This window comes from Sphaerisporangium flaviroseum (genome assembly GCF_039537005.1).
GTDB lineage: Bacteria > Actinomycetota > Actinomycetes > Streptosporangiales > Streptosporangiaceae > Sphaerisporangium > Sphaerisporangium flaviroseum.
In genome coordinates this window covers 541,461-599,131 of record NZ_BAAAZR010000002.1, presented here as the reverse complement: position 1 = coordinate 599,131, position 57,671 = coordinate 541,461, and the positions used below count along the sequence as shown (strand labels likewise).

Sequence of the window (57,671 nt, the reverse complement as noted above, 5' to 3'; positions counted from 1 at the left end):
GCTGGCCTTCGTCCGACAGCGCGAGCAGCACGATGACCTGCACCCCGGCCGCCGTCATCGCCGCGACCCTGCGCAACATCTCCTCCCGCACTCCCCCCTCGTACAAATCGCTGATCAAAATGAAGATGGAGTTCGTCGGGCGGGTGATCAGCCCTTGGCAGTAGGCGATGGCCCGGTTGATGTCCGTACCCCCGCCGAGCTGGGTGCCGAACAGAAGCTCGACCGGGTCGTGCAACTGGTCGGTGAGGTCGACCACGCTGGTGTCGAACACCACAAGAGAGGTGCGGAGCGAGCGCATCGACGCCAAGACGGCACCGAAGACGCTGGAGTAGACCACCGACGCCGCCATGGAGCCGCTTTGGTCGATGCAGAGCGTGACCTCGCGGATCACCGCCCGCTGCCTGCGTGCGTACCCCACCAGCCGGGACGGCACGATCGTGTTCTTCTCCGGCAGGTAGTTCTTGAGGTTGGCGCGGATGGTCCGATCCCAGTCGATGTCGGCGACCCGGCGCGGCCGATGGGTACGCGCCGACCGGTCGAGCGCTCCGGTGATGGCGGTCCGGGTGCGCTGGGCCAGCCGGCGTTCGAGGTCGGCGACGACCTTCCTGACGACCGCGCGTGCCGACCGGCGTGCGGTCTCCGGCATCACCCGGTTCAGCGAGAGAAGGGTGCCGACCAGGTGGACATCGGGCTCCACGGCCTCCAGCATCTCGGGCTCGAGCAGCAACCGGGTGAGGTTGAGCCGTTCGATGGCGTCCTTCTGCATCACCTGGACGACCGTCGAGGGGAAGTAGGACCTGATGTCCCCGAGCCACCGTGCGACTCGTGGCGCCGAGGCGCCGAGACCTCCGCCGGACTGCTGCGAAGCGCCGCTCCCAGCCGACCCCTCGCCTGAACCGCGCCCGCTGTCGTAGAGCGCGGCCAGGGCCGCGTCCATCTGGGCGTCCCTGCCGCTCAGCACGCAACCCGTGCCATCGGCGTCCCCACCCAGCACCAACCGCCATCTACGCAACCGCTCGTCCATGATCCACTCCTTCCCTCGGCCGAACATCGCGCCGCGTCGTACCGAGGCGCCGGATCAAGCGCCGCGACAGGACACGCGCGTCTCCGCGTGGACGCCGTCGAGGCATCAGGTGCTGCCCAGGATCGTGAGCACGGTGCGCACCGCGGGCTCCGCGCGTTCGGGGTCGGCCTCGGTGGCGGACGTCCTTCCCGACTCGCCCGAGGAGACCCGGCCGCCGATGGCCCGGCGTTCGGGTGGGCTGAACGCACCGAAGGTGCGGCGCAGGAGCGGGAGCACGTCGACGAACGCCTCCCCTGTCAGCCCGGTCAGCCACGTGTCGATCAGGCCGAGCAGCCCCGCGTCGTGTACCAGGAGAAGGCCGCTGCCCGACAGGAATCCCTCGACCCAGGCGGCCGCCTGCGAGGGAGGATTACCCGCCGACATCGAGCGGGACATCCGCAGCGCGACCTCCTCGGCCGGAATGGTCCCGGCGTCGAGCAGGATGCGGCTCAGCCTGCCACCGATCAGTCCGTGCAGGTCACGTCGTTCAGCGACACTCCGCAGAGCCGCCAGCCACCCTTCTCTGCGGGATTCCAGCAAGCCCACAGAGGCGTGCACGGCGTCCACGTGACCCAGCAGGTCCCGGGCCGAGTCGTCGTCGAGCCCGGTCACCGCCGCCGACAGCCCGGCGCAGATGCGGCTGAGCAGTGACTCGACGATCACGAACAGGCCCTCCGCGGGCGTGCCGCGGACGTCGCCGTAGCGCTGGGCACGAACCAGCGCGGGAAGGGCCGCCATCAGGTGGGTGACGTCGCTGTCGAGGGCGGCCCTGGTGGAGATCGACGACAGGACATGGGGCAGGGCCTCCGGCAGGTCGGCCAGCAGGCACCGCTCCGCGACCCCGGTCAACTCCGCCAGCGTTCTCGGCGACGGACCGGCCGGACCGGGCCCCGCGTGCCTGGCCGTCCGTCCGGAGCCAAGGTCTACGAGCTCCCGCACCCGCGCGGTCGCGGCGGCGGGGACGGTCGTGCCGTACGCGCTCGCCTCGATCAGGTCGATGTCGAACTCCGGGCGCCACTCGAGCGTCCAGGATTCGCGGAAGGTGCCCTTGCCGCGCGCCTCCCGTGGCGAGCCCCAGGACACGCCGATCAGGCCGAGCCGGTGAAGCAGGCGGCTGCGGTCGAGGTCGAGCGGCTTACGAAGGTCGAGATCGAGGTCGCGTTCGAGTGCCTCGGGCCGGAGTTTCAGCCGCCGCTGCCGGTCACGGAGATCGCGCTGGAGCGGGACCATCGGGGTGCTGTCGGGAACGCTGCCGAGCCGCTCCCCCACGACCATGCGCCGCTGGATCAGCTCGACCGGCAGCTCGTCGCCTTCGCACAGCACCGCCCGTACGGCCTCGGTCACCTCGCCGAGCCCGGCCAGCGGACGCCCCCGTACCACCGCGAGGCTGTTCGCCAGCCGGACCGCCTCGATGACGTGGGCCGATGAGACCGGCAGGTCTTCGTCGCGCAGCACCCTGGCGGCCGCGGCCAGCCATCGCTCGATCGGACGGTCGGGCGCGGCGAACAGATGGTCGTACCAGCCCGGCGAGGTGATGCCCGCGCCGTAACCGCTCCAGGAGGCCAGCCTCCCGTAAGTCCATGGCACCCAGGTCATCTCCACTTTGACCTTGGGGAGCCCTTTGAGCAGCCGGTCGTCGGGCGCCGCCGGGCCCAGCTCGCGCAGCGCCGGGACGTGCCAGGCGCCGCACACCACCGCGACCCGCTTGTAGCCGTCCTTGTAGGCGGTACGCATGGTCTTGCGCATGTACGCCTCGCGGCGCGCTTCGTGCTCGTGCGGCGTGTGCCCGTCCCTGACGGCCGCCATGGCGTCGGCGATCACCTCGAACGGCGTGTCACCGCGATGCTCCACGGCGTCCTCCCACCAGCGCTCCGGGTCGTCGTATCCGGCGGCCTTGGCGAGCTCCCCGATCGGGTCACGATGCACCACGGGCTCGGCATGCTCTGACCCGTCCGCGGGCCCGTCCGGCTCGGCCTCGGCGGAAGGCGCGGCGGCCTCTGGACCGCCCAGGTCAGGAACCGCTGTCTCACCTGGGCTCAGGGAAGGGGCGCGGCCGGATGTCCCGTCGGCGGGCGGGGACGGGGCCTGTCCAGGGCCGGGGTCGGCATCGACGGCCGGCGGAGCGCTGTCTGAGGGCGGCTGCGTGGCGGCTCGCTCGGCGAGGCTGTGAGTGGCGGGCAGGTCGCAGAAGCGGACAGGGATGCCCGCGCGAACGGCGTAACGGATGGCCTGCCACTCGGGAGAGAACACGGCGAACGGCCAGAACGCCGCCCTCGACGGTTCTCCCGGCACGTGTGCCAGCAACGCGACGGGCGGCTCCAGGTCGGGATCGCCCGCCAGCGCGATGAGCCCGTCTGCCTCGGGCGGACCTTCGATCAGCACGATGTCCGGCCGGAACCGCTCCAACTCGGCCAGCACAGCCCTCGCGGACCCTGGCCCGTGATGCCGTACCCCGAGAACCGCGGACGCGGGAGTGGTGTTCGTGACCGGCTTCGGGGTGGTGATGGACTTCGCGCGAGGCACGGGAGGGCTTGCCCCGGCCTGCCCGCTGTGCGGCTCCTCAGGAGGCATCGCGGCAGGCCCGGTAGAAGTCGCGCCAGTCGGGGCGCTCGCGGACCACGGTCTCCAGGTATTCCTGCCAGATCACGCGATCGGAGACGGGATCCTGGATCACCGCGCCGACGATGCCGGCCGCCACGTCGCCGGCACGCAGAACCCCGTCACCGAAGTGGGCGGCGAGCGCGATGCCGCTGGTCACCACCGAGATGGCCTCGGCGGTGCTCAGCGTGCCGCTGGGCGACTTCACCGTCGTACGACCGTCGGCCGTCACCCCGGAACGCAGCTCGCGGAACACCGTCACCACCCTGCGGATCTCCTCCATTCCGGTCGGCGTCGGCGGCAGTTCGAGAGACCGGCCGAGCTGGACGACCCGCCGTGAGACGATGTCCACCTCTTCCTCGGCGCTGGCCGGAACCGGCAGGACGACCGTGTTGAACCTGCGCCGCAGGGCGCTCGACAGCTCGTTGACGCCCCGGTCGCGGTCGTTCGCCGTGGCGATCACGTTGAACCCCCGGGAGGCCTGGACCTCCTGGTTCAGCTCGGGGATCGGCAGCGTCTTCTCCGACAGCACCGTGATCAGCGCGTCCTGCACGTCGGACGGCATGCGGGTGAGCTCCTCGACCCGGGCCAGCCGGCCCTCCGCCATCGCGCGCATGACCGGGCTCGGTGTCATGGCCTCACGGGACGGGCCCTCGGCGAGCAACCGGGCGTAGTTCCACCCGTAGCGGATCGCCTCCTCGGCCGTGCCCGCGGTGCCCTGCACCAGCAACGTCGAGTCGCCGCTGATCGCCGCGGCGAGATGTTCCGACAACCAGGTCTTGGCGGTGCCGGGCACGCCGAGCAGCAGGAGCGCCCGGTCGGTGGCGAGCGTGGCGACGGCGACCTCGACGATCCGGCGAGGCCCGATGTACTTGGGGGTGATCTGGCTTCCGTCGCCGAGGAGATAGGTGGTGACGGCCCAGGGAGACAGCTTCCAGCCCGGAGGCCTCGGCCGGTCGTCGGACTTGGCCAGAATCGCCAGCTCTTCGGCGTACTGGTCTTCCGCGTGCGGACGCAGAACGGTCATGTCGGTCTTCAGCTCGCTCTCGCGTTGTCGGCCACAGCAGTGGTGTCGTTCGTCAGGACAGAAGTGGTCACGGGTGGGCCTCCAGCTCCGCCAGCATGTCGAAACGGAACCGCAGGGTGGCGGCCACCTCTTGGACGGGCGGCTCGGGTGACAGCCGCGCCGCGACCTCGTGCATGGCGGGGTCGGCGCGCTCGCTCGCGAGGCGCACCAGCTCACCGAGGTTCCACGGCTGGCGCCCCGCCGTGTGCAGGATCTTCTCCAGCACGGCCTTGGTCAGCGCCTCGCCCCAGGGAGCGGGCACCCCGCCGAGCATCATGATCAGCTGGCCGTCGACCGGCTGGTCGTGCACCAGCTCGGCCGCCTTGTCGGCACGCTCACCCGGGGGAAGAACGGCGAGCAGGTCGGTCAGCGGCTCCACGGCGAACAGCGCCCGCGCCCAGACCGGATCGTTCTGCAGGACGGCCGCGCGTTCCCAGCCGAGCCTGATCTCCCGCGCCCACTCGCCGAGGTTCAGCGCGACGATCTGCTTGGCCGTGCGGTCGAAGCTCTCCGTCCAGAAGGCCAGCGGGGTGTGCGCGACGATCTGCTGGAGCCACCAGCTGCGCTGGCCGGTGCCGCCGGGCGCGCGTGCACGGACGCCGTCCCGCTCCATGTCGCCGTCGCAGGCCTCCGGTGGCTCGGCCTGGAGCCGGTCGCCGGACAACCTCACGCACCGCGCCGCCCGCTCGGCCATCCGCCGGCCGAGCCGCGACTCCGGCAGCCTGGTCAGCAGGTCGGCGGCCTGGCTTCGCACCTCGCGCCTGCGGTCGTCGAGCGCGCCCTCGAGGAACGGCTCGTCGGCCATCGACAGACCTTCGGCCATGGCGTGGACGAAGGCCGCGCGATCTTCGGGTGACTCCTTCTCCCACCCGCGGCGCAGCAGCGCTCGCGCCCTGGCCGGGTCGGCGGCCCGCAGGCTCCGCAGGTATGACAGGCGGTCTCCTCTGGTGCCGAACGCCCAGAAATGGTGGGTACCGTCATCCGGCTCCTCGTCCCCGGGCGAGCCCGTGGCACCACCGGTGCCGATGGCACCGCCCGAAGGGGTGAGAAGACCGGTGCCGGCCAAGTGAGCGGTCGCCTCCTCCAGTAAGTAGGCCCAGGAAGGGTTGAGCTCGGCGAGCCACCGGCCTCTGGCCCCCGCCAGCACACCGATGGGAGACCGCAGGGAGCGGTCGCGTACGCCGTGGTCGAGGACGCGGGGGACGAGCTTCGGCGGCAGGTGGTACCGCCGGGCGGCGGCGGCCTCCAGCCACTCGGCGAGCAGCCGGGGCTGCTCACCGTCGAGGATGCGGGCCACACGCTCGCCCGCCGCACGGGGGACCGGCGGCTGTTCCTCAGGTGACGCGGCAGGCAGCGGCTCGCCCCTATGGAGCCGCTGCCCCGCTCGCGCCCCGACCGTGTGCGCCGCGGCCTGGCCTAGCAGGTCGGGCACCGGACGCCGGTCTGTCCCGACCAGCGCCGACGACACCAGCCGCTCCCACTCGTCGACGGTGATCACAGCACCACCACCTGGCCCTCCTGGTCCCATGTCGTGAGCGGACGCAACCCTCGCGGCGTCCATTCGGCGGCAACGGTCACCGGGTGGCCTCCGGACACGGCCAGAAGCCGCCACGGTTGCCCCGTCGAGGGGTGCAACGGGATGCCCTCCACCACCGGCCCCTCGACCCCATCAGCGCCGCCGCCCCCACCGGACTGACCACCCGAGGCCGAGGGCGCCGAAGAGACGCCGACGCCAGAGCCGGAAGGGGCCGCGGGTGAGGGCGCCGGCGGCGAGTCGGCGAGCACCCACCGGTCTGCCTGCCTGGCGGGGATGACGTCGCTCAGCACCACAGGCCAGGACTCCAGCCACGGGTCCCCCTCGATCGCGGCGGCGACCTCCGCCAGCGCCGCGGGCGCCCCGCAGCCTGATGGCGGCCGAGCCGGTGGCCCTGCGCGCCGGTCGGCCACCAGCGCGCGCAGCGGGGACGCGCCGGGATAGAAGGCCAGGTCGGCGTCGATCGCGGTGCCGGTGACCAGCGAGGCGTCGAGAGCCTGGCCGGTCGGCGCGAACGACAGCACCAGGGCGAACCTGGCGCTGGCGCGCCCCCGTAACCAGACACGGCGGGAGACGAGGTGGTCCTGCTCCTCATCGCGCCGCCCCAGCACATCCCACTGGTCGCGCACGGTCTTGCCGGCGAGCACCTCCTCGCGCGAGGTGGGGAAGCCCACGCGCGAACGGATGGTCTCGCGAAGCGGCGAGGGCAACTCGCCGGCACGGCGGTAGCCCACGGCGAGCAGATTGAGCAGGCCGTACTCCCCCAGCAGGTGAGCCGGCCAGTCTTCCTCGACGAGGACCCGGGGCAGGCGGGCGACGGCTCCCGCGACGCCGGGAGCCTGGGCGTCCACCAGTCGCCTTGTCAGCTCCTCCCATTGGGCGGGAGCGTTCTGCCGCGCACCCGCGAGGCCCTGGCCGATCTGGTCGGCCAGCCATCGCTCCAGCTCGGACAGGCCCGCGGCGACACGCTCCTCACGCTGGGCCGCGCGCCGGTCCGCTCCAGCGTTGTCACCCGAACCCGCGTCACGACGCTCCGCGCCGACCGGCTCGGCGGGCGAGCCCGCGTCACCGGGCCCACTGGTCGCGGCGGCTTTGGCGGCGCGAGCGCGCCGCTGCTCCAGCCACTCGGCGACCCAGGGCGGCATCGCATCGGCCGGGGGCACGCCGTCGGCCGACCAGAGCAGGAGCAGACCGAGGGCGTGCTTGCAGGGGAACTTCCGGCTAGGGCAGTTGCACCGGTAGGCGGACTCGCCCAGGTCGACGCACGCACGATACGGCGAGGCGCCGCTGCCCTTGCACTCGCCCCAGAGCACGTCGGGCATGAAACCAACGGCCGACCACTTCGCCGGTGTGCTCACGCTCTGGGCGCCCTTTTGAGAAGAGGCGTCGGGGGCGAGCGCGAGCACTTGATCACGGCTCCAACGTTCGATCACGACCGGCAGACTAGCGAGGACCTCTGACAAAAACCGCCCTTACGCAGGCTCACCGATCCGCCCGGAAACGTCGACGCGACCGGCCGTTCAGCGGCCGTCGGACGGACAGCGCGGGGCAGGTCACCGTGAAGGACAAGCGGGACACAACATCCCCTTCGCCACCGCGCGTTGGCGGGGACGACCCCCTGAGGGCGACGAGTTCCGTGTACCGAGCGCCCGGCAGTGACATCCCCCTCGCCGCCGCGCGTTGGCCAGGGAGGCGGCGCCGGCCCACCGTGTATGAGTTCCTCCCTGCTCATGCAGGGGGAACACCACCGGGACCCGAAGGTGTCGTAGGCCCAGTGTTCCCCCGACTGAGCACGATGGGAGAAGACGCCGGTGCTGGTGATCGTGCAGGCTTCATCTGACAACTTGAGCGATCAGCCGTCGCGGCGGCCCGCGGCTACGGGGGGGCGGGGACGGAGGCGGCCGGACGCTGATCGCCGATCCCAGCCGCGCCCGCCAGGCCGTCTCCGGCTCTCTGGACGCTGGAACGGTCCGCGGTTCCCGGCCGATGGAAAGGGCCTCCAGTATGTCCCCGCAGGAAAAGACCGCCCATCGCTCGAACAAGCACCCAAGGCCGAGAAAGGCGCGGCTGACCGCCGTCAGCACGGTTCTCGCCCTCCTGGTGGCCCTGTTCACCACGGCCGCCGCTGCCGATGTGACCGCTGACGAGCCCACCGAGGGCCCGGCTCGCTTCGCCCCCGGGTTCGTCCACGGGAAGGTCGCCGTCGACGGCGGCGCCGTCCACTACGTCCGCGGCGGGTCCGGTCCCGCCCTGGTGATGCTGCACGGCTGGCCGGAGACCTGGTGGATGTGGCACAAGATCATGCCTGAGCTGGCTCGCGACCATACCGTGATCGCGATCGACCTGCCGGGCCTGGGAAGCTCGGCCATCCCGGCCGGCGGATACGACAAGGCCACCACCGCGCGGCGGATCCGGCAGGCCGTCAACAAGCTGGGCTTCACGCAGGCGCAGCTTCTCGGGCACGACCTCGGCGCCCTCATCGCCTACTCCTACGCGCGCGACTTCCCCACCGAGGTGACACGGCTGGCCGTCCTGGAGACGCCGCTGGCCGGCTTCGGGCTGGAGGAGCTCTACGGGATCAGCTGGCACTTCCGCTTCAACATGTCACCCGCCCCGATCCCCGAGACGATCATGGACGATGCCGACGTCCGCACGTATCTCGGCATGATGTTCGGCTTCAGCCACCGTCCGGAGACGGTGGACCGTGAGGTCTACTACGCCGCCTACGCGAGCCCCGCGCGGCGCACCGCCGGGTACGAGTACTACCGGGCGTTCCCCGCGGACGCGGCGAACAACCAGGCGAACGCGGCGAGGCGGCTGACCATGCCCTTGCTGGCGATGGGTGGGCAGTACTCCTTCGGGACCGGGGTCGCCGACTCGTTCCGCCAGGTCGCCGAAGACGTCCGTCCGGTCGTGGCGCCTGATTCCGGTCACTACATCCCTGAGGAGAACGCACGCTTCGTCAGCGACTGCGCCCGGCTGTTCTTCGGCACGGGGAACCCCGGTCCCCAGCCCCAACCGGCCGCCTGCGCCCCCTAGCACACCCAGTGCGTCCGCTACAACCCCGGCCCCGGCCTGTACGCGGGGGACGTGGTGGACGCGACGGTCCTGGAAAGCGTGAGGTGGCGCGGCGAGTGCTGACCGCCGCCTGCCGGTGAGCCGGTGGCCCTCTCCGGACGTGACCCCCGGCCCCGAAGGCTCGACGCCACGGGGCATCAATGCCGGGGTGGCGTTCGCGATAGCCGCCGGTCGCGGGCTGGTGGCCGGCAGGCCGGCGGAGATCGACAAAGCGAGCCGCCGACGCTCCGGCTCGGGGCGAACCGGTCAGGGCCGCTCCCCTAGGATCGACGGCGTGCTGCTCATGACGCTTTCCGTGTACCCGGATGGGCCCTCCGTCCCGGTGTCCGACGACGACGAGGCGCTGCGCACCGCGAACGCCACCTTCACCGGGCCGGATCCCGTCGTGGCCGTGGACGACGACGGAGGCCGCCGCAGGTTCCTGCGCCGTGACGTCACCGGGACCTTCGTCGCGATCCAGGAGCGTCCCGCGGTGGCCGAGGCGCTGGAGCTCCTCCCCCATCCCGAGGGCGGGTGGTACCGAGAGACCTGGAGGACGTCCACGGGCTTCGAGCCTGCGGGGTACGGCGGGGTACGCCAGAGCGCCACGGGCATCTACTTCCTGTTGCAGCCCGGCGAGGAGTCGGTCTGGCACGTCGTCCGCTCCGACGAGGTGTGGTTCTGGCACAGGGGCGGGCCGCTGACGCTTCTGCTTGGCGGCACGGGCGACCTCCCCATCGAGGCCGGTGACCGGCCGGCCGAGAGCGGTGACCAGTCGGCCGAGGGCGGTGACCGGCCGGCCGAGAGCGGTGCCCGGCCCCGGCAGACGATCACTCTTGGGCCCGATGTGGAGAACGGCCAGGTTCCGCAGGCTCTGGTGCCCGCCGGCACCTGGCAGGCGGCCTACCCGGCGGGCGCCGAAGGCGTTCTGGTCAGCTGCGTGGTCTCCCCCGGTTTCGACTTCGCGGACTTCCGCGCCGTGTGACCCGTCGCGCATGTGTGCAAAAGGTCGAGCAGGCTGAACCGCAACCGCGTTGACACCAGTGATTCACCCGCCCATCATCTTCGTGTCAGGTCTTCTGCTCTGAGTACCTGAGGTCGCCGTGCGGTTTCCGCGAGTGAAAGCCGAACACCGGCCGCAGAGATACGGAGACGGCAGAGTCCGCATCGGCGGGTCCATCTACGGCCTCGCCGCCGAGATCGCCGATCCGGACGGATTCGCGTGGGCCGCGCTCGCCGCGATGGACGGGACGCGCACGCCCCAGGAGATCGCCGCTCACCTGCGGGAAACGTTCCCCGGGCTCGCCTCGGACGGCGCGGCCGGCATCGTGGACATCCTCATGGACTCCGGATACGTGGAGGACGCCGCGGCCCGGCCGCCCGACGAGTTCAGCCCCGCGGAGCAGGAGCGTTACTCCAGGAACATCGCGTTCTTCCGACGGGTCGACCTGACCCCCCGAGCTCACTGCTGGGAGGCCCAGGCACGCCTCAAGCACGCGCGGGTACTCGTCCTCGGGCTCGGCGGGACCGGAAGCCACGCGGCCTGGGCGCTGGCCGCCTGCGGCGTCGGCACGATCCACTGTGTCGACCGCGACGACGTCGAGCTGTCCAACCTGACGCGGCAGGCGCTCTACCGTGAGGCGGACATCGGCCGGCCCAAGGCCGAGGTCGCGGTGGCCAGGCTCGCCGAGGTGAACTCCTGCCTCGACATAACCGGTGAGCGCCGCACGGTGACGGGCGAGCGGGACCTGGCCGAACTCATAGAGGGTTTCGACGCGCTGGCACTGTGCGCGGACGAACCCCGTGGCCGTGAAGGCATCCGTATCTGGGCCAACCGGACGTGCGTGGCGGCGGGCCTGCCCTGGGCGATCGGGGGCTACAGCGGTCCCCTGGTCAGCGTGGCTGCGTTCAGCCCGGGCGGTCCTTGCTACGAATGCCTGAGCGCCGGCATCGAGGCGACCCTGCCACCAGGGCTTTCCGTCGACCTGGGCGGGCCGGGGGCGATCGCCCCGTCCGCCGGCGTGTCCGGCCACCTGACGGCCCACGCCATCATCGCGCTGGTCACCGGCGTTCCCGCCGTGCCGGGAGGCTACGTGACCGGGATGAACCTGATCGCCCCCGACCAGCACGTCTACGCGCGCCACCCTCTCCGCCCCGACTGTCCCGCCTGCGGAACCCTCCCGCCAGGAGCGGGGCCTCCCGTCACCGGAACCCGATGAAGGGCGGCCGCTCGCACCGGTGCAGGCACGCACAGTTCGCCCCGTCGAGAAAGGAAAGCCATGGACAACGTCGATCCCATGACGCAGGACCCGCCTCCCGAGACAGAGCCGGCGCCGGTCAAGATATCGATCCGGCTGCTGGACACGATCGAGACCACCAATAGCTACAGCGGGAACTCCAACAGCTAGCGGAGATCTGGTTCGGACCCGGGTGGCCGGAGACTCGATCGGCCATCCGGGTCACCCATCGACTCAGTGGGGTTTCGGGTGAGACGAGACTTGCCGCGGGTTCATACCGCTCCAGGCAGGGTCCTGACCACAGAGGACTACGCATCCAGCTTTTTCGAGATATTTCATGAGTTCGAGGGCGTCATCTGGAAGCTCGAACGCGCGCAGAGTTTCGACGAGGGCTCCGACCCGAGCTGGAACGCCATGGTGCGCGGCGAGTGGCGCCGTTCCCTGACCCTGCTGGACGAGGCCCGCGAGGCCATCGCGGCCGATCTCCCCGCTCGCGGTCAGCTCCGGCGCCTGCGCGTCGTCGAGTGGCCGCTCACCCCCTACATGCAGTGGGAACTCCACCTGCTTGCCCTGCGGTCGCGGCTGGGAGAGCGCGGCAGGGTCATCGCCGCCCCCGAGGTCTCCCTGTTCGAGTCCGGTGCCCCGCTACCCGAGCTCGTGATCTTCCCCGGCCTCCGGATGTACCACGTGCTCTACGACTCGCGGGGCGCCTGTACCGGTGCGCGGGAGATCACCGGCGGTGCGTTCGTCGAACCGTGGACCTCGGCCGTCGCCGCACTCTACGAGCGGGCCGAGGAACTGGTGGGCTACGTCGAAAGGCGGGTCCGGCCGCTCGCCCCCCCAAGACTCGTCCCCGCCCTGCCGTGACCTCGGTCCGGCTCCATGCCCTCGGGGTCCGGGAGGACCGCGGCGAGTGGATAGTCGGCAGGCCCGACACCGGCGTGTGCGTCGCCGTGCCGTACGAGGGGATGCGGGCCGTCCAGTTGCTGCAGGAGGGCATGACCATCCTCGCGGCCCAGCAGCGGCTGAGAGCGGAGACCGGCGCGAATCTCGACGTGGGCGACTTCGTCGCCGGGATGGCGGCCGTCGGGCTGGTCGTCTCCATCGGCGACCGGGTGTTCGAGGACGTGCCCGTCCACCGGCCCTCCTTGCCGTGGTTGTCGGCAGGGCTGGTCCGCTGGACGCTGAGCCCGGTCCTTCACTGGCTGATGGCCGCGCTGGTCGCCGGTGGGATCGCCGCCGCGCTGGTCCGGCCCGAGGTGATCCCCGGCTGGAGGACGCTGCTGTGGATGGAGCACGGCACGCTGGTGCTGCTCGGCGAGGTGGCCGTGGTGGCCGTGCTCTTCACGCTGCACGAGCTGGCGCATCTGTGCACCGCCAGGGCGGCCGGAGTGCCGGGGCGCATCCGGCTGGACACCCGGCTGCAGTTCCTCGCCGTGCAGACCGACGTCTCGGGCATCTGGCTGGCCGAACGGCGCGTGCGCCTGACGGTCTACCTGGCGGGCATGACGGTGGACGCCGCCGTCCTCGGCACCTGCCTGGGGGTGATGGCGATCTTCGACCCTCATCCGGTGCCCGCCATCGTCGCCCTCATGGAGATGACGGGGCTCGCCCTGCAGTTCCTGGTCTTCATGCGCACCGACCTGTACTTCCTGATCCAGGATCTGACCGGCTGCCGCAATCTCTACGCCGGCGCGACGGCCTACCTGCTGTACGTGGTCCGGCGTGGCGCTCGGCGGCCCGCCACCGATCCGCTCGCCGGGCTGGAGCCCGGCGAGCGGCGGGCGACCCGGCTCTACAGCGGGCTCATGCTCGCCGGGACCGCCCTCTGCCTCGGGGCCTTCCTCCAGGTCTCCCTTCCATTCACCGCCACCCTGATCGGCCGGTCGCTCGGCGCGCTGGCCAGGCACGACAGCCTTGTCGCCACCGTCGACGCGCTCGCCACGCTCGCCGTTCTCGCCGGGTACCAGTACGCGTGGTGCCGCGCCTGGAGGCGCAGGCACGGGGCCCGCGTACGGCGATGGACGGCCAAGGGAGTCGCCCGGTACCGCAGGCCACGGCCGGCCGATCAGTTCAGCCGTTGAAGGTAGCCGTTGTCCACCAGCCAGCTCACCGACACCTCGGGCCGGAGCTGGGGCGCCTCGGGGATGAGCCTGCTCACGAGGTGGTACTGGTCCCCGCCTCCTGGCTGCTGGAACGCCGACGCGATGGGACCGGAGTCGACGGCGAACTCCCTGCTGACCTCGTAGGCATGGTAATTACAGGGGTATTCCGGCTTGATGGGAAGGGTGACCAGGCTGCTCGGGGGAATGCCGCGCCGTGAGAACGGCGTGCCGAGCGGCGCGAGGAAAGCCCCGCCCTCACCCCCGAAGCGGTCCATCTTCTCGCCGACGCGCAGGGTCATCGGGGTGATCAGCGGCCTGCCGTTGGAATAGTTACCCGAATGGGCGAATCCGAAGTCATGCGGATAACGGTAGGAAGCCGCCCCCCAGTCCCAATAGCGATTGAGGAACTTTTGCGGTGGGATACCGCCAAGCGGCACATAATCACGGAGAATATGGCCCAACAGCCTTTTCTTCGGAAGTTTCTTCGGCCCGAGCCTGGGGTCCTCGTTGACATAGGGCGCGGTGCAGGCAGGCTCGGCATCGTCGGCGGCCGGCGATGCCAGGCCGGCCGCGGCGGTGGCGGGGACGCTTGGGTCCGTCGCCCGTACCCCCGTGGCCCAGGGAGCACCGGCCCGCGAGGCGGCGTGGGCCGGCGCCTCCGCAGAAACAGCGGTCAGAGAAGCGGCGACGATGCCGATGGCGCCGGCCAGCGACGCGCGTCGGCGAAAATTTCGCATGAATCCTCCTGAAAGATCGGGAACCGAATACCGGCATGTCTCCTCGACATATGAATCGAGGGGAACGGCACCCTTGACGGGATCCGCCCTTTTCACCTGGACGGCTCGTCCACGCGTTTCCGCGGCGATCGAGGGCCGTCGGCCCCGGGAATTCGAGCCATCTTGGACGGTGAGCGGAGCGATTGATCGGTGCGTACCCGCTACTTGATCAGGAGTCCTGCGAGAGAGGCAATGAAACCACAAAAAGCAGACGCCGAAAGGCGCGATCGACGCGGAATGGTAATGACAATCGAGATATGCCACCTGTTACTGATTTGGAACCGCGGCCGATTAGCGGCGTCACCATGGATCCGCCCCGGTTGGTCGCGGGCGCCGCCCCGCCACCGGCGCGGGAGCCCCGCGTCCGGCCGCCCTCGGACGACCCGCCTGGCGCGCCATGCCACCTATGTTGGGGAAAGCCGGCTCAAGCGGAAGAATGCAGGCAAGCGCCCATGCGAGGAGGTCAACGTTGACCCGCCAGATCGTCTCCGTCGTCGGTGGCAAGGCCGCCGAGGACGCCAACGCCACGACCTACGACTCGGTCAATCCGGCCAGGACGGCCGAGACCGTGGCAAGAGTCCAGCTCGCGGGCGACGCCGCCTTCGCCTGGGCCTGTAGCGTGGCCGCCGCGGCCCAGCGCGAGTGGGCGAGGGTTCCCGCGCCCGTCCGCGGCCGGGTGATCGCCTCCATCGGCCGGCTGGTCGAGGCTAACGCCGAGGCCCTGGCGAGGCTCGTCACCGAGGAGATCGGCAAGCCGTACGCCGAGGCGCTGGGCGAGGTGCGCGAGATCGTCGACACCTGCGACTTCTTCCTCGGCGAGGGACGACGCATGTACGGGCAGACCGTTCCGTCGGAGATGCCCGACAAGAACCTGTTCACCTTCCGGGTGCCCGTGGGGGTGGCCGCGGTGATCACGGCGGGCAACTTCCCGGTGGCCGTGCCGAGCTGGTACCTCGTACCGGCCCTGCTGTGCGGCAACGCCGTGGTGTGGAAGCCGGCCGAGTACGCCTCCGCCTCCGCGCACGCGCTCTACCGCCTGTTCGCGGCGGCCGGGCTGCCCGACGGGGTGCTGAACGTCGTGTTCGCCGACGGGGCCTCGACCTACGCCGGGCTGGACCTGGCGCTCGCCGAGGGCACCGTGCAGAAGGTCGGCTTCACCGGGTCGACCGCCGTCGGGCGCGAGATCGGCCAGCTGTGCGGCCGCTACCTCCAGTCGCCGTGCCTGGAGCTGGGCGGCAAGAACCCCATGGTCGTCATGCCCGACGCCGACCTCGACCTGGCCGTGGAGGGCGCGCTGTTCTCAGGGTTCGGCACGGCCGGACAGCGCTGCACCTCGCTGGGCACCGTGCTCGTGCACCGGTCGGTGCACGATGAGTTCGTCGGCCGGTACGCGCGAGCCGTGCGGGAGGCCACGGTCGGAGACCCGGCCGGCGACGTCCTGTACGGCCCGATGCTCGACCACCGGTTCGCCGAGCGCTACGAGGACTACCTCGGCTGGATCCAGCCGCATCACACGGTGGTCACCGGCCCGACGGGGCGGATCACCGGGGAGAACCCGCGCGGTGGCTTCGACGGCGAGGGCGGCCTGTACTACCACCCGGTGGTCGTGGACGGCGTGCGATCAAGGGACCGCCTGTTCCTGGAGGAGACCTTCGGCCCGATCGTGGGCGTCACCTCCTTCGGCAGCCTTGACGAGGCGATCGAGCTGGCCAACCGGCCCGGTTACGGGCTCTCCTCCTCGATCTACACCACCGACCCCAAGGCGGCGTTCCGGTTCCGCGCGGGCATCGGGGCGGGCATGGTCAGCGTCAACAACTCCACCTCGGGGGCCGAGGCGCACCTTCCCTTCGGCGGCAACGGCAAGTCGGGCAACGGCAGCCGCCAGTCGGGCATCTGGGTGCTCGACCAGTTCACCCGCTGGCAGGCGATGAACTGGGACTACTCGGGCCGCCTGCAGAAGGCGCAGATGGACGTCGCCGAGATCATCCCCGACCTGGAGTTCCGGCTCTAGCGAGCCGGGGGCCGGGCGTCAGCCCCCGTTCTGGCCGTTGCGGCCGTCGTAGCCCAGAAGGCGCATCGCGGTCTCGGGATCCATGGCGGCCGCGAGCAGTTGTGCGCGCTCGACGGCCCTGTCCCTGGACTCCTCCGCCCTGACCCGCCCGGCCTGCTGGCCTCGTACGACCACGAAGGCCACGACGCCGCCCACGATGAGGAGCACCGCCACGACCAGCAGCGCCACCACCGCGCCCGGGGGCGAGGTGGCCGTGGCCTGCGCGCCTGGGGCGGAGGTGCCGCCGAACGCCGCCAGCCCGGCCAGTACGAACAGCACGAGCGCCGCGACGGCCGCCAGCGCGATCTCGACGGGACGGCGCGAGCGGCGCCGGGCGGCGGCCGAGCCGGGCAGGGGCGGCGGCGCCTGCGCGAGCGGCGGCCCCTGCGCCGAAACCGGCGGCTGCGCGAGGACGGGCGTCTGGGCTTGGGCGGGCGCCTGCGCGGGCTGCGGAGCGTCAGGGCTCCACGGGATGAACTCGGGCGAGGCGCCCCCGTTGGGCGAGGGGGACATCTCGATCGGCCCCGGGCCGTTGGAGATGACGGAGACGACGCCCTCCGCGGGTCCGTGGCCGGGATCGTCGATGCCGGGCGGCTCGGAGGGCATCGCGTAGGCGGCCTGCTGCGGCACCACCTGACCGGCGATGACCGGGACGGGGAACGGGGCCTGCCTCGGCCGGGGCAGCGCGGAGGTCACGTGGCTGTGCGTGCGATGGGCGTCCGCGGCCACGTCGTGGTAGGCCTCGAGCTCCTCGTAGAACTCCTCGGAGAGGTAGAGCGAGCCGTCGAGCACCGGCCCCCGCGTGCCCTCGATCACCGCCACGACGTCGTCGCCGTTGAGCGTCTTGTGCTGCTCCAGCGCGTGGGCCACGCACAGCACCTCGCGGCGGTTCTCCTTCAGCAGTTCCTCGGTCTTCTCCAGCAGCCTGGCCAGGTTGAACTCGATGCGCTCGGCCAGCATGTCGGGGGTGAGGTGGTCACGGCGGCCGGTCGGCTCCTGGGTGTAGCCGATGCCACCGGGCCCGCGCGGCGCCGGGGACGCCTTGCCGTCGCGGATGCCGAGCACCTGGAGCGCGGGAAGGGACGCGACCCCGGTGCCCATTCCCCAGTAGGCCTCCATCAGGCCGGTGACCATGGTGGCGCTCTCCAGGTCTCCGGACACCCCCGAGGAGTTGTCCTCGCCGAAGAACATGCGCTCCCCCGCGAGCGAGGCGAGCGAGACCATGATGTCGGCCTCGTACTCGCTGCGCCAGCGGGTGAACTGATCCTCGGGCTTGATGCTGGAGACCATGCCGAGATAGTCGGCGCCCTTCTCGATCGTCGCGATGTCGATCTCCAGGTGCTGGCGGGTCCGGTAGGCCACGACGGCGTGACAGGCCTCGTGCACGGCGACCGCGTGGCGCTCACGCTCGATGTACTCGACGTCCTCGGGCGGGCCGAGTTGCTTGAGCCGCTTGGCGGTCATGACGTCCGCCCACGTGATGATCTCGTGCCCCTCGCGGATCGCCGTGATGAGCGCCTCGTTGACCAGGTCCTTGATGGTGGCGCCGGTGGCGTAGGGGGTGATCGTGGCCAGCTTGTCGAGCTGGTCGGGGGTGAGCTCGTGGCGGACCTTGTCGAAGTAGCCCTGGTAGGTGCGCACGCGCCCGGCCTTGGAGGGGTAGCCCACCTTGTAGATGCGGTCGATGCGCCCCGGCCGCAGCAGCGCCTCGTCGAGCGAGTTCGGCATGTTGGTGGCCATCATGACCAGGATCCGGTACTTGGGCGGCGGCTTGGGGCGCATGCCGAGCAGCCGCCGGACGTAGCGGTTGAGGAATCCGCGGGGCTTCTTCAGCCCCGACAGCTCGGTCAGCAGCGCCTGGAGCGTGCCCTGGTCGCCGCTGGCGCCCATGCCCATGCCGCCCATGACGACACGGTCGCGGCCGGGCTCGGGCGCCTCGGCCCTGGAGGCGCCGAGCGCCCGCCGGGTCAGCAGGGCACGCGTGTCGTCCGACAGGTAGGTGAAGCCGTGGCATCCGTCCGTGTGGAACGGGGCCGCCGCCGAGAAGCCGCCTCCTGGCGGGCCCTGCTGGGCGAGCGCGCCGCGCCGGCCGAGGGAGTCGGCCTCGTCGAAGAAGACGATGACGCCGCCGTATCGCAAGGCCAGCTTGCGCAGCTTGCGGAACAGGGACTTCACCTTCAGGATGCCGATGCCCATGAACATGTTGATGAAGGCGCCGGGGTCCACGAACACGTAGGGCCGGCCGGTCTCGCCGGCGACCGCCTCGGCCATCAGGGTCTTGCCCGTGCCCGGCGGGCCCCACAGGAGCAGGCCGCTCGGCACGTAGCCGCCCTTGGCCTCGATCTCGTCGGGCTTCTCCAGGAAGACGATGTTCTCCTTCACCCGCTCGACGACGTGGTCCTGGCCCCACACGTCGGAGAACCGGGTCTTGATGTCATCGGGGTAGTACGTCTCGACGCCGCCCCTCGACATGAACCAGAAGAGGCCGACGAACTGGATGATGACGAAGAAGAACCCGAACGCGAGCTGGAGCCCGTACGGGAGGACCCTCCAGAGCAGAGCGGGCGCCTCGAACAACGCGAGTGCCGGGGAGACGTCGAGGATCTGGCCCAGTACCAGCGCCAGGATGGCGATCCAGAACAGCCACTTCAGCACCCTGGCGATGCGGTAGCGGTTCCAGTCGCTGAAGCGGCGGCGGCTCCATCCCTCGAAGCCGCCGAAGACCTTCTTCGTCCAGAACCCGTGGTAGCCGGCCGACCGCTCGCTCACCAGGAAGTGGGTCTGCCGCAGCAGCTCCGCCCCTATCAGGAAGAGGATGATCGAGCCGGCGCGGCCCACCGCCGTCACCCTGAGGGCCTCCCCGAAGGGCATGATCCCCTCGAAGCTGGCCATGTTATGCCAGACCATCACGAAGTAGGCGACCGTCAGCCCGACCAGGAATTTGGCGCGGTCCCAGAACGGCATCGTGACCCGGCCGGCGGCCGTGGGTCCCGAGCCGGGAGCGCGCAGGCCCGTGGGCTGATCAGGAGCGGGGGCGTGTGTCATCAGGGCTCCTCACCCGGTCACCCGGGAACTCGCTTGACCTTGAAGGACTGCGCGATCCTGTCGAGCTCCTCGGACCTTTTCTGGTAGCACGTGGCCGAGCAGCGGATGAGAAGGAGGGAGACACGAGTGCCGTCCGGGGCCAGGTACGCGGTCTGGTCGAAGGTCTGCACCGGTCCCCCGAGGACCTTGAGGTTGTAGACCACGTGGACGCCTCGCACACCGTTCTCCGGCGGCAGCACCTCGTCGCTGAGGAGTTCGAAGCCCTTGAAGGGATAGCCGGCGGTCGACTCCATCTGCTTGCGCACCTCGTCGGTGACCGCGACCGGCAGCATCGCCGCGTTGCGCAGCACGTCGAGGGAGACCGCGTCCCGCTGGTCCTCGGTGAGTTTCGACACCATCGCGAAGGCGAAGGGTTGGTCGGATCCCCCGGCCGGGTCGAGCAGGTGATCGGCCGACGGCATGGTGAAGCCGTCGTAGGCGACCGTCCAGGAGAGCCGTTTTCGCGCCTGGGCGGTCGCGGAGGTCAGGTCCCCGAAGATCTTCCGCTCGAGGGCCTTCTGGTCCACCTTCTGCCACGAAGCGGGCACCTTGAAGTAGCTCTGCCCGTCGTTCCCCATCACGTACGTGAAATCGGCACCACCACAGCCGGCCAGTCCGGCGATCAGCACGGCGGCCGTCGCCGCCGCGATCGGCCGTGACCCCACCCGCGATCTTTCCACAGGGGCCATACCTCCGCTTTGCGGGTCAACATAGGTGTTGTGCCCGTTTTTTCGAGGGTCCTCCCCTTGAGTGATTTTGGAAATCTTGACCAAATCTTGCCGAAAACTTAGCTCGACTTGTTACACAACCTCCACCGCAGATACAGGGAATAGTTGAATCATCAACTTCTGTTGTGCGGAGTATCGTCGTCCCGGGCGGCACCCGCCGCCTTCTCAAGGAGGGCTCCATGCCGGCCGTAACCGCTGACACCCTGACCCTGCCCCGCCTCCCGCTGCTGCCCGAGGCCGCCACGGCCTGGCGTCCGGTGGCGAGGATCATCACCGCCCAGCGCCATCTGGAGGGAGAGGGCTTCGCCGTGCGGCGGCCCTTCCCAGGCGTCGACCTCTCGCTGGCGGACCCGTTCCTGCTGCTCGACCACATGGGCGCGGTGGAGTACGCGCCGGGCGAGGCCATGGGCACGCCCTGGCACCCCCACCGCGGCTTCGAGACGGTGACCTACATCATCGACGGCGCCTTCCAGCACCACGACACCACGGGCGGCGGCGGCCTGATCGCGGACGGCGACACCCAGTGGATGACCGCAGGAAGCGGCCTGCAGCACATCGAGCAGCCCACCCCCGAGCTGGTCGCGGCGGGTGGCCTCTTCCACGGCGTGCAGCTGTGGGTCAACCTCCCGCGCGAGCAGAAGTGGGTGCCGCCGCGCTACCAGGACATCAACAGGAGCGATGTGAAGCTCCTTTCCAGCGCGGACGGATCCTCGCTGGTGCGCGTCATCGCGGGCTCGCTCGCCGGGCACGAGGGGCCGGGCATCACCTACACGCCGATCACCTACCTCCACGCGACCGTCGCTCCCGGCGCCCGCCTGGACCTGCCGTGGCCGACCGGCTTCAATGCCCTGGTGTACGTCCTCAGCGGCCGGGGCACCGTCGGGACCTCCGGCACCTCGCTGGACGAGGGACAGCTCGCCACCTTCGGGCCGCGAGGCGAGGCGCTGACCCTGCGCGCGGCGGACTCGCAGCCGCTGGCCAGTGCGAACGGCTGGGAGATCCTCGTGCTCGGCGGCCTTCCGATCAAGGAGCCGATCGCCCGGTACGGCCCGTTCGTGATGAACACGCGTAACGAGATCGTCCAGGCCTTCGAGGACTTCCAGGCGGGCCGCATGGGCGTCGTCCCCGCCGACAAGATCCCCCACCGTTCCACCCGGGACGAGAACCTCTGACCTCGGCCCGGCGGTACGGCGCTCAGCCGGTGATCGTCTGGGTCAGCGTGGCGGAGGTGCTCGGCCCGAAAGGCACCCACGCCTCGTACACGGCCGTGGAGCCGCCCAGATAGACGGCGCTGATCTGGTGCTGGCCCGGAGCCAGGCCGCTGGTCGTGAACGTGGCGGCCCCCGCGTCGTCCAGCCTGCCGGTGCCGAGGTCGGTCTCGCCGTCCTGGAAGACCACGTCGCCCTGCGGGACGACCGTCCCCGTGACCGCCTTGACCACGGCGGTGAAGGTGACCGGCCGGCCCGCGGGGCTGGGGTTCGGCGACGCGGTCAGCGTCGTGGTGGTCGGAACCGCGTCGGGCAGCACGACGGTGGCGAAGAACGGCGTGGTGGTCGTGCTCTCGATTGCGACGTTGCCGTTGAGCGCGAAGGCCCGGCCGTGCAGCGTGGTGCCGCCTGCCACCGACACCGAGTTCAGGGCCAGGATGGTCCCGCGGAAGGTGGAGTAGGTGCCGAGGGCGGCCGAGTCGCCGATCTGCCAGAAGACGTTGCTCTCCTGGGCGCCGCCCACCAGCGCGATGTTGGCGACCCGCGCCGTGGCCAGCGTGTTCGCCTGGAAGATGAAGACGGCCGACGGATCCCTCTGGGCGTCCAGGGTCAGTGTTCCGTTGATCTCGAAGGCGTCGCCGGGCGAGTTGTAGACCCCGGCGGTCCTGGTCGTGCCGCCGAGCTGGGCCGGCACCGTGGCGGTGGGGGTCCGGCCCTTCAGCTGGTTGTAGATGTCGACCGCCTGTGTCTTGGCCGCGATCGCGGTGGCGGTGTTGCGATGGATGGTCCCCCGCACCCGGCCGGGGGGAAAGCCGGTGACCGAGGTGCCGGGACTCACTCCGAGATCTCCGTCGATCAGCGTGTTCCCCGCGTTGTTGACGGCGGCCCCGGCCAGGACCGCGAAGTTCTCGGCGGCCCCGAGGTCCACCGAACGCGGCCGGTCCGCGCTCGCCTCGCGCGGCGTCACAACGGGTACGCCCGCCGCGAGCACGCCCACGAGAGCCAGTGCGGGCCAGGAGCGGGCGATCACCCGGAGCGGGGTGCGGCGACGACCGAGATGCACGATGACCATGCCCTTCGTTAGTAGTGTGGATCGGACGCCGGAGGACAGGCCGCGCCGAGGAGACGCGACGCCGCCGGTCGGTCAGGAGCCGGCGCTGAACAACACGTCGACCCAGTAGTTGGTCTGCTGGTAGGTGTTGGTGGGGAACACGTTGGTCGCGCTGTAGGAGTAGACGCCGTTCCCCCCGTCCGCGCCGCTCGCGAGAGCCGTCAGCGGGTCGTTCACGTACTGCGTGCCGAAGTAGGGCCGGGTCACCGAATAGCGCCCGTTCGGCGCGTAGTAGGAGGCGACGTAGGTGGTGCCGGCGCTGATCGGCACCGGGTTCGCGAAGGTCACCTGCTGCCAGCCGGAGGCGGTCTCGTTGGTGAAGGTCGCGCTCGCGAGCAACTGCCCCGTCCTGGACCACAGGTTCCCGATGTGCGTGCCGGTGTTGCCCGCCCCCTTGTAGAACCTGATGCCGCTGATGACGCCGGTGACGGCGGACTTGAACTTCACCCCGAGGGAGACCCCGTTGGAGTCGGGGTACGACGTGGTCGCCGGGACCGTCGCGTCGGTCCACAGACTGGTCGACGGCACGAAAATCACATCGGCCCAGTAGTTGCTGGCCTTGTAGGTGGAGGTGGGGAAGGCGGTGCTCGACGTGTACTTGTACAGGCCGTCGCCGCCGTCGGTGCCGTCGGCGAGCGCGGTGAGCGGGCCCCGCACGACCGGCTGGGTGAAGTACGGCGAGTCCTTGGAGTAGTTCCCCTGCGGGGCGAAATAGGACGCGACATAGGTGGTCCCGGGGGTCACCGTCACGGGCGCCGAGAAGGCCACCTTCTGCCAGCCGTTGGAGGACTCGGCGGTGAAGGTCGCCCTCGCGAGAAGCTGGCCCGTCGACGTCCACAGGTTCCCCACATGCGTGCCGGTGTTGAAGGAGCCCTTGTAGAACCTGACGCCGCTGATCACTCCGGGGGTCGAGGTCTGGAACTTCACCCCGACCTCGACGGAGTTGGTGTCACCCGATGACGCGATGGCGGGCAGGGCGGTGGTGGGCCAGATGGAGGCGGCGAAGGCGACGTTGACCTGCACGGAGGCCGGGATCGGCTGGATGTTCCCGATGTCGTCGATCGCCCTGGCCAGGATCGTCACCGGGCCGGTGGTGGTGGGAGTCCAGTTGTACTGCCAGTTCGTGCGCCCCGTCGCCTGCTTCCAGGAGGTGCCGCCGTCGAAGGACACCTCGACGTTCGCCACGACGCCGCCTCCGGTGTCGCTCGCCGTCCCCTGGATGATGGTGCCCAGTTCGTTCAGCACGGAGGTGCCGCTCGTCGGGTTGGTGATCGTCGCCGTGGGAGGCGAGGTGTCGGTCGAGGGCGTCGCGATGACCAGTCCGGGCTGGATGCTCGCCGGCTGGGCCCCCATGTCCGCGAGGACGTTGACCGTGAACTGCTGCATCCGGATGTCGGTGGGGGTGCCCGGCCGGTCGTGGACGGCGTCCAGGCCCCAGGCCCACTGCGTGGTGCCGGTGCCGAGGACGAGGGCCCCGCTCGCGTGCTTGTAGAGGGTCAGGCTGTTCGTCGCGATCCCGGCACCGTAGCGGCTGCCCTCGTTGAGCAGGTAACCGCTCGTCTTGGGAAGGGTGGTCCTGGAGAGGTTCACCAGCCCCGGCGGCCGGCTGGCGTCGTCGGGAGCCTCGTCCCATTCGTATCCGAGCACTCCGGTGGGGAAGACGGCCATCTGCCCGGGTTGCAGGTCGGCGACGGTGGTGTTCTTCCACTCCCGCAGGTTCGCGAACTCCGCGGGGACGGTGGTCGCGTCGTTGGCGACACCGTTGACCATGAACAGGGTGCCGGTCAGGGCGTTCTCCGGCCTGCCACCGTCCGACGGCGGGGAGAACCGGGGGTCGCGCCACGTCCCCGTCCACTGCGGGCTCGGATCGATCTTGGCGTTGGCCAGCGTCTCCTTGTAGCAGACGAGCGTGCGGAACGGGGTCGCCGATCCGTCGATGCTGTCCTCCCAGCGGGTCTTCCAGAAGATCTCGTTCCCGGAGAAGAAGGCGAGGCTGACCCCGTTGTTCCGGGCGTTCTCGATGTTGGCCCGCATATCGTTGGACCAGTACTCGTCGTGGCCCGACGACAGGAACGCCTTGTGCTCCAATAGCTCCGCCCCCCGCGAGGCGGTGTCGACGCTGGTCGTGTAGCTGACGTCGAAGGCGTTGGCCTCCAGCCAGCGGACCATGGGGTACTCGGAGTCGAAGAACCAACTGTAGGGGGAAACGTTGGGGTCGCGCGTGAGGAACGGCCGGTTGTAGCTGACCTTGAAGGCGCGGCCGGCCGGATCACCGCGGTACAGGCTGTTCCCGCCGTAGGTGTTGTAGGCCTGCCAGGTGGCGTCGGAGGTCTGCACCAGGAGGTCGGACCCGCGCGCGTCGTCGCGAACGATGAAGAAGATCTGGCTCGCGCCGGGGGTGGCGTCCTGCCGGACCAGCTTGGCGATGTAGACGCCGGAGACGGCGGTCGGCGGTACCGGCCAGGACGCCGAGACGTCCCAGTCGCCGCAGTCGACCAGGCCGGTGGCCGGGTCGCTCATGCAGGGAGGCTGCCCCTGGGGCAGGATGGCGGACGGCTGGACCGTCGCCATCTTCCGCGCGCCGAGGCCGCCGTAGTATCCCAGGCGGTAGATGTCCAGGCGGTAGCTCGTGGAAGGGGTGTTCACCTTGAACTGCACCGTCTGCCCTTTGTCCACGCTCATCTGCGTGGCGTAGCCCTGGATCGCGGGATCGCCCGCGCCGACGATGTCCCACTCGCTGGGAGGGCTGCCGGGCAGGCTGTTCTCGACGCAGATCACGGAGGTCGGCGGGCAGGGGGCCGCGGCGACCCGCTCCGTGGGCGACTTCGGCGTGATCGCCCAGGCCGCTCCGGACATGACCGGCATGGCCAGGACGACCGCCTGGAAGGCGACCAGGGCCCCGCGAAGCCTCCACCGCTTCGGCCTGAAGGTGCTCTGACGAGCCGTCACCGGCACTCCCCTCCCAGAGACAGTCCACGGCCGCATCCGCGAGCCGCGCAGAGCCATGAGCATGAAACGACAGGAGGGAGCTCCGGCTGTGGCACGATGCTAACGACCGGCACCGGCAGCACACCGGCATATTCGCAGCGTGTCGGGTCATGGGCTGATGTGCTCCCGCACCACCCCGATCGGTGCCCGGCGCCGGCCACGCGCCGCCGGTCCTACGCTTTCCTCATGCGCACAGCACTGATCACAGGCCCCACAGCGGGGATCGGCTCCGCTTTCGCCCGTCGCCTGGCCGCCGACGGCTTCTCGCCGATCCTGGTGGCCCGCGACGAACGGCGTCTGGCGGAGACCGCCACCATGCTCCACCGCCGTTACGGAGTGCCGTGCGAGGTGCTGCCCGCGGACCTGTCGACAGAGGACGGCCTGACGGCCGTCACCGACCGGCTCCACAAGGGGGTGGACCTGCTGGTCAACAACGCCGGCTTCGGCCACCCAGGCGCGCTGCTCGAAGTGCCCGTGGAAGACGAGCTCACGATGCTGCGCGTGCACTGCGAGGCGGTGCTCCGGCTGACCTTGGCGGCGCTTCCCGGGATGAGGTCGCGAGGCCGCGGTGCAGTGATCAACGTGGCATCGGTGGCCGCGTTCTTCACGCGCGGAACCTACAGCGCCTCCAAGGCCTGGGTGGTCAACTTCAGCGAGTCGGTCGCGAGCGAGATCATCGAGCCTCGGGTCCGGGTGATGGCGCTGTGCCCGGGCTTCGTGCACACCGAGTTCCACCAGCGGGCCTCGGTCGACGTGTCGGGCATCCCCGAGTTCCTCTGGCTGACGCCCGACCGCGTGGTGAACGACGCGATGCGGGACCTCGCCCTGGGCCGATGGGTGTGCGTCCCCGGCGCCCAGTACAAGGCGATCGTCGCCGTGGGAAGGCTGCTCCCGCACGGGCTCACCGGACGCGTCTCCCAGCGCCTCGGCCGCCGGCCGCGCTGAGCGTTCACAGCGCCTCGACGTTGGCCCCCGTGCACCGGTTACGCGTGTCGAAGACCAGGGTGCTCGCCTGCTCCACCAGCCCGTAGTCGAAGCAGTCGTGGTCGGTGAGGATCACGACGACGTCCGCGCGGGACAGCTCCTCGGCGGTGGGCTCGACGATCTCGATCTCCCCCGGGAGCAGGAAGTCGTCAACGTAGGGGTCGGCGGCCCGTACATCGGCGCCCAGCTTGGACAGCGCCTTGACGACCTCGATCGCGGGAGACTCCCTGGCGTCGCCGGTGTTCTTCTTGTAGGCGAGGCCCAGCGCGAGGACGCGGCTGCCGTTCACCGCCTTGCGCCGCCGGTTCAGCGCCAGGGCGACCAGCTGCGCGACGTGATCGGGCATGTGGTCGTTGATGTCGTTGGCCAGCTCCACGAACCTGAAGTTGTGCCCCAGGCTGCGCTTGACCTTCCATGACAGGTAGGAGGGGTCGATCGGGAGACAGTGCCCGCCGACTCCCGGCCCGGGGGTGAAGCGCATGTAGCCGAAGGGCTTGGTGGAGGCCGCGTCGATGGCTTCCCATACGTCGATGCCGAGCCTGCGGGCGAAGATCGCGAGCTCGTTCACCAGGGCGACGTTCACGTGCCTGAAGGTGTTCTCGAGCAGTTTGCACAGCTCGGCCACCTGCGGCGAGGAGACGGGCACGGGCTCTCGCACGATCCGCCCGTAGAACGCCCGGACCCTCTCCAGGGACGCCGCGTCGATCCCGGACACCACCTTGGGCGTGTTGTCCAGGCGCCAGAGGGCGTTCCCCGGATCGATCCGCTCCGGGCTGTACCCCAGGAAGAAGTCCTCGGGGGTGCGCAGGCCGGAGCCCTCTTCGAGCAGGGGCCGCAGGTACTCCTCGGTGGTCCCCGGGTAGGTCGTCGACTCCAGGATCACCGTCGCCCCCGGCTTGATCAGCGGGGCGATGGACCGGCCGGACTCCCCGATGTGGCGCAGATCGGGCGCTCCCTCCCTGAGAGGAGTCGGCACCGTGATCACGCAGATGTCGAACGCCTCGGCGTCGGCGTAGTCCGTCGTGGCGAGGTAACGCCCGGAACGCACCGCTTCCGCGAGCGTGCCGTCGTCGATGTCCTCGACGTAGGACTCCGCGGCGTTCAGCCGTTTGACCCGCCACTCGTCCACGTCGATTCCCACCACCTGGAAACCCCGCTCCACCGCACGCATCGCCAAAGGCAGGCCGACATACCCCTGCCCCACGACGACCAGTTTCTCCCCCACGGCGTGACCCCCGTCACTCGGATTCGAATTCACAAACGAGTGTAGGACTCAGGGGTCCGACAATGGAGATTCGGCGACGATCCACGCGTGTCGCCCCACCTGACCGCCATTCCGGTCAAGACATCGGGGAAAGGGCCTGGAAAACGGCTTTCCCGGGCCCTCGCGCGCATAATTCCGCCCGCATGTCGTTTCCGCGCGGCAACAACGCCGATCAGTAAGCTGAACCAGCAGATGCTTATTCATAAGCCGCATCGCCCTGCACCAGGGCATAAAGGATCGCTTCATGATATACATAACTCGAATTCGGGCGCTTTCCCGAAAGACCCGTCGTACCGGGCTGACGGCCACTCTCGCGGCCGTCCTCGCGACCGGCGCGCTCATCGCGACGCCGGACACGGCCAACGCGGCGCGGCGGGCGCCGGTCGACCTCGGCACGGCCGTCGCGTTCGCCATACTCGCCGGGTCGGCGGTCAACAACAACAACCTCACGAACGTGACCGGAGACCTCGGAGTCAGCCCGGGAAGCACCGTGACCGGCTTCCCGCCCGGCACCCTGACCGGGACCATGCACGCCGGTGACGCCACCGCCGCGACGGCGAAGTCCAGCGTGGTCGCCGCCTACAACGACATCGCCGGCCGGACCCCGGTCACCTCGGTGGCCGCAGAGCTCGGCGGGACGACCAAGGCGCCGGGCATCTACACCCCGACCAGCGGCGGCTTCACGATAACGGGGTCGCTCACCCTCGACGCGCAGGGCGAGCCCGACGCCGTCTTCATCTTCAAGGCGCCCACCCTCACCACGGCGACCGTGAGCAACGTCGCCCTCACCAACGGCGCGCAGGCCAAGAACGTCTTCTGGCAGGTCACCGACGCGGCCACCCTCGGGCAGAACTCCACCTTCCGCGGCAACGTCCTCGCGGCGAACACCGCCTGGGTCCGTGCGGGCGCATCCGTCTTCGGCCGCCTGTTCACCCTCAACCAGAACGTCATCCTGGACGGCACCACCAGCGGCCCGGCCACCTTCATCACCCTGCCGAACGACCCGCAGACCACCACCGCCCTGACCTCCTCGGCCAACCCCTCCATGCGGAACCAGGTGGTGACCTTCACCGCCACGGTCGACGCGGTGAGCGGCACCGTGGTCCCCCAGGGCCAGGTGCTGTTCAAGGAGGGAACGACGACGCTCGGCTCGGGCTTCCTCGACTCCTCGGGCGTCGCCACGTTCAGCACCTCCAGCCTCTCACCGGGAATCCACCCGATCCAGGCCGTGTACCTGGGCGGCGACACCTTCGACAACGAGGCTCTGATCCACTTCGCGCCGAGCAAGTCGAACATCCTCAACCAGGAGGTCACCGCGACCCTGTGGAGCAGCGCGACGACCCCGGCGGTGGCGTCGCACTTCGACCCGAACGCGGTCGCGCTCGGGGTGAAGTTGAGGGCGAGCGGGAACGGGACGGTCAAGGGCGTCCGCTTCTACAAGGGTTCCCTGAACACCGGGACACACGTGGGAAGCCTGTGGACCAGTGGCGGCACCTTGCTCGCCAGCGCCACCTTCACCGGCGAGACCGCCTCCGGGTGGCAGCAGGTGAACTTCGCGTCGCCCGTATCGGTGACCGCGAACACCACCTATGTGGCCACCGTGCTCACCTCGTCGGGGTACTACTCGGTGACGCGCCCCTACTTCGCGACCCAATACACCAACAGCCCGCTTCTCGCACTCGCGGACGGCGCGGAGGGGGGCAATGGCGTATATCACTACGGCGCGGCGAACGAATTCCCGACCAGCTCCTACCAGGCCACGAACTACTGGGTCGACGTGGTCTTCACTCCCGCGGCCAGTTGAGGCGCCTTTCCTCGCATCGACCCGCTCGCCCGGCCGTCTCCACGTGAGGCGGCCGGGCCCACATCCAGGGAAAGGCCATCAGGCGTCACCCGGATAAAGGACAGGCAAGGACATCACCGAGCGGGAGCGTCCAGACCCGTCCACGCGGGCCGTCTCGCCAAACTGGCGCGCATGACTGAAAGCCCGCCCCTTCCCACCTCGGCCCCGCACCCGATCGGGGTGGCGAGCCCTGCGCGGGCGCCGCGCGAGCGGTCCGCCGCCCGCCGGACCCTGAGGCGCCTCCTGGCGCCGGGATGGCCGCCGGCGACCGCGGCGACCGCCTTCACCGTCGCCGTACTGGTCCTGCACGGCGTCTCGCTCGGGGACATCACCGTCTTCGGGGCCTACGTCGTCCTGGGTCTGGTACTTCCGGGCATGCTGATCGTCCGGGCTCTGCACGGCGGGGCGCGCACCCTGGCGGAGGAGCTGGCGCTCGGGCTGACCCTCGGCTACACCGTCGAGGTGATCGTCTACATCGCCGCACGGGCCATGGGCCTGCCCCTGCTGGTCCTGGCATGGCCGATCGCCACCTACGCGGTGTTCGCCGCCGTCCCCCGGCTGCGACGGCACTGGAGGGAGGCACGGCGACCGGGTGACGTGCCGCTCTGGTGGTCCTGGTCCCTGGCTCTGATCTTCGCGTACCTGGTCATCTGGAGCGCCGTCAACTTCTTCAGGACCCATGCCCTGACCTGGCCGGGGCTCGGCGCCGCCTACATCGATCTGCCCTACCACCTGGCGTTGATCGGCGAGCTGAAGCACCACATGCCGCCGACGGTGCCCGTGGTCGCCGGCGAGCCGCTCCTGTACCACTGGTTCGTCTACGCGCACCTCGCCGCGGCGAGCTGGGTGACCGGGCTGGAGCCCCTGCTTCTGCTGTTCCGGCTGGCCATGGTGCCCATGCTGGCCGCCATCGTCGTCCTCCTCGCCATGGTCGGCCGCCGCATCGTGCGCTCGTGGCCGGGGGCGCTGCTCTGCGTCGTGGGCACCGTCTTCATGGCGGCGCCCAACCTGTATCTCGGGCCGAACGTCGGGGTGTTCGGATGGCGGGGCGTCCAGTCATGGGGCAGCCCCACCCAGACCTTCGGGACGCTGCTGTTCGCCCCCCTCATCATCTGCCTTCTCGACCTGCTCGAACACCGCAGGACGACGGCGGGACAGTGGGTCCTGACGGGTACGTTCCTCGTGGCGATCATGGGAGCGAAGGCGTCGTATCTGCCCCTGCTCATCGCGGGACTCCTGGCCGTGACGGCGGCGGGGGCCATCAGGGATGGACGGCCGCACCGGCCCGCACTCATCGTGCTCGGGATGGCGGCCACGTGCTTCCTGTTCGCCCAGATCGTGCTGTTCGGCGGCGCGAGGCAGGGGACCATGATCGAGCCCTTGGACCTCATGCACCGAACGTGGACCGAGCTGACCGGCCAGGGCCACCACCTCGAGGCCCCGCCCGCTTCGCTCGCCGGGGTCACGGTCCTGTACCTGCTGTGCTGGGCGGTCACCTGGTGCGGCGTCCTCGGGTTCCTGAGCCGCCCCGAGTCGCTCCTGCGGCCGGAGGCGGCCCTGTTGCTCGGCCTCGGCACGGCGGGTGTCGGCGCGGTGCTCGTGCTCAAGCACCCGCACCTCAGCGAGCTCTACTTCCTCGGGGCGTGCTATCCCTACCTGACGGTGGCCGCGGTCTACGGGCTCACCCTCATCGTCCGGCGGGCTGAGCTGTCGCGCGGGGCGATCGCGTGCGCGGCCGGCGCCGGAGTGGTGAGCGCCTACCTCGTCCACACGCTCTGCGGTGTCCAGACCCCGCTGAGCCCGGGACGGTCGGACACCATCCTGTATCTGCCCTACGCCGCCCTGCTGGCCGTCGTCCTGCTGGCGGCGGCGGTGCTCAAGGTGACCGCCCGGGGGGTCCGCGCCTGGGCGCTGGTGCTCTGCATGACCGCGGCGATCGGCCTGCCCGCGTCCTGGTGCACCCGTGTCCTGTCGATCGTGTTCGCCCAGCCGTCGAGCGGCGTTCTCAGCGGCTCCCCCGCCGCGACGCCCCCGGCGGTCCCCCAGGGACTGCTGACCGCCGGGCGGTGGTTGCGCGCGCACTCGCGACCGGGCGACCTGGTGGCCACGAACGCGCACTGCCTCTGGTCTTTCCACAACCCTTGCGACAGCCGCCACTTCTGGGTCTCCGCGCTCAGCGAGCGTCGCGTGCTGCTGGAAGGATGGACCTACACCGCGGCCAACATGGACCGGTGGCGTCCCGGCCTGCCACCGGAGAACCTCCCGTTCTGGGACCAGGAGCGGCTTCGCGCCAACGACGAGGCGTTCACGTCCCCCTCCGCCGCCTCCATCCAGCGCCTGCGGGACCGATACGGAGTGCGCTGGCTCTTCGTCGACGAACGGCACGCGGTTCCCAGCACCGCGATCGGAGACTTCGCGACCTTCCAGATGCGTTCCGGCGACTACGCCGTATACCGGCTCACGGCCCTGCCCGCACGAGCGGGCGCGACGTAAGACTTGCGCGATGACTCCCCCAAGGAGGAGGGCTCCGCGCGCGGCGGCAGGCCCCGATCTTGTTCACTGCAGCCGTGAGCGCAACCGACGCGAAGCCGATTCCCTTCAACCGCCCGCACGTGTCAAGGCGGGAGATCTCCTACATCACCCAGGCCGTGTGGCAGGGGTTCACCTGCGGGGACGGCCCGTTCACGCGCAAGGCCACCGATCTGCTGAAGGCGCTGACCGGCGCCGGCGACGCCCTGCTGACCACCTCCTGCACGCACGCGCTGGAGATGTCCGCCATGCTCCTCGGCCTTCGCGAGGGTGACGAGGTCATCATGCCGTCGTTCACGTTCGTGTCGATGGCGAACGCGTACGCCCTGCGCGGCGCGGTGCCGGTCTTCGTCGACTGCCGGCCCGACACCCTGAACGTGGACGAGGACCTCGTCGAGGCGGCGATCACCCACCGCACTCGGGCCATCGTGGTCGTCCACTACGCCGGCGTCGCCTGCGCGATGGAGAAGCTCGGCAAGCTGGCCGAGGGACATGCCCTGGCCCTCATCGAGGACAACGCCCACGGCCTCGGCGGTTCCCTCAACGGCCGGTCGCTGGGGACGTTCGGGCACATGGCGGCGCAAAGCTTCCACTCGACGAAGAACGTCCAGTGCGGTGAGGGCGGCGCGCTTCTGCTGAACGACGCCGGCCTCCTCGCCCGTGCCGAGGTGATCCGCGAGAAGGGCACCGACCGCGGGCGCTTCTTCCGTGGCCAGGTGGACAAGTACCGGTGGCAGGACATCGGCTCCAGCTATCTTCCGTCCGACACCCTGGCCGCCCAGCTCGCCGCCCAGCTGGAGTCGTTCGCGGAGATCCAGGGGCGGCGCCACGCCGTGTGGGACGCCTACCACGAGGAGCTGGCCGGCTGGGCCGCGGCGAACGGCGTCCGCCGGCCGACGATCCCCGACGGCTGCGCCCATCCGGCCCATCTGTACTACCTGCTGCTCCCGGATCTGGAGAACCGACAGGCGCTGATCGGCCACCTCTCCGAGGCAGGCGTGCAGGCCACCTTCCACTACCATCCCCTGCACGCCGCGCCGGCGGGCACGCGGTACGGACGGGTGGCCCCGGGCGGCTGCCCGATCACCGAGGAGGCCTCCGACCGGCTCGTACGGCTCCCGCTGTACGCCGATCTGACCGAGACCGACGTGGCCCGGGTGATCGACGCCGTGCGAGCGTACCGGGTGTGCCGATGACCTCCCAGGTCATGGGGGCGCCGGCCGTACGGGCGCTGCGGTCCCCGCTGGAGTCGGCCCGGTTCGGCCGCTCCGTGGATCGCCTCACCGTGCCTGCCGACGTCTCATGCCCCTTCTCCGCCGTCGGCGACGCGATCCTCGCGTCCCGGGCGGACGTCATCGTGTGCCGGTACCCCGCGGAGCACGTCGACTGGTTCGCCAAGCTGGCCACGCTCGGCCGTACCGCGGTGCTCGCGGACTCCCTGGTCTACTGGCGCCTGCCCGCCGGGCGGGGCCGGCGGCCGGAACCGGCGCCGGGCCTGCGGGCGGCGGAACTGACGGATCCGGTCGTGGTGGACGCGCTGGTCGCCGGCATCTTCCAGGCGTACGGATGCCACTACCTGGCCAACCCCCTGTTCGACCGGGACGGCGCGCTGGCGGGATACCAGGAGTGGGCGCGCGGATCAGCGGCCGGGGGAAGGTGCCTGGCCCTGTGGGACGGGCACGCGGGAGAGGAGAAAGGCCCGGTGCTGGCGCTCGCCACGCTGGAGGACGACCCCTCCAGGACCGAGATCCTGCTCGCGGGCGTGGTCCCCCAGGCCCAGGGACACGGTCTCTACGCGCACCTGCTGCGCGCGGTGGAGGACCGGGCGCTGGCCCGGGGCGCGGCCGAGGTCGTCATCTCCACCCAGGGACACAACACGCGCGTGCAGAGAGCGTGGAGCAGGTACGGCTTCGAGCCGGTCCGCACCGTCCTCACCGTTCATCTGGTCCGGAGCGGGCTCCTACCCGGGCGGGAGCGGTAGCGCCGGGCCACACGCGGGAACCGGCCTCCCCCGCTCCGGTGCGCTCGCGGACGACGTAGGCCGGTCGCCCCATACCACTCCCGTGGATGCGCCCCACGTACTCGCCGAGCACCCCCATGGCCACCAGTTGGGCGGAGGAGAACAGCGCGACCATCGAGGCGATGGTGGTGAACCCGGGAACCGTGGTGTCGCCCACGGCGAAACGCCACAGGACGGCACCGCCCAGGACCAGGCCGAAGACCCCGACGAGAAAGCCCAGGTAACTGGCCGCGCGAAGCGGGGCGGTGCTGTAGCCCACCAGCATGTTCACCGCGTGCCGCGCCAGGAGCCTCGGCGTGTAGTTCGACTGCCCCTGGGAGCGCTCGTTCATGTGCACGGTGACCGCGCCCACCCGCGTGGTGGTCCAGGAAAGGGCCACGTCGATGGAGGCGTGCGGACCGGACAGGTCCGCGAACCCGTCACGCAGGCGCGTACGGAAGGCGCGGAAGGCGCTGATCGTCCGGGCGCCGTGGACGCCCAGCGCACCGGACATCCCGGCCTTCACCGACCGGGACGCGAAGCTCCTGAGCACCCCGTGCTCCTCTTCGCGCGGCACGCCGTACACCAGGTCGAGGCGATCGCCTTCGAGAGTGGCCAGCAGGAGCGGGATCTGCTCCGGAGGGTGCTGCAGGTCGTCGTCCATCGTGACGACCACCTCGCACTCGGCCTCCCTGACGCCGGCCACCAGCGCGTTGTGCTGGCCGTAGTTCCGGGACAGACGGATCGCGCGGACGCCCTCGACCCCGCGGGCGAGCTCCGCGGCCACCTCCCAGGTGTCGTCCGGGCTTCCGTCGTCCACGAGGATGACCTCGTGCCGGCCGGACGCCGCGCGCAGGACCGGCATCAGCCTGGCCACCAGATGCGGAAGGGTCCGGGCCGAGCGGTAACACGGTATGACAACCGACACAGACATCGATCCCCCGACTGCCGACATTCATTTCCGCGAACCGACCACGATTGTCGTCTTTTCCTGATCGCGGGCACGTGCGGCTCGGGCAATCGGCGGGCGCTTTTTCGGTCAACAGAGGCGATGGCGGCCGGGCGCGCTCGTCCTTTCAATGAGATGGTCGGGGGCCCAGGACCGGTTTCTCGGTGAAAGGCGCGACGGGCGTGAAGGCACTCGTTCTGGCGGGCGGCAAAGGCACCAGGCTGCGCCCGCTGACCCACACTTCGGCGAAGCAACTCGTGCCCGTCGCCAACAAGCCGGTCCTGTATTACGGGCTCGAGGCGATACGCGACGCGGGCATCACCAACGTGGGCGTCATCGTCGGCGAGACGGCCGCGGAGGTCCGTGACGCGATCGGGGACGGCTCGGCGTTCGGCATGGAGGTGACCTACATCCCGCAGGAGTCCCCCCTGGGGCTGGCGCACTGCGTCCTGATCGCCCGCGACTTCCTCGGCGACGAGCCGTTCGTGATGTACCTGGGCGACAATTTCCTGGTCGGCGGGATCTCTGATCTGGTCGACGCGTTCGGCGCCGGCGGGCACGACGCGCAGATCCTCCTCACCAGGGTCGCCGAACCGCAGTTCTACGGCGTCGCCGAGCTGGGGCCCTCCGGTGAGATCATCGGGCTGGAGGAGAAGCCCGCCCGCCCGAGGAGCGATCTGGCCATCGTGGGGGTGTACTCGTTCTCCCCGGCCGTCCACGACGCGGTCCGGGCGATCGAGCCCTCGGCCCGCGGCGAACTGGAGATCACCGACGCGATCCAGTGGCTGATCCGCAACGGCTACTCCGTTCAGTCGCACATGGTCACCGGCTACTGGAGGGACACCGGGCGCCTGCAGGACATGCTGGAGTGCAACCGCATCGTCCTGGAGCCGATCGAGCGCGACGTGAGGGGCACGGTGGACGCGATGAGCGAGATCACCGGGCGGGTCGTCATCGAGCCGGGCGCGGTGGTGGACAACTCCATCCTCCGCGGGCCGATCATCGTGGCGGCCGACTCGAAGATCGTCTCCTCCTACGTCGGCCCTTTCACCTCCATCGGGCCTGGATGCGTCGTGCAGAACGCCGAGATCGAGTACTCGATCGTGCTCGGCGGCTCGTCGGTCATCGGCGTCTCACGCATCGCGCACTCCCTGATCGGGCGCAACGTCGAGGTGAGCCGCGCCGCGGGGGTGTCGAACACCCATCAGCTGATGGTGGGGGACCACAGCAGGATCCAGGTGGGCAGGTGAGGACGCTCGTCGCCGACGGCGCCGGACGTATCGCGTCCCTCACCTGCATGCTCGGGCGCCGCCATGTCATGTACCTGGCGGGCAGCGGCATCACCGCCGCCGTCTACTACGGCGTCCTCGGCGCGTCGCTGGCCGCCGGCGGCGGGCTTCCCTATCCCCTCCTGATCCTCCTCACCCACCTCACCACCTCGGTGATCGTCTACCCCTGGTACCGGCTCATGGTCTTCCGTGCCGGCGCCGGATCCTGGCTGGCGAGCTGGCTGAGGTTCTACGCGGCCGGGCTCACCTTCCTCGCGACCTCCCTCACCGGAGTCCCCCTTCTCGTGGAGTTCCTAGAGCTCCCGATCATGGTGGCCCAGGGTGTGATCATCACCGTGAGCCCTCCCTTGAGTTATCTGCTGCACCGGTCCTGGACCTTCCCCGAGCGCGGGAGACCTGGCCTTGGCAACGTGTGGCGCCCGCTTCGGCAAAGGCGTCCGGTCGACCGGCCGCTGAACCCGCCGCTCGCATAGGTTCAAGCGATATCCGTCACTACGGCAGGGACAGGTGCACCCATGAAGATGCTGGTCCCCGGGGGCGCCGGGTTCATCGGATCCCACTACGTGCGATCGTTGCTGTCCGGCGCCTATCCAGGCTGCGAACAGGCGCGCGTCACCGTGCTGGACAGGCTCACCTACGCCGGGAACACCGCCAACCTGGCCCCGGTCTGGGACGATCCCCGCTTCGTCTTCGTCCGGGGGGACGTCACGGACCTGGGTCTGCTGCGCGACCTGGTGCCCGGCCATGACGTCATCGTCAACTTCGCGGCCGAGACCCACGTCGACCGCTCCATCACCGGTGCCGGGGACTTCGTGGCGGCCAACGTCCAGGGCACGCAGTGCCTGCTGCAGGCCGCGCTGGAGGCGGACGTCGTCACGATGGTCCAGGTCTCCACGGACGAGGTGTACGGGTCGATCGACACCGGATCGTGGACCGAGTCGGAGCCGCTGCTGCCCAACTCGCCCTACTCGGCCGCCAAGGCGGGCGCCGACCTGCTGTGCCGGGCCTACCACCGCACCTACGGGCTCGATGTCCGGGTGACCAGGTGCGCCAACAACTACGGCCCCTACCAGCACCCCGAGAAGGTCATCCCGCTGTTCGTCACCAACCTGATCGACGGCAGACCCGTCCCGCTGTACGGCGACGGCCGGAACGTCAGGGAATGGCTGCACGTGGACGACCACTGCCGGGCCATCCAACTGGTGCTGGACAAGGGCTCGGCCGGCGAGATCTACAACATCGGGGGCGGGGCCGAGCTGACCAACCTGGAGCTCACCGAACGGCTCCTCGCGGCCTTCGGCGTGGGCTGGGAGATGGTCACGCGGGTGCCGGACCGGCCCGGGCACGATCATCGCTACGCCGTGGACAGCGGCAAGATCAGGGCCATCGGCTACGAGCCCCGCGTGGGCTTCGACCGGGGACTGGCCGAGGTGGTCCGCTGGTATCGGGACAACCGGTTCTGGTGGCGGTCGGCCAAGGCGGAAGCCCACCGGCCATGATCGAGCTGACGCGCTATCCGGTCGACCGCGTGTCCGGCTCGCTGGCCTGCCCGTCCTGCCATTCCGCATTCGAGGGCGCCTACGAATGCGGACCTTGCGCGATCACCGGGCACCGGCAGGGCAGGCGGCTGAGTTTCGGCGGCTTCACCGACGCCGAGTTGCGGGACGATCCGCTCAACCGCGTCAAGGAGACGGTCAAGCGCCGCTTCGGGCGCGTGTACCCGCTGACGATCCAGCTGGTGTCGCCGGTTCTGCTCCGCAGGTTCGTCCGCCCCTTCCTGGCGAGCTTCGACCTGGACCGCGAGGTGGTCGCCGATCTCGGCTCGGGCACCAACCGCTACGACCCGCGGCTGCTGTGCGTGGACGGGGGCACCTACCCCAACGTCGACCTGGTGACCGACCTGCGCCGGATGCCGATCCGTGACGGCTCCCTCGACGGCGTCATCAGCGTCGCCGTCCTCGAGCACGTACCGGACCCTCAGGCACACGTCGGTGAGATGTGGCGCGTCCTGAAGCCCGGCGGCCGCGTCCTGTGCTTCGTGCCGTTCATGCAGCCGTTCCACGCCTCGCCGTACGACTACCAGAGGTTCACGCACGCGGGGATGACGACGCTCTTCCACCGGTTCGAGGTGCTGAGCGTGCGGGTCGGCGCGGGGCCGACCTCCGCGCTGCTCTGGGTGTTCCAGGAGTGGCTCGCCCTCGTGCTGTCGTTCGGCAGCAGAAGGCTGTACAGGGCGATACTCCCCCTGATGTGGCTGCTCTCACCGCTCAAAATCCTCGACGTGCTGCTCGCGCGGCATGCCGACGCGGTGGCGGTCGCCAGCGGGTTCGTGATCGAGGTACGCAAACCCGCCCAGCCGGATCGCTGATCACGGCGCGGGCGCCGGCGCCCGCTTCGATCCCAGGTACACGGTGACCTGGTGACTCGGGTCGTTCCTGCCTGCGCGCGCGTCGATCCACCTGACCAGGCCGGAAGTGGGGGCGTAGGAGGCCAGCGGGACGAAGGCGGGGTAGGCGCCGGAGAGCCGCCCGAGGAACCACGTGGACGAGCCGCCGGTCAGATCCCGGTTGTAGCGGACGAGCACCAGCCGGGCGGGCATCCGTGCGAGCACGGCCTCCGCCTGCGCGCGATAGGCGTCGGAGGAGTCGCGCGAGACCATCCGCGCGGAGATCCCTTCCCGTGCCAGCATGTGGACGATGTCGTTGCCGAAGGGGGCGTCGACCAGCACCTGGCCGTCCGTGCCCGCCTTCTCGCGCACCAGCCGGGCGATCGCGGCACGGGGCACCGAATCGGTGCCGTGGAAATAGTCACGGCCGAGCACCTCGTTCGCGCCCGCGGCGATCCAGCACACCGACAGCGCCACCGCCAGGGCCGCCGCCTTCCCCGGCCGCTCCACGCGCATCTGCGAGGTCAGCGACTGGGCCAGGGCGAGCGCGACGAACGGAACGGCGAACAGCGTACGGGCCGGGCCCGCGGTGAAAAGCTCTCCCCGGAAGACCAGGCTCGCCACCACCGCGTACGTCACCGGCGCGACCAGGGCGACGGCCGCGCACGCGAGCAGGGCGCGCCGCGCCTCGGCCGGCATGCGCGACCGCCCGACCACCCCGTGGGCCACCAGCAGGACGAGGACGCCGCACAGCAGGGCCAGCAGGAACGGCTGGGCGAGGGTCTCCCCCGTCACCACGCCGTAGAACCAGTAGACGAACCTGGCCGCGGCCCCGGCGAGGCCGCTGCTCGCGATGCCGGTGGAGGTCGCGATGCCGGCGGCGTCCCTGGTCTGGTTCAGGGCCAGCGGGACCAGCGGGAGCAGGAAGGGCACGGCCGCCAACTGTGTCGCCATCCAGTTCCGGCCCGAGACGACGCGGTCCCGGCGCGACAGGTACAGCAGGTTGACCGTGATCAGGGCGCAGAGCGCCGCCAGGTAGTTGACGTAGACGATGAGGACGAGGGCCCCGGCCAGGGCGCAGCGGGCGCGCGCCGAACCGGTCGCGGCCACCCGCAGGGCCGCCACCACGCAGACCACGTACAGCACGGCGGCCATGGGGTAGGGCCGGATGGTGACGCCGTGCTGCCAGAGCAGCGGCGACATCGCCGTGAGGACCAGCCCGGCCTCTCCCACCCGCCTGGCGAAGCCGAACTCTGCGGCGACGACGGGCACGAGACGCAACAGGGCGAGCGTCATGACGAGCGACAGCAGCTTCCCCGCGACGATCGGGTCCACGGGCGGCGACAGGGCGACGTGCAGTACCAGGTAGTACAGCGGTGGATGGATGTCCTCCCCGGTGACCCTGATGACGCCCTCGACGGGCAACGTGGACCACTGAAGGGTGATGAGCTCGTCGCCGCGCACCCCGAAGTGCCGCGTCTGCCAGATGATGTGCGCGACCTGGACCACCGCGTACAACGCGAGCGCCACGCGGAGCCGACGTGCACCGCGCGGGACCTCCGGCGCCGCCTCCGCCCCCGCGTGCCCGGCCTGGAGTCCGCTCAGCATCGCTCGGCGCTCATTCGCTCCGGCGTCGCCGGACCGGTCTCGGACGTGCGTTCGGAGTACACGGAGGTCAGCAGGAAGAAGAGCAGCCCGTTGAGACAGCTGCCGAAGAAGGGCATCTCCGAGAGCGCGGTGGCGAGGATGGCGATCAGGAAGAAGTAGGCCACCGTGTCGTTGAGCACTTCCCGTGCGACAAGTGCGAGAAAGGCCGCGAACAATATGACGCCCACGATCCCGACACTGGCCGCGATGTAGATCCACATGCTGTACAAGGGGGTGCTCGACAGCCCGACGCCTTCCGTCTCCGTGAGGAAACTCGAGAACGCCCACCCATGGCCGGCGATCGGCCTGTCCCAGAACTCCCTCAGCCCCACCATCAAGGAGTTCATCCGGATCAGCCCGGACTGCGAGTTGAGCGCGAACAACTCCGTGATCTGCGGCACGAAGGGTATGGACAGCACGCCCAGGGCGGGCGGCAGAAGCAACGGGACGTACCACCGGCGCGGCAGCACCGCGGCCACGAGGACGACGCAGAACGCGAACCAGATCGACCGGGTGAAGGTGGCCACGATCCCGAAGGCGATCAGACCTCCCAGGAGGACCTTCCATGCCGTGGGCAGCTTCGAGGCCAGGACCACGAGAAGGGCGGCGATGAACAGGCCGCCCGCCTGCGCCGGGTCATCGATGTAGAACCCCCACAGCCTCGACGGGAATTCGGGAAGGTAGAGGACCACGCTGGTCAGCGCCCAGGCGACCGCGCCCCAGAGCACGTACTTCTTCGCCCGGGGATGATGCGTGACCGCCATCCCCAGCGCGGCGTAGAGCGCGATGCGCCCGAGGGCGGTCAGGATCCCGACCCCGGCCATCGTCGCGAGCACGGCCCACAGCAGGAACAGCGCCAGCACGATGCGCGACGGGGTGAGCCGCAGCCCGAGGGCCGTGGGGTGGAGCGCGACCCGCGCCAGGTAGACCAGAGCGATCACGTCGGCGGGGAGCAGCACCCCCGCCACCGGGTCGCCGACCCTGATGAAGAGCATGACGAGCGCGGGCAGCAGGTCGAGGGGCAGCAGCAACAGGGCCAGCCCCAGCAACGGCCCGCGCAGCGCCGGGTGGGCCCCGAACCGGGCCTGCCACTCCGCGACGAGGACCAGGGCCGTGCCGCTGGTCCACCGCAGCAGCGTGATGGGATCGATCGATCGCCCGCCCGATCGTCCCCGCGAGGGGGCCCCTTCCGTCTCCGGAGCCGTCACGGTGCCGGTGCCGGTCGCGATCGTCCCCTCCACTGCTGCGGCGCTCACGGCGTCTCCTTCGATGACGGCGACGACGGGGTGCCCGGCCGTCACCGGATTCCGCCCCGGCCACACCGCACCTCACGGCGTGGGACAGGAATGGACTATACAGAGAGCGACAATCGCCTACTCAGTGTGCGCATTCGTGTCTGCGGCGCGTCTGGCCACCTCGGCGTCATGCCCGGCGACCGTGGTCGATGCCACCCTCACGACAGGGCAAATTCTCGGGAGCCGAGGGTGTCGCCGCCGCTCCACCGCAGGTGTCTCGGGAGCATGAGGGGGGTGAGAACGAGGACGGAGTCACCGTGACCCTTGCCGATCGCACCAAAATCGTCTATGCGATCCCTCATCTTTCGGGAGAGGAGACCGAGCATTTCGCGCACCTTCCCGCCTTTCTCGAGGCTCTCGGGCGGCGGGTCGACGTGGTGGCGCTGGTCGAACGAGGAACGCCTCCGGCCACCCTGCCCGGTGTGAAAAGGGTCATCTCCACGGTCGGCCGGACGAGGCTCGCGCGCCTTCACCGGTCCCTTGAGGCGCTGCGTTTCTGCGCCCGTGCCGGATACCGGACCTACTTCGTGCGGTACTCGCGGCAACTTCTCATCCTGCTGATCCTCACCTCTCCGTTCTTCCGGCATCGCGTGTTCCTCTGGCGCAGCGGCACGGCGGACCTGGTCGAGCCGGGGGCCAGGAAGACGCTGCGGCACCGGCTGGACAACGGGCTCAACTACCTCCTCGCCCGGTGCGTCCACGGGCTGGTCACCGGACCGGAGACGATGGTCGAGGTCATGAGCGCGCGGTGGCGGGTCCCCCGGCGCAAGATGCGACTGCTGTACAACGACATCGACGGTGACCGCTTCGCCCCGCTGCCGCCCTCCGAGCGGGACCAGGTGCGCCGCCGGCGCGGGTGGGGTGACGACGAGTTCGTCATCCTCTTCGTCCACCGCCTCTCGTTCCGGAGGGGCACCCGGCTGCTGGCTCCCCTGCTGGACGCGCTCGAATCCGGGCTGCCCCACCCCGTGCGCCTGGTCGTGGTGGGCGAGGGACCGGACCGCCCGTACCTCGAACGCCTCGGCGCCGGCCGGTCGAACATGCGGATCATGGGAGCCGTCCCCAACCGCGACCTTCCCCCGCTGTACGCCGCCGCCGACTGCTTCCTGATGCCCAGCTACGAGGAGGGCTTCCCCCGCGTGCTCCTGGAGGCGATGAGTTCGGCGCTTCCCATCGTCACCACGGGGGCGGGCGGCTCCGCGGACGTGGTGGGCAAGGACTATCCCTTCGTCTGCGACGTCGGAGATCTCGAGGCGCTGACCGAGGCGGTGAACCAGGTCGCGCGCATGTCACCGCGGGAACGCGCCGATCTCGGGGACCGCCTGCGCATCAGGGCCCTCGACGAGTTCTCGCCCCAGCGGGTCGCCCGCATGCTGGAGGACATCCTGTGAACCCGATCTCCGTCACCCTGGTGGGATCCAGCCCGTGGGACCGCGACCTGCACGCCGGCGACGTCAACCTGCGTCCCGCCCTCGCTCTGGCCGAGCGCCTCGGCGGCCCGTACAACGTGATCGTGCCCGCCGGAGGGGCAGGGTGCGGTCTCACCGACCTCGGTCCCGTGCGCCTGTATCGCGCCGGCGGCCGGAACCGCCCGGCGTTCCTGCGTGCGGCACGCCTGGTGATCGACCGCGGCCTGCCCGCGCGCGCCGACGTCCTGATGTCGAGCGACCCGCTCGCCGCCGTGTCGGTGGAGCTCTCGCGCGAGAGAAGGAGGACTCCGCACATCTTCCAGGTCCAGGGCGACGTCCTCGATCCGGGGCGGGAGTACGGCTCCCTGCTCAGGCGCGTCACGCTCGGCGCGGTGTCCCGGTCCGCCGCCCGCCGCGCCTCGGCGATACGCGTGGTGAGCCAGGGGCTCGGCGACCGGGCGCGCCGGTGGGCGCGCGGTCCTGTCGTCTACGTGCCGAGCCGGGTCGACACCCGCGTCTTCTCCCCCGCTCCGGCGGGCTCGCCCAAGCCGGTCCACGTCGTGATGGTCGGCAGTCTCTGCGTACGGAAGAACCACGCCGCGGTGGTGCGGGCATGGCCCGCGGTGGTGCGGGCCGTCCCCGGCGCCCGGCTGGTCATCCTGGGCGAGGGACCCGCCCGTTCCGAGTTGCGCGCGCTGGCCGCCGCGCTCGGCGTCGAGCGGCACGTGGAGCTCCGCGGCCAGGTGACCCAGGACGACATCGTGTCCGTCCTGCGGCAGAGCCGGGTCCTGGCGCATCCGTCCTGGTCGGAAGGCCAGCCGCGTGCGGTGCTCGAGGCGATGGCCTGCGGGCTGCCGGTCCTGTGCTCCGACATCTCCTCCCATCGTGAGATCGTCCGCCCCGGATACGGCCGCCTTCTGGCCCCCGGGTCTCCCCACGACTGGGGCGAGGCGATCGCCTCGCTGCTCACCGACCAGGACCGCGCCCATCGAATGGGCCTCGACGCCCGTCACCACGTCTGCGAGCACCACGACTTCGAGGCCATGATGGATCGCTTCGCCGAATTCGTGCGCGATGTCACCTCCGGGCATCCGGCCAAGGAGAGGGTGGCGTGAGGATCCTCCGCGTCGCCTACCGGCTGCCGCCCGAGCCCGGCGGCAAGGAACGCCACGTCGACCGCCTCACCCGCGAACAACTCGCCCGTGGCCACCACGTCATCCTCGCCCACCGCCACGGGAAGCCGACGGGCGGCGCCGAGCCGCTGCCACTGGCTCCCACGCTCGCCGGCCGCCTCGCCGCCAGGAGGTCCGACCCGGTCGCGTTCGCCATGGAGTGCGCGCGCGCCCTTCCCGGCGTGCGCGACGTCGACCTCGTCCACCTCCACGGCGACCACCGCGAGGCGCTCAGCCTCGGGCCTGTCACGCGCAGGCTGGGCATCCCTCTGGTGGTCACCGTCCACGGCGCCCTCGCGGCGCGCCACGGGCCCGTGCTGTCGTGGGCGTTCCGCCACGTCGACGGCTTCGTCGCCCTGGGCGACCGGCCGGCGAACGACCTGCGCGCCGCCGGGGTCCCCGTCCACAAGATCCGCACGATGTCCAGCGGCCTGGATCTTGCGCATCTGGACGGGTTCCGGGGGCGCGCTCCCGTCGAACCGGGGTTGATCGTCAGCGTCGGCGCCCTGGAGGCGGTGAAGAACCACGCGCTGCTGATCGAGGCCTTCCACCAGGTGCGCGCCGGCTGCCCGTGGGCCCGTCTCGTCATCGCCGGGGACGGTTCCGAACGCGCACGGCTCGAACGGCTGGCCGGGCCGGACTCCGGCGTCGAGTTCGCCGGGCACCTCTCGGCCGAGCGCACCTACTCCCTGGTCGGCCGGGCCCACGCCTTCGTCCTGGCCTCTCGCAGGCTCGCCGCCATCGGTGAGGGAGTGCCCACCGCGGCCCTGGAAGCGCTGGCCCTCGGCACGCCCGTCATCGTCTCGTCCGACGCCTCGCTGACCCCGGTCGTCCAGGACGGCGGCGCCTACCTCACCTTCCGGTCGGGGTCCCGGGACGAGCTGGTGGCACGCCTGCGTGCCGTCCTCCGGCAGGAGGCGGGCCACCCCGAGACCGCCGAGCGCGGCAGGCGGGCCGTCGCGGCGCTCGACTGGTCCCAGGTGGCCTCTCGCGTCGAGGAGTGCTACGAGACGTTCATGACCACGCGCTCCCCTCGCGGGGCCAGGACGCCGGGAAGGCCGCATGTCTGCGAGGTGATCAAGACGCTCGACGTGGGCGGCGCGGAGGTCCTGCTCGTTGAACGCCTGCTCGCCACGCCTCACGCGGGCAGGCGCTACACCGTCGTCTGCCTGCGCGCCTCGACCCAGGAGCTCATCGAGCGGCTGCGAACCGGGGGCTTGCCCGTGGTGGATCTCACCTCCCGCCCTCGGGCCCTGCGTCTGCCGGCGCTGCTCGCGACCGTCAGACGGTTGCGGCCGGACGTGCTCAACATCCACTCGCCCCTTCCCGCCGCGCTGCTCCGGCCGGTGTCGCGGCTCTGGAGACCGCGGCCCGTACTGATCTCGACGGTGCACAACGTCCGCTGCCGCAGGCCGACGATGGTGCTCGATCAGGCGACGAAGTGGATGGACGCCCGGACCGTGGCCGTCTCACCGCAGGTCGCCAGGGCATCCGCCGCCAGAGGCGCTCGCGCCCCTTTCACCTGCGTGCACGGCGTCCGCGTCGCGGAGCAACGCCGCTGGGCGCTGCGCGCGCGGGAGACCCGGCAGGAGCTTGGCCTGCCCTGCGACGCCTTCCTGATCACCCACGTGGCCAACTTCCGTCCGGTGAAGAACCACGCGCTGCTCCTCGACGCCGCGGTACGGGTCGTCTCCGAGGACTCGCGCGCGCTGTTCGCCCTCGCCGGCCGCGGTCCCCTGTACGAGCAGATCGCCCGGCGCGCCGCCGGCTCCCGCGGCCGCGTGCGCATGCTGGGGTACGTGCCCGACGCCGGCCGCCTGATCGCCGCCTCCGACCTTCTGGTGCTCAGCTCCCTGCACGAAGGGCTGCCCGTCGTCGCCATGGAGGCGCTCGCCGCGGGGGTCCCCGTGGTCTCCACCGCCGTGGGCGGCGTGCCCGACCTCATCGACCACGACCGGAACGGGCTTCTCACCTCCCCCGGGGACGCCGGCGCGCTGGCGCGGGGCATCCTCCACGCGATGCGCCCGGACACGCACGCGCGTCTTCGCCGGGGCGCCCTGGACGATGCCGTACGCCTGGACATCGACCGGACCGTGGCCTGGTTCGACAAGCTGTACGACGAGGTCTGTCACTGAACCATGGCCTCGTCTTCGCGTGCGATCCAGCCAACGCGCCCGCCGGGCCGCCCTCGGCACCTGCGCACCCTCACCCTGCTGACCGCCTCCAGCCAGGGCGAAGCGGTCCTTTCCATGATCAGCCTGATGCTGCTGGTGCGCTTGGAGGGCGCCGAACGAGCAGGCCAGCTCATCTTCGCCCAGGCCTTCGCCGCCGTCTGGTTCCTGGTGTGCGACCCCCGCCTGGAGGACGCCGCGCAGCGGTTCGTCCCGATCGAGCACCAGCGCAGCGGACAGGGCGCCGCGCTGTACGTCCGCCTGCTTCGCTGGGACGTGGCGATCGGCGTGGCGACCAGCCTCACGGCCCTGCTCGTCGTGCTCGGGGCGTGGATGACGGGCCTCGCTTCGGGAGACTTCGCGCTCATGCTGGGCCTCGCGCTCGTGGCGAACGGCGCCGTGGCGTCCAGCGGCACCTCCTCGGCGGGCTTCGCCCTCACCGATCGCCTGGACGCGCTCGGGGCCGCTCGCCTGCGATGCGCGGTCCTGTCGTTCGTCCTGTCACTGGGAGGACTGCTCCTCGGAGGGCCACCGGCCTACCTGGCGGGTCAGGCCGTCGCCGCGATCGTGACGGCCCTCGTCCTTGGGACCCGGTCCCTGCGCGCCATGCTCGCCGAGATGGGGCCGGCGCAGTCGCGCGTCCCGCTGCCACCGGGGCTGGTCCCCTTCGCCGTCAAGGCCTCGCTGGCGACCTCGGTGGCGGCGGGGTCGGAGTCGGGGATCCTCACCCTCGCCGGTCTCCTCGGCGGCCCGGCGCTCGTCACCATCCTCAAGATCGCCTCAGCGCCGGGCCGCCTGTACTACAGCCTGATCAGCCCGATCACCTCGATGCTCTACCCGCGGCTGGCGCAGGCGGCCGCGGCCGGTGAGACGGCACTGATCAGGAGGGACGCCGTGCGGGTGACGCTGGCGCTCACCGGGCTCGGAGCCGCCGCGCTCACCATCGCCGCCCCCACCGCCGACGACGCGCTCGGCCTGGTCTACGGCACCCGATACGCCGAGGTGGGCACGGTCGCCACCCTCCTTCTCGCCGCGTTCTGCGTCAAGGGCATGGCGTGCTGGTCGAAGGTGCTTCCCCTCGCTCTCGGCAAGCCGTCGTGGCGCCTGGCCTTCCTCGCGGCGGAGGGCGTGCTGCTTCTCGGCGCGCTCCTGCTCGCCGATCGGACCGGCGCCGCTCCGCTGGGCACCGCGGTCGCCTTCGCCCAGGGAAACCTGATCATCGCCATTTGCGGGACGACATTTTGGATCGTGATGCTGGGACGGTGTTCCCGGTCACGTTGTTAGCACGCTCACCGGGTCGCGTGCGAAGGAAGGCGGGGCGCATTTCGTCCCGCCATTCTCGCGGCCATTTTCCCGGTGACCGCGGCGGCGCTCTCCTCCGGCATTCACCCGCGTCTTCCCCGGCCATTCACCAGGACGAGGACAAACGGCCGGACTTCATCACGCAGGGGTAGGGGCTATGGAAATTCTTCGTCACCACGGCTACGGCGTCGGCGTCGCGGATGGGACGCCGGTCTAGATTCTCCGAGGTAAACCCCGGCCCATCGACGAGGAGCATGCGTGAAGCCGGACACTCGGATCCGTGTCATGGAGATCATCGCTCGGATGAACGTCGGCGGTCCGGCAACCCAGGCCATAGGGCTGTACGAGGGACTGAACCGTGAGGACTTCGACCATCGCCTCCACACCGGCCACGTCGGCGGCAACGAAGGCGACCACCTCCAACTGCGCGACGCGCCGGTCCAGGTCACTCGCATTCCCAATCTCGGCCGGTCGATCAGGCCCACCGACGACCTTCGCGCCCTCGTGCAGCTGATCGGCGCCATGCGCGCCTTCCGGCCGCACATCGTCCATACCAGAACGACGAAGGCGGGCGCGCTCGGCCGCACGGCCGCCCGCCTTTCCGGTGTGAACCCGGCCGTGGTGCACTCCTTTCACGGCCATCTCCTTTACGGCTACTTCACCGGCGTCAAACGCTCCCTGTACGTGCGGTCGGAAAGGGTGCTGGCCTCGATGTCCGACCGGCTGATGACCGTCGGGCACGGGGTCAGAGACGACCTGCTGGAAGCCGGGATCGGCCGCCCGCGGCAGTACGTCGTGATCCCGCCGGGCGTGCGGCTCGGGCCCGTCCCCGAGCGCGGGGCGGCGCGCCTGGCCCTGCGCCTTCCCCAGGACGCGCCCATCGTCGCCTACGTGGGCCGGCTCACCCATGTGAAGCGGCCCGACCGGTTCATCGCGACCGCCAAGGCGGTGCTCGCCCGCGTGCCCGACTGCCATTTCGTCATGTGCGGGAACGGTGAACTGCGGCGCGAGGCCGAACGGGAGATCGAGCCGGTCCGGGAGTCCTTCCACCTGCTCGGCTGGAGACAGGACGTCGAGACCGTGTACGCGGCCGCCGACGTGATCCTGCTGACCTCCGACAACGAGGGCACCCCGCTGACGCTCGTCGAGGCGGGCATGGCCGGGATCCCGTCGGTGTCCACGCGAGTGGGAAGCGTCGCCGAGATCGTCAAGGACGGGGAGACCGGCCTGCTGTCCGGCACCGACTCCGCCGAGCTCGCGGCGCGCGTCGTACGGCTGCTGTCCGACCCCGCGCTCGCGCGGCGCCTCGGCGACTCGGCCCGCCGCTGGACGACCGCTTCGTTCGGCGTCGAACGCCTCGTCGCCGACACCGAGGCCCTGTACCGGTCGCTGTGCCGAGGTCGCCGCGATCTCCGCCCGGCGCGGAGCACGGAGGTGACGGCATGAGGGTCCTTGTGACCGGAGGCGCCGGTTTCATCGGCGCGAACCTGTGCCGCGTGCTCGCCGCACGGCCGGAGGTCGACCGCGTCACGGTGCTGGACGACCTCAGCAGCGGCGACCTGTCCAACCTCGACCGCGGTGAGGTGGACTTCGTGCAGGGCAGCATCCTGGACCCGGGACTCCTGGCGGACCTGGTCGCCGACGCCACCACCGTGGTCCACCTCGCCGCCCGGCCGTCGGTGCCCCGGTCCCTGAAGGACCCTCTGGCCTCCCATGCGGTCAACGCCACAGGCACGGTCCAGGTGCTGGAGGCCTGCAAGAAGACCCGCCCCCACACGATCATCGCGTCGTCGTCCTCGGTGTACGGCGACTGCGCCGAGCCGCACAAGCACGAGGACCTGCCCACCCGGCCGCTCAGCCCGTACGGGGCGAGCAAGCTCGCGACCGAGGCCTACGCCCTGGCCTACGCGGAGAGCTTCAACCTGCCGGTCCTGGTCTTCCGCTTCTTCAACGTCTACGGCCCCATGCAGGCCGCCGGCCACGCGTACGCGGCGGTGATCCCGGCGTTCGTCTCCACGGCGCTCGCGGGCCGTCCCGTGCCGATCCACGGCGACGGGCGGCAGGCGCGCGACTTCACCTATGTCGGGTCGGTCACCGACGTCCTCACCGACGCGGCGGTCCGCCGGGTCACCAGCCGGACGCCGGTCAACCTGGCATTCGGGAACCGGTGTTCCCTCCTTGAGCTGACGGACGTCCTCAGTGCCGTCCTCGAACGACCTGTCGAGACGACGTTCCTCCCCTCACGGCCGGGTGACATCAAGGAGTCACGAGCCTCCCCACGCGCCCTGCTCAACCTGTTCCCCGGCGTGAGCCCCGTGTCGCTGGCCGACGGGCTCCGCATGACAGTCGACTGGTTCGAGACGGTTCTGGGTTCGAGCACGGTCCACGAGAACGGGATCCGCACGGGCACGTGACGCCGCTAGTGGCGCCTCCTACACAACCAGCCGTCTGTCATCGCAAATCGTACGAGGAGAACCCGTGAGAAATCCGGTTGGGAGCACCTTTCTGATTACGGGTGGGAGTGGGTTCATCGGATCCCACCTGACCGACGCATTGCTCGCACGCGGTGACTCCGTGGTCATCCTGGACAACCTGTCGACCGGCCGCGTGGCCAACATCGAGCACGCCATCGGCCACCCCCGGCTGCGCTTCTTCCATGGATCCGTGCTGGACGAGCTCATGGTGGACGAGCTGGTCCACCAGTGCGACGTGGTCGTCCACCTCGCGGCCGCGGTGGGGGTGAAGCTGATCGTCGAGCAGCCGCTGCGGTCCATCACGACCAACATCCGCGGGTCCGAGATCGTCATCGAGGCCGCGCATCGTTACCGCCGGAAGATCCTGCTCACCAGTACGAGCGAGATCTACGGCAAGAACTCCGACGGGCCCCTCACCGAGCTCTCCGACCGCATCCTGGGCAGCCCCGCGGTCGTCAGGTGGGCCTACAGCACCGCCAAGGCCGTCGACGAGATCCTGGCGAACGCCTACCACAAGGAGCGCGGCCTGCCGACGATCATCGTCAGGCTGTTCAACACGGTCGGACCGCGGCAGAGCCCGGCGTACGGGATGGTCATCCCCCGCCTCGTCAGGCAGGCGGTCGCGGGCGTCCCGCTCACCGTCTACGGCGACGGCACCCAGACACGGTGCTTCGCCCATGTGGCGGACGTCGTCGACGCCCTGCTGCGGCTCCTCGACCACGACCAGGCCGTCGGGCAGACCTTCAACGTCGGCTGCGACGAGGAAGTGAGCATCCTGGAGCTCGCCAAGCACATCATCGATCAGGTCGGAACGGCGTCCGGCATCGACTACATCCCCTACGCCGAGGCCTACGAGGAGGGCTTCGAGGACATGGCGCGCAGGGTCCCGGAGACCTCCAAGATCCGCGCCCTCACCGGATGGGCTCCCCGCCGGACCTTCACCGACATCCTCGCCGACACCATCGCCGAGGCGCGAGAGGACATGGGGGTGCCGCGCCGATGAACGCCTCGACGATCGCCATGGCCGGCGCGGCCGGCTTCCTGCTGACCGTGGGGACGACCCGGGCGCTGGGACGTCTCGCCCTGCACTGGGACTTCACCGACCGACCCGTGGGCTACAAGACCCACGCAAGGCCGGTCCCCTATCTCGGCGGGGTCGCGATCATGCTGGGCACGATCGCGCCCGCGCTCACGCTGCTCGGCGTGGCCGACATCCGGACGACCGCCATCATCCTGGCCGCCGTGGCGGTCGGCCTCCTCGGTCTGATCGACGACATCGTTCCGCTGTCCCCGTCCAAGCGTCTCGGTGTCGAGTCCCTGGCGGCGAGCGGGGTCGTGATGAGCGGGATCCAGGCCCCGGTGACCGGCGGGTGGCTGGACGGCCCGCTGACGGTGATGTGGGTCGTCGTGATGACCAACTCCGTCAACCTGCTGGACAACATGGACGGCGCTCTCGGAGCCGTGGCGGCGGTCAGCGCCGCCACCCTCGCGGCGACCGCCTTCATGTCCGCCGAGCCCGGCGTGGGGCTCCTCCTGGTCGCTCTGGCCCACGCCTGCCTTGGGTTCCTGCCGCACAACTGGGCGCCCGCGAAGGTGTTCATGGGGGACGCGGGTTCGCTGTTCATCGGATTCGTCCTCGCCTGCTCGGCGGTCCTGCTGGTCACCGGCCAGGGCATGGGCACCATGGTCGCGGGCCTGCTCCTGCCGATGTTCGTCGCCACCGTCGACACCGGGGTGGTCCTCCTGTCACGCAGGAGGGAAGGCCGCCCGCTGATGCAGGGCGGCAACGACCACCTGTCCCACCGCCTCCGCCTGCTGGGGGCAGGCACCCGCCTCACGGCCGTCGCGCTCGCCACCCTGGCTGCCCTCGCCGGCGGGCTGTGCCTGGCGATGACCCTCAACTGGGTCACGCCGCTCTTCGCGGCGATCACCGCCACGGGGACGACGCTCCTCCTCATCGCCCTGCCGCAGAAGATACGGGTCACCACCTCGGCCGTACCTCAGAACCATCCGACAAATATCATCGAAAGGCGTTGACCAGTGGACATGGTCTATTTCGTACGGCTCGCGCGCAGGAACCTGGTGTTCATCCTGCTGTCGCTGGTCCTGGCGGTGACCGCCGCGCTGGTGGTGGCCGCGAAGACGCCGCCCAAATACGAAGCCACGATCACCATGCTGGTCTCCGGGCACGACAAGGAAGGCAGCCTCGCCACCGCGCTGCAATCAGGGGCGCTGTCGCAGCAGAGGGTGCAGTCGTACGCCAACCTGCTCACCAGCCGCCGGGTGGTCGGCCGTTTCGTCCCTGCCGAGGAGGTCCGGCAGGTACAGAGCGGCATCAGGGCCGAAGCCATTCCGATGACCATGCTGCTCCGGGCCACCCTCGCCGACCACGACCCTCGGCGGGCCGCGCGCCTGGTCAACGCCCTCGGCCGGACGTTCAGCGAGGTGATCGGCGAGATCGAGCGCCCTACCCCGAACACCCCGTCTGCGGTGAGGATCACGGTGGTGGACCAGGCCGAGCCCCCCACCACGCCGGTCAGCCCCCGGCCGCTGGTCAACCTGGTGGTGGCCGTACTGCTCGCGCTCCTGATCACCGCAAGCTGGATCGTCCTGCGCGACCATCTCGACTCCACCGTCAAGTCGAGCGAAGCGCTGCAGGACATCACCAACAGCCCGACGCTCGGGATCATCGGCTACGAGCGGGACGCGCGGCGCACGCCCCTGATCCTGCGCGATGGCAGCAAGTCGTCGAGGTCGGAGGCCTTCCGCTCGCTCCGTACGAACCTGCAGTTCATCGGGGTCGACTGGACGCCACGGTCCCTGGTGGTCACAAGCTGCCTGCAGAACGAGGGCAAGAGCTCCATCGCCACCAACCTCGCGCTGACCTTCGCGCAGGCCGGCTGGCGGGTGATCCTGGTCGACGGCGACCTCAGGCGCCCGACCATTCCCGAGTACCTGGGCATCGAGGGGTCCAGCGCCCTCACCGACGTGCTGATCAACCGGGTCGAACTGGCCGACGCCATCCAGACCTGGGGCGAGCCCAGCATGTCCGTGCTGCCCAGCGGGCGGATCCCCCCGAACCCCAGCGAGTTGCTCGGCTCGCAGAACATGCGCAAGGTGATCGCCGAGCTGGTGGCGCAGTACGACATCGTGATCATCGACGCGCCGCCGCTGCTGCCCGTCACCGACGCCGCCACGCTCGCGGCGATCTGCGACGACGTGCTCCTCGTGGCGCGATACGGCAGGACACGGCGCGAGAGCCTGGTCCGCGCCGGTGAGCTGCTGTCCTCCATCAACGCCCGCGTGGTGGGGACCGTCCTGAACTTCGCGCCGCGCAAGAGCAGCCAGCTCTACGGATACGGGTACGGATACGGGCCGAAGACCGAGACCGAGACCGAGGTCAAGACGCCGGCGAACGTGTGAGCAGCCGGAGCGGGACGGCGAGCGATCCGGCGATCCTGCGTCCCGCCGCCCGGTACGCCCACAGCGAGCGCCCGTAGGGATCGGCGATGTCGGGCTGGTTCACCCGGACCAGCCCGCGCATCGCGCGGACCTCGTCGAGCAGCGCCCCGGCTCGCCGCGCCGGGTCCTCGTGGCGGGTGACCGCCTCGGCCCGCACCGCCCGGGCCAGCGTGCCGAACTCGGCGATCGTGAAGGTACGCGCGGCCGCCGGCGGGTGCTCGGCCACCGACTCTCCCCGGTGCTCCGTGGTGGCGGTCAGCACGAGATCAGCGGCGGCGAGCAGTTCGGGAGTGAGCGGGCGGGACAGGAAGCCGCAGGGATCTCCTCCCAGCTTGATCAGCACCTGTCGCGCGTGCTCGGTCATCGGCTCCCCTGGCCGGGCGAAGGTGCCCGCGCTGATCACCTCCAGGGACGGGCACGGTCCGAGGACCGATCTGGTGAGGCGCTCCGCCAGCGGAGAGCGGCAGATGTTGCCCGTGCACACGAACAGAAGGCGGAATCGAACCTCCTCCCCCGGCGCCGGTGCCGTTCGACGGGCACTCCAGCACCGCGGGCCGCAGTCCTCGTGCCCGGTGAGGGCGCGCTCCCCCTGATCCCGCTCCCCGGCGGCCGGCGACGGATGTTTCATGAGCGCGACGCTAGATCGTCTCTCCGCCGGCCGCCTCTCCGGCGCGCCGCGCTTGGGACTTTCCTGCCGGTGGCCTCGGCACGCGGATTCCCGTGCCGGCGTGTCAGGGGGCGCAGCCCTGGCGGGAGTCGATGACCCGGTTCTGCTGGGGTCGGACCAGCGGCTGCACCGGGATCGCGGGGGGCTCGGCGGAGACCGGCTCCACGAGATCGAATGTCAGCGTCCTGGACTGCCGCGGGGCCAGTTCGAGCATGGCGGAGTAGACGGGGTGGGACCGCTCCGACTCCTTGATGGCCGTGAGCGGACGGCCGTCCAGCTGTGCCCTCGTCAGCTCGCTTCCGACCCCGGCGTACAGCGACACCCACAGCAGGTTGGATCCCGGGCCATGGGAGCGGCCGGGGGTGTCCAGCGGGCCGGTGACATAGGAGGGCAGCGCCACGTCGGGCACGTCGTTGGTGAGCTTGATCCGGACGCTGGTGGAACGCCGCCCGTCACGGCAGGGGCCCAGCTCGTACTCCAGGGAGCGGTTCAGGTAGTAGTCGAGCTTGCCACCGGCCGAGTTGTTGACCACCAGCCCGGCGTAGGGCCCGGGCTGCCGCGGTAGGACGCCGCCGAGCGCGGTGGCCGACAGGCGCCGCTGCTCGGCGTCGTGGCGGCTCCAGATCTGGAGCCTGCGCTCCGCCACCATGGGCTTGAGCACGGGCAGCACGCGGGAGGGTTCGGCGAAGGACTGGGGCAGCGCCTCGCTGACGGCGCCGGCGATCGAGATGAGGAACCGCTTGCGCGCGACGGGGTCGGTGAACCGGGCGTAGGCGGTGCGCTCGGTCAGGTCGACGACGTTCGAGGCGGTCACCTGCTCACCGCCGGGGAGGGTGACCGGGCCGATCAGGCCGAGCAGGTACGACAGGCCGACCGGGTCGATCGCGATGGCGCCGTCCAGCCGCAGGCCGGTCTGGCGCTCCCACAGCGCGGTCCAGGTCTTCGCGGCGTAGGGGAAGTGCGGGGAGAGGTTGGAGACCGAGAGCAGCTCAACCGCGCCGGGGCCGTATCGCGCGCGGAAGGCCTGGCCGTGGTCGGCGACGGGGTGGGGGCTGCGGCCGAGGCCGGTGTTGGCCGCCAGCCGCTTGACGCCGATGCGGCCGTGGTCGGCTTCCAGGATGCCGAAGGCTCCCACGAGGCCGCCGGTCCCCCGCGATTCCGCGTTGGTCTGGAAGGCCAGGAAGTAGCGGCGCGGGCCGTCGTTGCCCAGCATCGGAGGGATCAGGTTCGCGGCGGTGGCCGCACCGCCGATCCAGCGGCGCAGCCGGTCCAGCTCGTACAGGGCCGTGCCCCGTGCCTGGTCCAGCGAGGCCACCCCGGTGCGGGCCGGGGTGGTCATCAGGCGGCCTCGTGCCTGTGTGAGCCGGGCGGCGGCACCGTCGAGAACCGGTGCCGCCGCCCGTAGCCCGTCCAGCAACTGGCGCGCGTCGTCCGTGGAGCCCGACCCGGCCGTGAAGAGCGACGTGCCGGTCCGCTGGACGCGGGTCAGCACGTCGGTGATCTCCGCCGCGGTCTCGGCCAGCCCTCGCACGGTCGTGGCGCCGTCACCCACCATGGGCAGGTAGGTGATCAGCGACCAGTCGGGGCCGCTGGTGAGGCGCCGTGCCTCGCTCGCGTGACGGTGGGCGTCCGCCAGCGTCACGGCCATCCGGTCGAGGTCACGGGCGCTCATCACCGCGCGAAGATGCACCAGGGCGTCCCTGGTCGCCTCCAGGTGGTCGCGCGCGCTCAGGCCCAGATGTGCCGACCAGCCCGCGGACGACACCAGGACGAGAACGGACGCGAGCGAGCCGGCGACGACGGCCCGCCTGCGTGGTCTAGCGCGCACCAGTGGATCGGCGGCGCCGTACGGAGATCATGATGCCCGCGGCACCGGCGAGCAGCAGGGCGCCGCCCACTCCGGCCACCGCGGCCACGGGTGCTCCGGTGAGCGGCAGTTGCTTGCCCCCGTGCTGCACGGCGGCCGGTTGCACGGCCTGGTGCGCCGCGGGCTGGTGGCCGCCTCCCTCCTCGGCTTCGGCTCCCGCATGCTCGTGCCCGCCGCCGTGGTGGTGCCTGCCGTGCGTGTCGTGGTTCGACCAGTGGTGGCCGCCGCCGTCTTCATCGCCTTCCTCGAGGTGGAGGAACTTATTGGCCTTGATCACCTCCTGGTCATCTTCAGCCTTATGATGCGATTTATCGGTTTCATAGTTGAGCTGCGATGTATTTGGCTTGGTGCTGATTACCTGCTCCGCGTCGTCCCTCTTCACGCACTTCTTACCGGGCCGGGTGACGACATTGCTCGGCGGGGAAACGTTCCCCGCCGCGTCCCTCGCCCTGACGAAATAGGACACCGTAATGCAAATCGACTGCCTGTCGGTGTAGGTCAGGACGTTACCCGGTACGGTCGCGATCAGACGGTACGGCGATTTGCTGGCGTAGATGTCATAGGCGACCACACCCGGGCCCGGCGGATAGGTGGGCCCATCCGTGGAGGGATCCCACTGCAGCCTGATGAGCCCTCTTGCAGGCTCGGTGTAGCGGAGGTTGCTCGGCGCGGTCGGAGGCTGGGTGTCGGGCTGGGCGAGCTGTGAGAGCCCGGCCGAACGCAGCGCCGGCAGGTCGGTCGCCACAGCCGCCATCGCGACCGTGCCCGTCGCCGATCCACCGGCGAGTGCCACCGCCAGAAGAATAGGTATCGTATATTTCCCAGCCATTCAGGACTCCCCGATGGACAAATAATTCGGGCCATGTGAAACGTCGCCCGGCAACCGGGCGACGCGTCGATGCATCCCGTTGTATCCACTTGAGCCGAATGACCCCCGCCCGGCGCACGAGTATTACCGAAAGATCGCACGCGGATCTCACCGATTTGACCAATGGAAAAGCCCCCGCCGCGGGAGGGGTGCGCGGCGGGGGCTTTTCTCTGGGAAGGGCGGTCTCTTCTATTCGGAAGCCTCGCCGGACCGCTCGAAGCGAGCGGCCGGGGCTCAGCGGCCGGAGCGGTGTCCGGTCAGCGTCCGACGTTGGCGGAGTGGCCGATGGCCAGACCGCTGTCGGTGTCGAAGAAGTGGAGGTTCTGGGTGTCCACCACGAGCTCGACGTTCTGGCCGGGACGGACGTGGCTGCGGGCGTTGACACGAGCGGTCCACAGCGACTTGTCGCCGATGAGCGGCAGCACCGCGGCCTCTTCGTCGTCACCGGTGTCCTGGGCGGCCACGGTGTCCTTGTGCTCGACCGGCGGG

Annotated in this window: 44 protein-coding genes (2 of these 44 cut by a window edge); 26 read left to right on the top strand and 18 right to left on the bottom strand. The window is 70.4% G+C overall.

The window, feature by feature from the left end; genetic code table 11:
• The 5 genes from ABD810_RS08905 to ABD810_RS08885 form a co-directional block, all read right to left on the bottom strand.
• Nucleotides 1–1,024: the 5' portion of a VWA domain-containing protein gene (locus ABD810_RS08905; protein WP_344936646.1), read on the bottom strand. 158 nt of this gene lie to the left of the window's left edge; 1,024 of the gene's 1,182 nt are visible here — the first part of the coding sequence; it begins with the start codon at nucleotides 1,022–1,024; its stop codon lies off the left edge, out of view.
• Nucleotides 1,025–1,129: 105 nt separating this feature from the next.
• Nucleotides 1,130–3,481, bottom strand: coding sequence for a DUF5682 family protein (locus ABD810_RS08900; protein ID WP_344936642.1), 2,352 nt, complete (start codon nucleotides 3,479–3,481; stop codon nucleotides 1,130–1,132).
• 142 nt (nucleotides 3,482–3,623) lie between these two features.
• On the bottom strand, nucleotides 3,624–4,688 hold the full coding sequence (locus tag ABD810_RS08895; RefSeq protein WP_344936640.1) for an ATP-binding protein: 1,065 nt from the start codon (nucleotides 4,686–4,688) through the stop codon (nucleotides 3,624–3,626).
• Between the two features lie 67 nt (nucleotides 4,689–4,755).
• Nucleotides 4,756–6,225 carry a DUF5691 domain-containing protein gene (locus ABD810_RS08890; RefSeq protein WP_344936638.1) on the bottom strand — a complete coding sequence of 490 codons (1,470 nt, stop codon included), beginning with the start codon at nucleotides 6,223–6,225 and terminating at the stop codon, nucleotides 4,756–4,758.
• A complete protein-coding gene (locus ABD810_RS08885) occupies nucleotides 6,222–7,694 on the bottom strand; it encodes an SWIM zinc finger family protein (RefSeq protein WP_344936636.1) in 1,473 nt (490 codons plus the stop codon). The genes ABD810_RS08890 and ABD810_RS08885 overlap by 4 nt, the downstream gene beginning before the upstream one ends.
• Before the next feature lie 571 nt (nucleotides 7,695–8,265).
• Here ABD810_RS08885 and ABD810_RS08880 point away from each other — a divergent pair.
• The 6 genes from ABD810_RS08880 (at nucleotide 8,266) to ABD810_RS08855 (ending at nucleotide 13,639) form a co-directional block, all read left to right on the top strand.
• On the top strand, nucleotides 8,266–9,300 hold the full coding sequence (locus ABD810_RS08880) for an alpha/beta fold hydrolase (RefSeq protein WP_344936633.1): 1,035 nt from the start codon (nucleotides 8,266–8,268) through the stop codon (nucleotides 9,298–9,300).
• 322 nt (nucleotides 9,301–9,622) lie between these two features.
• Nucleotides 9,623–10,303, top strand: a complete 681-nt coding sequence (locus ABD810_RS08875) for a cupin domain-containing protein (protein ID WP_344936631.1) — start codon at nucleotides 9,623–9,625, stop codon at nucleotides 10,301–10,303.
• A gap of 133 nt (nucleotides 10,304–10,436) precedes the next feature.
• Complete coding sequence (locus ABD810_RS08870) at nucleotides 10,437–11,537, top strand: HesA/MoeB/ThiF family protein (protein ID WP_344936628.1); 1,101 nt, start codon at nucleotides 10,437–10,439, stop codon at nucleotides 11,535–11,537.
• A 60-nt stretch (nucleotides 11,538–11,597) separates the two neighbouring features.
• A complete protein-coding gene (locus ABD810_RS08865) occupies nucleotides 11,598–11,726 on the top strand; it encodes a hypothetical protein (protein WP_344936626.1) in 129 nt (42 codons plus the stop codon).
• A 90-nt stretch (nucleotides 11,727–11,816) separates the two neighbouring features.
• Nucleotides 11,817–12,422: a DUF6879 family protein gene (locus ABD810_RS08860; RefSeq protein WP_344936624.1), complete on the top strand. Its 606-nt coding sequence runs from the start codon at nucleotides 11,817–11,819 to the stop codon at nucleotides 12,420–12,422.
• Entirely contained in the window at nucleotides 12,419–13,639 is a 1,221-nt protein-coding gene (locus ABD810_RS08855; protein WP_344936622.1) for a hypothetical protein, read from the top strand. Before ABD810_RS08860 ends, ABD810_RS08855 begins: the two co-directional genes overlap by 4 nt.
• Here ABD810_RS08855 and ABD810_RS08850 read toward each other — a convergent pair.
• Nucleotides 13,624–14,397, bottom strand: coding sequence for a TNT domain-containing protein (locus ABD810_RS08850; protein ID WP_344936620.1), 774 nt, complete (start codon nucleotides 14,395–14,397; stop codon nucleotides 13,624–13,626). The genes ABD810_RS08855 and ABD810_RS08850 overlap by 16 nt on opposite strands.
• A gap of 508 nt (nucleotides 14,398–14,905) precedes the next feature.
• Between ABD810_RS08850 and ABD810_RS08845 the strand changes: the two genes are divergently transcribed.
• Entirely contained in the window at nucleotides 14,906–16,447 is a 1,542-nt protein-coding gene (locus ABD810_RS08845) for an aldehyde dehydrogenase family protein (RefSeq protein WP_344936618.1), read from the top strand.
• Between the two features lie 18 nt (nucleotides 16,448–16,465).
• Here the strand turns inward: ABD810_RS08845 and ABD810_RS08840 are convergent, their stop codons facing one another.
• Entirely contained in the window at nucleotides 16,466–19,531 is a 3,066-nt protein-coding gene (locus ABD810_RS08840; RefSeq protein ID WP_344936616.1) for an AAA family ATPase, read from the bottom strand.
• Nucleotides 19,532–19,548: 17 nt separating this feature from the next.
• The gene (locus tag ABD810_RS08835) at nucleotides 19,549–20,235 is read right to left on the bottom strand and encodes a hypothetical protein (RefSeq protein ID WP_344936614.1); all 687 of its coding nucleotides are present in this window, start codon (nucleotides 20,233–20,235) and stop codon (nucleotides 19,549–19,551) included.
• A 242-nt stretch (nucleotides 20,236–20,477) separates the two neighbouring features.
• Between ABD810_RS08835 and ABD810_RS08830 the strand changes: the two genes are divergently transcribed.
• Nucleotides 20,478–21,470 carry a pirin family protein gene (locus tag ABD810_RS08830; protein WP_344936611.1) on the top strand — a complete coding sequence of 331 codons (993 nt, stop codon included), beginning with the start codon at nucleotides 20,478–20,480 and terminating at the stop codon, nucleotides 21,468–21,470.
• Nucleotides 21,471–21,492: 22 nt separating this feature from the next.
• Here ABD810_RS08830 and ABD810_RS08825 read toward each other — a convergent pair whose 3' ends face one another.
• Nucleotides 21,493–22,578: an ice-binding family protein gene (locus tag ABD810_RS08825; RefSeq protein WP_344936609.1), complete on the bottom strand. Its 1,086-nt coding sequence runs from the start codon at nucleotides 22,576–22,578 to the stop codon at nucleotides 21,493–21,495.
• A gap of 72 nt (nucleotides 22,579–22,650) precedes the next feature.
• Nucleotides 22,651–25,566: a DUF4082 domain-containing protein gene (locus tag ABD810_RS08820; RefSeq protein WP_344936607.1), complete on the bottom strand. Its 2,916-nt coding sequence runs from the start codon at nucleotides 25,564–25,566 to the stop codon at nucleotides 22,651–22,653.
• Nucleotides 25,567–25,791: 225 nt separating this feature from the next.
• On the opposite strand from ABD810_RS08820, the gene ABD810_RS08815 reads away from it, so the two are divergent.
• Nucleotides 25,792–26,550, top strand: coding sequence for an SDR family NAD(P)-dependent oxidoreductase (locus tag ABD810_RS08815; protein ID WP_344936606.1), 759 nt, complete (start codon nucleotides 25,792–25,794; stop codon nucleotides 26,548–26,550).
• Nucleotides 26,551–26,554: 4 nt separating this feature from the next.
• On the opposite strand, the gene ABD810_RS08810 is transcribed toward ABD810_RS08815, so the two are convergent.
• Nucleotides 26,555–27,814 (bottom strand): nucleotide sugar dehydrogenase, encoded by a 1,260-nt coding sequence (locus tag ABD810_RS08810; RefSeq protein ID WP_344936602.1) that lies wholly within the window; start codon nucleotides 27,812–27,814, stop codon nucleotides 26,555–26,557.
• A gap of 283 nt (nucleotides 27,815–28,097) precedes the next feature.
• Between ABD810_RS08810 and ABD810_RS08805 the strand changes: the two genes are divergently transcribed.
• From ABD810_RS08805 to ABD810_RS08790, 4 genes are all read left to right on the top strand, one after another.
• Nucleotides 28,098–29,657: a DUF4082 domain-containing protein gene (locus tag ABD810_RS08805; RefSeq protein WP_344936600.1), complete on the top strand. Its 1,560-nt coding sequence runs from the start codon at nucleotides 28,098–28,100 to the stop codon at nucleotides 29,655–29,657.
• A gap of 171 nt (nucleotides 29,658–29,828) precedes the next feature.
• A complete protein-coding gene (locus ABD810_RS08800) occupies nucleotides 29,829–32,189 on the top strand; it encodes a hypothetical protein (RefSeq protein ID WP_344936597.1) in 2,361 nt (786 codons plus the stop codon).
• 74 nt (nucleotides 32,190–32,263) lie between these two features.
• Complete coding sequence (rffA, locus tag ABD810_RS08795) at nucleotides 32,264–33,421, top strand: dTDP-4-amino-4,6-dideoxygalactose transaminase (protein ID WP_344936594.1); 1,158 nt, start codon at nucleotides 32,264–32,266, stop codon at nucleotides 33,419–33,421.
• Nucleotides 33,418–34,206, top strand: coding sequence for a GNAT family N-acetyltransferase (locus ABD810_RS08790; RefSeq protein WP_344936591.1), 789 nt, complete (start codon nucleotides 33,418–33,420; stop codon nucleotides 34,204–34,206). Before rffA ends, ABD810_RS08790 begins: the two co-directional genes overlap by 4 nt.
• On the opposite strand, the gene ABD810_RS08785 is transcribed toward ABD810_RS08790, so the two are convergent.
• Nucleotides 34,157–35,158 carry a glycosyltransferase family 2 protein gene (locus ABD810_RS08785; protein WP_344936588.1) on the bottom strand — a complete coding sequence of 334 codons (1,002 nt, stop codon included), beginning with the start codon at nucleotides 35,156–35,158 and terminating at the stop codon, nucleotides 34,157–34,159. The two genes, ABD810_RS08790 and ABD810_RS08785, sit on opposite strands and share 50 nt — an antisense overlap.
• A gap of 197 nt (nucleotides 35,159–35,355) precedes the next feature.
• On the opposite strand from ABD810_RS08785, the gene ABD810_RS08780 reads away from it, so the two are divergent.
• From ABD810_RS08780 to ABD810_RS08765, 4 genes are read left to right on the top strand one after another with little or no spacing between them, the layout of a single operon-like run.
• A complete protein-coding gene (locus tag ABD810_RS08780) occupies nucleotides 35,356–36,423 on the top strand; it encodes a glucose-1-phosphate thymidylyltransferase (RefSeq protein WP_344936586.1) in 1,068 nt (355 codons plus the stop codon).
• The gene (locus ABD810_RS08775) at nucleotides 36,420–36,935 is read left to right on the top strand and encodes a GtrA family protein (protein ID WP_344936584.1); all 516 of its coding nucleotides are present in this window, start codon (nucleotides 36,420–36,422) and stop codon (nucleotides 36,933–36,935) included. Before ABD810_RS08780 ends, ABD810_RS08775 begins: the two co-directional genes overlap by 4 nt.
• A gap of 42 nt (nucleotides 36,936–36,977) precedes the next feature.
• The gene (rfbB, locus tag ABD810_RS08770; RefSeq protein WP_344936581.1) at nucleotides 36,978–37,961 is read left to right on the top strand and encodes a dTDP-glucose 4,6-dehydratase; all 984 of its coding nucleotides are present in this window, start codon (nucleotides 36,978–36,980) and stop codon (nucleotides 37,959–37,961) included.
• On the top strand, nucleotides 37,958–38,830 hold the full coding sequence (locus ABD810_RS08765) for a methyltransferase domain-containing protein (RefSeq protein WP_344936579.1): 873 nt from the start codon (nucleotides 37,958–37,960) through the stop codon (nucleotides 38,828–38,830). The genes rfbB and ABD810_RS08765 overlap by 4 nt, the downstream gene beginning before the upstream one ends.
• Here the strand turns inward: ABD810_RS08765 and ABD810_RS08760 are convergent, their stop codons facing one another.
• Both ABD810_RS08760 and ABD810_RS08755 read right to left on the bottom strand, forming a co-directional pair.
• Entirely contained in the window at nucleotides 38,831–40,456 is a 1,626-nt protein-coding gene (locus ABD810_RS08760) for a hypothetical protein (protein ID WP_344936576.1), read from the bottom strand.
• A complete protein-coding gene (locus ABD810_RS08755) occupies nucleotides 40,450–41,751 on the bottom strand; it encodes an O-antigen ligase family protein (RefSeq protein WP_344936574.1) in 1,302 nt (433 codons plus the stop codon). Before ABD810_RS08755 ends, ABD810_RS08760 begins: the two co-directional genes overlap by 7 nt.
• Before the next feature lie 296 nt (nucleotides 41,752–42,047).
• Between ABD810_RS08755 and ABD810_RS08750 the strand changes: the two genes are divergently transcribed.
• The 9 genes from ABD810_RS08750 to ABD810_RS08710 all read left to right on the top strand — a co-directional run bounded on the left by ABD810_RS08750 (nucleotide 42,048) and on the right by ABD810_RS08710 (nucleotide 53,741).
• Nucleotides 42,048–43,181 carry a glycosyltransferase family 4 protein gene (locus tag ABD810_RS08750; RefSeq protein WP_344936571.1) on the top strand — a complete coding sequence of 378 codons (1,134 nt, stop codon included), beginning with the start codon at nucleotides 42,048–42,050 and terminating at the stop codon, nucleotides 43,179–43,181.
• A complete protein-coding gene (locus ABD810_RS08745) occupies nucleotides 43,178–44,314 on the top strand; it encodes a glycosyltransferase family 4 protein (protein WP_344936568.1) in 1,137 nt (378 codons plus the stop codon). The genes ABD810_RS08750 and ABD810_RS08745 overlap by 4 nt, the downstream gene beginning before the upstream one ends.
• Nucleotides 44,311–46,506, top strand: coding sequence for a glycosyltransferase family 4 protein (locus ABD810_RS08740; protein WP_344936566.1), 2,196 nt, complete (start codon nucleotides 44,311–44,313; stop codon nucleotides 46,504–46,506). The genes ABD810_RS08745 and ABD810_RS08740 overlap by 4 nt, the downstream gene beginning before the upstream one ends.
• 3 nt (nucleotides 46,507–46,509) lie before the next feature.
• Nucleotides 46,510–47,826, top strand: a complete 1,317-nt coding sequence (locus ABD810_RS08735; protein ID WP_344936563.1) for a lipopolysaccharide biosynthesis protein — start codon at nucleotides 46,510–46,512, stop codon at nucleotides 47,824–47,826.
• A 276-nt stretch (nucleotides 47,827–48,102) separates the two neighbouring features.
• Nucleotides 48,103–49,290 (top strand): glycosyltransferase, encoded by a 1,188-nt coding sequence (locus ABD810_RS08730; protein WP_344936561.1) that lies wholly within the window; start codon nucleotides 48,103–48,105, stop codon nucleotides 49,288–49,290.
• Entirely contained in the window at nucleotides 49,287–50,258 is a 972-nt protein-coding gene (locus ABD810_RS08725) for an NAD-dependent epimerase/dehydratase family protein (RefSeq protein ID WP_344936559.1), read from the top strand. Before ABD810_RS08730 ends, ABD810_RS08725 begins: the two co-directional genes overlap by 4 nt.
• 64 nt (nucleotides 50,259–50,322) lie before the next feature.
• Nucleotides 50,323–51,321 carry an NAD-dependent epimerase/dehydratase family protein gene (locus ABD810_RS08720; RefSeq protein WP_344936557.1) on the top strand — a complete coding sequence of 333 codons (999 nt, stop codon included), beginning with the start codon at nucleotides 50,323–50,325 and terminating at the stop codon, nucleotides 51,319–51,321.
• Nucleotides 51,318–52,355: an MraY family glycosyltransferase gene (locus tag ABD810_RS08715; protein WP_344936555.1), complete on the top strand. Its 1,038-nt coding sequence runs from the start codon at nucleotides 51,318–51,320 to the stop codon at nucleotides 52,353–52,355. Before ABD810_RS08720 ends, ABD810_RS08715 begins: the two co-directional genes overlap by 4 nt.
• 9 nt (nucleotides 52,356–52,364) lie before the next feature.
• Nucleotides 52,365–53,741 (top strand): tyrosine-protein kinase domain-containing protein, encoded by a 1,377-nt coding sequence (locus ABD810_RS08710; protein ID WP_344937567.1) that lies wholly within the window; start codon nucleotides 52,365–52,367, stop codon nucleotides 53,739–53,741.
• Here ABD810_RS08710 and ABD810_RS08705 read toward each other — a convergent pair.
• The 4 genes from ABD810_RS08705 to ABD810_RS08690 form a co-directional block, all read right to left on the bottom strand.
• Nucleotides 53,719–54,408 (bottom strand): arsenate reductase/protein-tyrosine-phosphatase family protein, encoded by a 690-nt coding sequence (locus ABD810_RS08705; RefSeq protein ID WP_344936553.1) that lies wholly within the window; start codon nucleotides 54,406–54,408, stop codon nucleotides 53,719–53,721. The genes ABD810_RS08710 and ABD810_RS08705 overlap by 23 nt on opposite strands.
• A gap of 103 nt (nucleotides 54,409–54,511) precedes the next feature.
• Nucleotides 54,512–56,275, bottom strand: a complete 1,764-nt coding sequence (locus ABD810_RS08700; protein WP_344936550.1) for a DUF4012 domain-containing protein — start codon at nucleotides 56,273–56,275, stop codon at nucleotides 54,512–54,514.
• Nucleotides 56,265–57,143: a fibronectin type III domain-containing protein gene (locus tag ABD810_RS08695; protein ID WP_344936548.1), complete on the bottom strand. Its 879-nt coding sequence runs from the start codon at nucleotides 57,141–57,143 to the stop codon at nucleotides 56,265–56,267. The genes ABD810_RS08700 and ABD810_RS08695 overlap by 11 nt, the downstream gene beginning before the upstream one ends.
• A gap of 296 nt (nucleotides 57,144–57,439) precedes the next feature.
• Nucleotides 57,440–57,671, bottom strand: the 3' end of a protein-coding gene (locus tag ABD810_RS08690; RefSeq protein WP_344936545.1) for an ABC transporter ATP-binding protein. The gene runs 992 nt beyond the window's last position; 232 of the gene's 1,224 nt are visible here — the last part of the coding sequence; its start codon lies beyond the right edge, outside the window — the gene reads right to left on this strand; the stop codon is at nucleotides 57,440–57,442.

What these genes read in the sequence shown, in the direction of transcription:
- ABD810_RS08895 (WP_344936640.1), bottom strand. Translation starts at nt 4,688, where the DNA reads ATGACCGTTCTGCGTCCGCACGCGGAAGACCAGTACGCCGAAGAGCTG.
- ABD810_RS08825 (WP_344936609.1), bottom strand. Translation starts at nt 22,578, where the DNA reads ATGGTCATCGTGCATCTCGGTCGTCGCCGCACCCCGCTCCGGGTGATC.
- ABD810_RS08710 (WP_344937567.1), top strand. Translation starts at nt 52,365, where the DNA reads ATGGTCTATTTCGTACGGCTCGCGCGCAGGAACCTGGTGTTCATCCTG.
- ABD810_RS08830 (WP_344936611.1), top strand. Translation starts at nt 20,478, where the DNA reads ATGCCGGCCGTAACCGCTGACACCCTGACCCTGCCCCGCCTCCCGCTG.
- ABD810_RS08760 (WP_344936576.1), bottom strand. Translation starts at nt 40,456, where the DNA reads ATGCTGAGCGGACTCCAGGCCGGGCACGCGGGGGCGGAGGCGGCGCCG.
- rfbB (WP_344936581.1), top strand. Translation starts at nt 36,978, where the DNA reads ATGAAGATGCTGGTCCCCGGGGGCGCCGGGTTCATCGGATCCCACTAC.
- ABD810_RS08865 (WP_344936626.1), top strand. Translation starts at nt 11,598, where the DNA reads ATGGACAACGTCGATCCCATGACGCAGGACCCGCCTCCCGAGACAGAG.
- ABD810_RS08840 (WP_344936616.1), bottom strand. Translation starts at nt 19,531, where the DNA reads ATGACACACGCCCCCGCTCCTGATCAGCCCACGGGCCTGCGCGCTCCC.
- ABD810_RS08765 (WP_344936579.1), top strand. Translation starts at nt 37,958, where the DNA reads ATGATCGAGCTGACGCGCTATCCGGTCGACCGCGTGTCCGGCTCGCTG.
- ABD810_RS08800 (WP_344936597.1), top strand. Translation starts at nt 29,829, where the DNA reads ATGACTGAAAGCCCGCCCCTTCCCACCTCGGCCCCGCACCCGATCGGG.
- ABD810_RS08725 (WP_344936559.1), top strand. Translation starts at nt 49,287, where the DNA reads ATGAGGGTCCTTGTGACCGGAGGCGCCGGTTTCATCGGCGCGAACCTG.
- ABD810_RS08705 (WP_344936553.1), bottom strand. Translation starts at nt 54,408, where the DNA reads ATGAAACATCCGTCGCCGGCCGCCGGGGAGCGGGATCAGGGGGAGCGC.
- ABD810_RS08880 (WP_344936633.1), top strand. Translation starts at nt 8,266, where the DNA reads ATGTCCCCGCAGGAAAAGACCGCCCATCGCTCGAACAAGCACCCAAGG.
- ABD810_RS08850 (WP_344936620.1), bottom strand. Translation starts at nt 14,397, where the DNA reads ATGCGAAATTTTCGCCGACGCGCGTCGCTGGCCGGCGCCATCGGCATC.
- ABD810_RS08735 (WP_344936563.1), top strand. Translation starts at nt 46,510, where the DNA reads ATGGCCTCGTCTTCGCGTGCGATCCAGCCAACGCGCCCGCCGGGCCGC.
- ABD810_RS08875 (WP_344936631.1), top strand. Translation starts at nt 9,623, where the DNA reads ATGACGCTTTCCGTGTACCCGGATGGGCCCTCCGTCCCGGTGTCCGAC.
- ABD810_RS08695 (WP_344936548.1), bottom strand. Translation starts at nt 57,143, where the DNA reads ATGGCTGGGAAATATACGATACCTATTCTTCTGGCGGTGGCACTCGCC.
- ABD810_RS08805 (WP_344936600.1), top strand. Translation starts at nt 28,098, where the DNA reads ATGATATACATAACTCGAATTCGGGCGCTTTCCCGAAAGACCCGTCGT.
- ABD810_RS08785 (WP_344936588.1), bottom strand. Translation starts at nt 35,158, where the DNA reads ATGTCTGTGTCGGTTGTCATACCGTGTTACCGCTCGGCCCGGACCCTT.
- ABD810_RS08790 (WP_344936591.1), top strand. Translation starts at nt 33,418, where the DNA reads ATGACCTCCCAGGTCATGGGGGCGCCGGCCGTACGGGCGCTGCGGTCC.
- ABD810_RS08815 (WP_344936606.1), top strand. Translation starts at nt 25,792, where the DNA reads ATGCGCACAGCACTGATCACAGGCCCCACAGCGGGGATCGGCTCCGCT.
- ABD810_RS08715 (WP_344936555.1), top strand. Translation starts at nt 51,318, where the DNA reads ATGAACGCCTCGACGATCGCCATGGCCGGCGCGGCCGGCTTCCTGCTG.